The organism is Parathalassolituus penaei, assembly GCF_026626885.1.
Taxonomy (GTDB): domain Bacteria; phylum Pseudomonadota; class Gammaproteobacteria; order Pseudomonadales; family Oceanobacteraceae; genus Oceanobacter; species Oceanobacter penaei.
Window position 1 is genome coordinate 56,958 of record NZ_JAPNOA010000003.1, and the last position, 57,671, is coordinate 114,628.

General features: G+C 54.9%; 49 protein-coding genes and 1 tRNA gene (2 of these 50 cut by a window edge). 25 read left to right on the plus strand and 25 right to left on the minus strand.

Annotated elements, in window-relative coordinates:
- On the minus strand, positions 1–1,067 hold the 5' end (the start) of the coding sequence (gene clpB / locus OUO13_RS00340; RefSeq protein WP_283171856.1) for an ATP-dependent chaperone ClpB. Its footprint begins 1,522 nt before the window's first position; only the first 1,067 of its 2,589 coding nucleotides appear in the window; it begins with the start codon at positions 1,065–1,067; its stop codon lies beyond the left edge, outside the window.
- Between the two features lie 295 nt (positions 1,068–1,362).
- Between clpB and OUO13_RS00345 the strand changes: the two genes are divergently transcribed.
- Together OUO13_RS00345 and OUO13_RS00350 are read left to right on the plus strand one after the other, a co-directional pair.
- Positions 1,363–2,229 carry a DMT family transporter gene (locus OUO13_RS00345; protein ID WP_283171857.1) on the plus strand — a complete coding sequence of 289 codons (867 nt, stop codon included), beginning with the start codon at positions 1,363–1,365 and terminating at the stop codon, positions 2,227–2,229.
- 87 nt (positions 2,230–2,316) lie between these two features.
- Positions 2,317–3,240, plus strand: a complete 924-nt coding sequence (locus OUO13_RS00350) for a LysR family transcriptional regulator (protein ID WP_283171858.1) — start codon at positions 2,317–2,319, stop codon at positions 3,238–3,240.
- Positions 3,241–3,766: 526 nt separating this feature from the next.
- Here the strand turns inward: OUO13_RS00350 and OUO13_RS00355 are convergent.
- Positions 3,767–4,228 (minus strand): acyl-CoA thioesterase, encoded by a 462-nt coding sequence (locus OUO13_RS00355; RefSeq protein WP_283171859.1) that lies wholly within the window; start codon positions 4,226–4,228, stop codon positions 3,767–3,769.
- A gap of 241 nt (positions 4,229–4,469) precedes the next feature.
- Between OUO13_RS00355 and OUO13_RS00360 the strand changes: the two genes are divergently transcribed.
- The gene (locus tag OUO13_RS00360; protein WP_283171860.1) at positions 4,470–6,572 is read left to right on the plus strand and encodes a carboxy terminal-processing peptidase; all 2,103 of its coding nucleotides are present in this window, start codon (positions 4,470–4,472) and stop codon (positions 6,570–6,572) included.
- A gap of 140 nt (positions 6,573–6,712) precedes the next feature.
- Here OUO13_RS00360 and OUO13_RS00365 read toward each other — a convergent pair whose 3' ends face one another.
- The gene (locus OUO13_RS00365; RefSeq protein WP_283171861.1) at positions 6,713–7,300 is read right to left on the minus strand and encodes a YajG family lipoprotein; all 588 of its coding nucleotides are present in this window, start codon (positions 7,298–7,300) and stop codon (positions 6,713–6,715) included.
- Positions 7,293–8,081 carry a peroxide stress protein YaaA gene (gene yaaA, locus OUO13_RS00370; RefSeq protein WP_283171862.1) on the minus strand — a complete coding sequence of 263 codons (789 nt, stop codon included), beginning with the start codon at positions 8,079–8,081 and terminating at the stop codon, positions 7,293–7,295. Before yaaA ends, OUO13_RS00365 begins: the two co-directional genes overlap by 8 nt.
- Before the next feature lie 192 nt (positions 8,082–8,273).
- Between yaaA and purE the strand changes: the two genes are divergently transcribed.
- The 6 genes from purE to OUO13_RS00400 all read left to right on the plus strand — a co-directional run bounded on the left by purE (position 8,274) and on the right by OUO13_RS00400 (position 13,428).
- Positions 8,274–8,768 carry a 5-(carboxyamino)imidazole ribonucleotide mutase gene (purE, locus tag OUO13_RS00375; protein ID WP_283171863.1) on the plus strand — a complete coding sequence of 165 codons (495 nt, stop codon included), beginning with the start codon at positions 8,274–8,276 and terminating at the stop codon, positions 8,766–8,768.
- Positions 8,769–8,809: 41 nt separating this feature from the next.
- Positions 8,810–9,880, plus strand: a complete 1,071-nt coding sequence (locus OUO13_RS00380; protein ID WP_283171864.1) for a 5-(carboxyamino)imidazole ribonucleotide synthase — start codon at positions 8,810–8,812, stop codon at positions 9,878–9,880.
- 15 nt (positions 9,881–9,895) lie between these two features.
- Positions 9,896–10,450, plus strand: coding sequence for a DUF2058 domain-containing protein (locus OUO13_RS00385; protein WP_283171865.1), 555 nt, complete (start codon positions 9,896–9,898; stop codon positions 10,448–10,450).
- A gap of 80 nt (positions 10,451–10,530) precedes the next feature.
- Positions 10,531–11,235 (plus strand): class I SAM-dependent methyltransferase, encoded by a 705-nt coding sequence (locus OUO13_RS00390; protein ID WP_283171866.1) that lies wholly within the window; start codon positions 10,531–10,533, stop codon positions 11,233–11,235.
- A gap of 40 nt (positions 11,236–11,275) precedes the next feature.
- On the plus strand, positions 11,276–12,562 hold the full coding sequence (locus OUO13_RS00395; protein ID WP_283171867.1) for a TIGR03862 family flavoprotein: 1,287 nt from the start codon (positions 11,276–11,278) through the stop codon (positions 12,560–12,562).
- Between the two features lie 95 nt (positions 12,563–12,657).
- Positions 12,658–13,428, plus strand: coding sequence for a hypothetical protein (locus OUO13_RS00400; RefSeq protein ID WP_283171868.1), 771 nt, complete (start codon positions 12,658–12,660; stop codon positions 13,426–13,428).
- 382 nt (positions 13,429–13,810) lie between these two features.
- On the opposite strand, the gene OUO13_RS00405 is transcribed toward OUO13_RS00400, so the two are convergent.
- Genes OUO13_RS00405 through OUO13_RS00420 form a run of 4 tightly spaced genes read right to left on the minus strand, consistent with a single transcriptional unit; the run spans position 13,811 to position 20,125 of the window.
- Positions 13,811–15,463 carry an ABC transporter ATP-binding protein gene (locus OUO13_RS00405; protein ID WP_283171869.1) on the minus strand — a complete coding sequence of 551 codons (1,653 nt, stop codon included), beginning with the start codon at positions 15,461–15,463 and terminating at the stop codon, positions 13,811–13,813.
- 10 nt (positions 15,464–15,473) lie between these two features.
- Positions 15,474–16,877: an ABC transporter permease gene (locus OUO13_RS00410; RefSeq protein ID WP_283171870.1), complete on the minus strand. Its 1,404-nt coding sequence runs from the start codon at positions 16,875–16,877 to the stop codon at positions 15,474–15,476.
- 11 nt (positions 16,878–16,888) lie between these two features.
- Positions 16,889–17,866: an ABC transporter permease gene (locus OUO13_RS00415; protein WP_283171871.1), complete on the minus strand. Its 978-nt coding sequence runs from the start codon at positions 17,864–17,866 to the stop codon at positions 16,889–16,891.
- A 21-nt stretch (positions 17,867–17,887) separates the two neighbouring features.
- Positions 17,888–20,125, minus strand: coding sequence for an ABC transporter substrate-binding protein (locus OUO13_RS00420; RefSeq protein WP_283171872.1), 2,238 nt, complete (start codon positions 20,123–20,125; stop codon positions 17,888–17,890).
- A gap of 396 nt (positions 20,126–20,521) precedes the next feature.
- On the opposite strand from OUO13_RS00420, the gene OUO13_RS00425 reads away from it, so the two are divergent.
- From OUO13_RS00425 to OUO13_RS00435, 3 genes are read left to right on the plus strand one after another with little or no spacing between them, the layout of a single operon-like run.
- The gene (locus tag OUO13_RS00425) at positions 20,522–21,481 is read left to right on the plus strand and encodes an AAA family ATPase (protein WP_283171873.1); all 960 of its coding nucleotides are present in this window, start codon (positions 20,522–20,524) and stop codon (positions 21,479–21,481) included.
- A gap of 6 nt (positions 21,482–21,487) precedes the next feature.
- Positions 21,488–22,693 (plus strand): hypothetical protein, encoded by a 1,206-nt coding sequence (locus tag OUO13_RS00430; RefSeq protein WP_283171874.1) that lies wholly within the window; start codon positions 21,488–21,490, stop codon positions 22,691–22,693.
- Complete coding sequence (locus tag OUO13_RS00435; RefSeq protein WP_283171875.1) at positions 22,677–24,977, plus strand: transglutaminase TgpA family protein; 2,301 nt, start codon at positions 22,677–22,679, stop codon at positions 24,975–24,977. The genes OUO13_RS00430 and OUO13_RS00435 overlap by 17 nt, the downstream gene beginning before the upstream one ends.
- Before the next feature lie 57 nt (positions 24,978–25,034).
- On the opposite strand, the gene OUO13_RS00440 is transcribed toward OUO13_RS00435, so the two are convergent.
- Complete coding sequence (locus OUO13_RS00440; protein WP_283171876.1) at positions 25,035–25,490, minus strand: hypothetical protein; 456 nt, start codon at positions 25,488–25,490, stop codon at positions 25,035–25,037.
- A 412-nt stretch (positions 25,491–25,902) separates the two neighbouring features.
- On the opposite strand from OUO13_RS00440, the gene OUO13_RS00445 reads away from it, so the two are divergent.
- From OUO13_RS00445 to OUO13_RS00475, 7 genes are all read left to right on the plus strand, one after another.
- On the plus strand, positions 25,903–27,195 hold the full coding sequence (locus OUO13_RS00445; protein WP_283171877.1) for an ABC transporter substrate-binding protein: 1,293 nt from the start codon (positions 25,903–25,905) through the stop codon (positions 27,193–27,195).
- A 955-nt stretch (positions 27,196–28,150) separates the two neighbouring features.
- Positions 28,151–28,732 carry an electron transport complex subunit RsxA gene (rsxA, locus tag OUO13_RS00450; protein WP_283171878.1) on the plus strand — a complete coding sequence of 194 codons (582 nt, stop codon included), beginning with the start codon at positions 28,151–28,153 and terminating at the stop codon, positions 28,730–28,732.
- 22 nt (positions 28,733–28,754) lie between these two features.
- A complete protein-coding gene (rsxB, locus tag OUO13_RS00455) occupies positions 28,755–29,363 on the plus strand; it encodes an electron transport complex subunit RsxB (RefSeq protein ID WP_283171879.1) in 609 nt (202 codons plus the stop codon).
- The gene (gene rsxC, locus OUO13_RS00460) at positions 29,360–31,906 is read left to right on the plus strand and encodes an electron transport complex subunit RsxC (RefSeq protein ID WP_283171880.1); all 2,547 of its coding nucleotides are present in this window, start codon (positions 29,360–29,362) and stop codon (positions 31,904–31,906) included. The genes rsxB and rsxC overlap by 4 nt, the downstream gene beginning before the upstream one ends.
- Positions 31,907–31,908: 2 nt before the next feature.
- Positions 31,909–32,958: an electron transport complex subunit RsxD gene (gene rsxD, locus OUO13_RS00465; RefSeq protein ID WP_283171881.1), complete on the plus strand. Its 1,050-nt coding sequence runs from the start codon at positions 31,909–31,911 to the stop codon at positions 32,956–32,958.
- A complete protein-coding gene (gene rsxG, locus OUO13_RS00470; RefSeq protein ID WP_283171882.1) occupies positions 32,958–33,620 on the plus strand; it encodes an electron transport complex subunit RsxG in 663 nt (220 codons plus the stop codon). The genes rsxD and rsxG overlap by 1 nt, the downstream gene beginning before the upstream one ends.
- The gene (locus OUO13_RS00475; RefSeq protein WP_283171883.1) at positions 33,620–34,339 is read left to right on the plus strand and encodes an electron transport complex subunit E; all 720 of its coding nucleotides are present in this window, start codon (positions 33,620–33,622) and stop codon (positions 34,337–34,339) included. Before rsxG ends, OUO13_RS00475 begins: the two co-directional genes overlap by 1 nt.
- A 102-nt stretch (positions 34,340–34,441) precedes the next feature.
- Here OUO13_RS00475 and OUO13_RS00480 read toward each other — a convergent pair whose 3' ends face one another.
- Positions 34,442–35,185: a TerC family protein gene (locus OUO13_RS00480; RefSeq protein WP_283171884.1), complete on the minus strand. Its 744-nt coding sequence runs from the start codon at positions 35,183–35,185 to the stop codon at positions 34,442–34,444.
- Positions 35,186–35,393: 208 nt separating this feature from the next.
- On the opposite strand from OUO13_RS00480, the gene OUO13_RS00485 reads away from it, so the two are divergent.
- The 3 genes from OUO13_RS00485 to lon all read left to right on the plus strand — a co-directional run bounded on the left by OUO13_RS00485 (position 35,394) and on the right by lon (position 39,472).
- A complete protein-coding gene (locus OUO13_RS00485) occupies positions 35,394–35,816 on the plus strand; it encodes an acyl-CoA thioesterase (protein WP_283171885.1) in 423 nt (140 codons plus the stop codon).
- Between the two features lie 100 nt (positions 35,817–35,916).
- A complete protein-coding gene (gene trhO / locus OUO13_RS00490) occupies positions 35,917–36,957 on the plus strand; it encodes an oxygen-dependent tRNA uridine(34) hydroxylase TrhO (RefSeq protein WP_283171886.1) in 1,041 nt (346 codons plus the stop codon).
- Between the two features lie 106 nt (positions 36,958–37,063).
- Positions 37,064–39,472 carry an endopeptidase La gene (gene lon / locus OUO13_RS00495; protein WP_283171887.1) on the plus strand — a complete coding sequence of 803 codons (2,409 nt, stop codon included), beginning with the start codon at positions 37,064–37,066 and terminating at the stop codon, positions 39,470–39,472.
- Positions 39,473–39,536: 64 nt separating this feature from the next.
- Here lon and OUO13_RS00500 read toward each other — a convergent pair whose 3' ends face one another.
- Positions 39,537–40,166 (minus strand): hypothetical protein, encoded by a 630-nt coding sequence (locus OUO13_RS00500; RefSeq protein WP_283171888.1) that lies wholly within the window; start codon positions 40,164–40,166, stop codon positions 39,537–39,539.
- Between the two features lie 343 nt (positions 40,167–40,509).
- On the opposite strand from OUO13_RS00500, the gene OUO13_RS00505 reads away from it, so the two are divergent.
- A complete protein-coding gene (locus tag OUO13_RS00505; protein WP_283171889.1) occupies positions 40,510–41,070 on the plus strand; it encodes a hypothetical protein in 561 nt (186 codons plus the stop codon).
- Between the two features lie 142 nt (positions 41,071–41,212).
- On the opposite strand, the gene OUO13_RS00510 is transcribed toward OUO13_RS00505, so the two are convergent.
- From OUO13_RS00510 to OUO13_RS00575, 14 genes are all read right to left on the minus strand, one after another.
- Positions 41,213–42,280, minus strand: a complete 1,068-nt coding sequence (locus OUO13_RS00510; protein WP_283171890.1) for an OmpA family protein — start codon at positions 42,278–42,280, stop codon at positions 41,213–41,215.
- A gap of 297 nt (positions 42,281–42,577) precedes the next feature.
- Positions 42,578–42,654, minus strand: a tRNA-Pro gene (locus tag OUO13_RS00515).
- A gap of 73 nt (positions 42,655–42,727) precedes the next feature.
- Positions 42,728–43,093 carry a MerR family transcriptional regulator gene (locus OUO13_RS00520; RefSeq protein WP_283171891.1) on the minus strand — a complete coding sequence of 122 codons (366 nt, stop codon included), beginning with the start codon at positions 43,091–43,093 and terminating at the stop codon, positions 42,728–42,730.
- A complete protein-coding gene (gene ihfA, locus OUO13_RS00525) occupies positions 43,068–43,376 on the minus strand; it encodes an integration host factor subunit alpha (RefSeq protein ID WP_283171892.1) in 309 nt (102 codons plus the stop codon). The genes OUO13_RS00520 and ihfA overlap by 26 nt, the downstream gene beginning before the upstream one ends.
- 1 nt (position 43,377) lies before the next feature.
- Positions 43,378–45,753 carry a phenylalanine--tRNA ligase subunit beta gene (gene pheT / locus OUO13_RS00530; protein ID WP_283171893.1) on the minus strand — a complete coding sequence of 792 codons (2,376 nt, stop codon included), beginning with the start codon at positions 45,751–45,753 and terminating at the stop codon, positions 43,378–43,380.
- Between the two features lie 28 nt (positions 45,754–45,781).
- Positions 45,782–46,786 (minus strand): phenylalanine--tRNA ligase subunit alpha, encoded by a 1,005-nt coding sequence (gene pheS, locus OUO13_RS00535; protein WP_283171894.1) that lies wholly within the window; start codon positions 46,784–46,786, stop codon positions 45,782–45,784.
- 156 nt (positions 46,787–46,942) lie between these two features.
- Positions 46,943–47,296, minus strand: a complete 354-nt coding sequence (gene rplT / locus OUO13_RS00540; RefSeq protein ID WP_283171895.1) for a 50S ribosomal protein L20 — start codon at positions 47,294–47,296, stop codon at positions 46,943–46,945.
- Positions 47,297–47,317: 21 nt separating this feature from the next.
- The gene (gene rpmI, locus OUO13_RS00545) at positions 47,318–47,512 is read right to left on the minus strand and encodes a 50S ribosomal protein L35 (RefSeq protein ID WP_283171896.1); all 195 of its coding nucleotides are present in this window, start codon (positions 47,510–47,512) and stop codon (positions 47,318–47,320) included.
- A 156-nt stretch (positions 47,513–47,668) separates the two neighbouring features.
- A complete protein-coding gene (infC, locus tag OUO13_RS00550; RefSeq protein WP_428982301.1) occupies positions 47,669–48,229 on the minus strand; it encodes a translation initiation factor IF-3 in 561 nt (186 codons plus the stop codon).
- Positions 48,213–50,144, minus strand: coding sequence for a threonine--tRNA ligase (thrS, locus tag OUO13_RS00555; RefSeq protein WP_283171897.1), 1,932 nt, complete (start codon positions 50,142–50,144; stop codon positions 48,213–48,215). The genes infC and thrS overlap by 17 nt, the downstream gene beginning before the upstream one ends.
- A 134-nt stretch (positions 50,145–50,278) precedes the next feature.
- Positions 50,279–50,833 (minus strand): DJ-1 family glyoxalase III, encoded by a 555-nt coding sequence (locus OUO13_RS00560; RefSeq protein WP_283171898.1) that lies wholly within the window; start codon positions 50,831–50,833, stop codon positions 50,279–50,281.
- Positions 50,834–51,049: 216 nt separating this feature from the next.
- Complete coding sequence (locus OUO13_RS00565) at positions 51,050–51,712, minus strand: response regulator transcription factor (protein ID WP_283171899.1); 663 nt, start codon at positions 51,710–51,712, stop codon at positions 51,050–51,052.
- Positions 51,709–52,989 carry a HAMP domain-containing protein gene (locus OUO13_RS00570; RefSeq protein ID WP_283171900.1) on the minus strand — a complete coding sequence of 427 codons (1,281 nt, stop codon included), beginning with the start codon at positions 52,987–52,989 and terminating at the stop codon, positions 51,709–51,711. Before OUO13_RS00570 ends, OUO13_RS00565 begins: the two co-directional genes overlap by 4 nt.
- 36 nt (positions 52,990–53,025) lie before the next feature.
- Positions 53,026–55,413: a TonB-dependent receptor gene (locus tag OUO13_RS00575; RefSeq protein WP_283171901.1), complete on the minus strand. Its 2,388-nt coding sequence runs from the start codon at positions 55,411–55,413 to the stop codon at positions 53,026–53,028.
- A 375-nt stretch (positions 55,414–55,788) separates the two neighbouring features.
- Here OUO13_RS00575 and OUO13_RS00580 point away from each other — a divergent pair, with 375 nt between their 5' ends.
- Positions 55,789–56,511: a response regulator gene (locus OUO13_RS00580; protein WP_283171939.1), complete on the plus strand. Its 723-nt coding sequence runs from the start codon at positions 55,789–55,791 to the stop codon at positions 56,509–56,511.
- A gap of 233 nt (positions 56,512–56,744) precedes the next feature.
- Positions 56,745–57,671 carry the 5' portion of a mechanosensitive ion channel family protein gene (locus OUO13_RS00585; RefSeq protein ID WP_283171902.1) on the plus strand. Its footprint extends 384 nt past the window's final position, so 927 of the gene's 1,311 nt are visible here — the first part of the coding sequence; it begins with the start codon at positions 56,745–56,747; its stop codon lies beyond the right edge, outside the window.

Here is a 57,671-nt window from a genome sequence, read left to right on the forward strand (position 1 = left end):
CGCTCTTTGAGGCCGCGCAGGATGGCGATGGAATCCTCCACCGACGGCTCATCCACCAACACTTTCTGGAAACGACGTTCGAGCGCAGCGTCTTTTTCGATAAATTCCCGGTACTCATCCAGCGTGGTTGCACCAACACAATGCAGTTCTCCGCGCGCCAATGCCGGTTTCAGCATATTGCCCGCATCCATCGCGCCTTCGCCTTTACCGGCACCAACCATGGTGTGCAGCTCATCTACGAACAGCACAATACGGCCTTCTTCGCGAGACACATCTTTTAATACCGCTTTCAGACGCTCTTCAAACTCACCGCGATACTTGGCACCTGCAACCAGCGCGCCCATATCCAGCGACAGGATGCGTTTGTTCTTCAAGGTGTCTGGAACTTCACCATTCACAATACGCTGAGCAAGGCCTTCCACCACGGCAGTTTTACCCACCCCTGGCGGCCCGATCAGCACCGGGTTGTTTTTGGTGCGGCGCTGCAGAACCTGAATGGTGCGACGAATTTCGTCATCACGACCAATCACCGGGTCGAGCTTGCCAGCCTCGGCACGTTCGGTGAGATCGATGCAGAATTTTTCCAGAGCCTGACGGCTGTCTTCGGCGTTCGGATCACGCACCGATTCACCACCACGCATGTCATTAATCGCCTTATCAACCTTGTCTTTATCAAGACCTGCTTCTTTTAACACCTTTCCTACCGGGCCTTTATCGTCCAGCGCGACCAAGAGAAACACTTCACTGGATACATACTGATCACCGCGCTGCTGGGCCGCTTTTTCAGTCAGGTTCAGCAAACGCCCCAGTTCGGCGGCTACCTGAATCTGGCCATCCGGATTACTGACTCGCGGCTGGTCCAGCAGCACACGCTGCAGGGACTGCACCAGCGCTGGCACATTACCGCCAGCACGACGAATAACATCCTTTACCGAGCTGTTGGCTTGCTGCAGCAAGGCCAGCAGCAAGTGCACGGTATCAATCTGATTGTGATCCTGCCCCAATGCCAGACTCTGACTTTCGGCCAGGGCGTTCTGCAAACTGGTGGTCAAACGGTCCATACGCATAATTCGGGTGCCTCCTGTAACTGACACTCATGGCGTTCTAGGGGGAGCCGTGCCCGGGGAATCCGGTGCGAAGCGGTTACTCTTGATTTCCTAAGTGCGGCCGTATGAGTTTTTTTCAAGTAGATCTATTCAAAAACAAGAAAAACTAATTCAGATTTCGTTGACCCTGAGCAAAAATCGACAGCCCCTGCGTATAATCCGCGCCATCCAGAACCACGGGCCACGCTGAAATCTTCTGAACAGATATATGGCGTCTTCCTATGGAAATTAAAGCCCATTCATCCGAGTAAACCCTGTGACTCACGAACTCCGAACCGGCGCCCTTTTCCTGCTGCTGGGGGAAGCCCTGCTGGCCATTATGGGCGCCATGATCAAACACCTGTCGCTTGAACTATCGACGGAACAAATTGTGTTCTTTCGCAACCTGTTCGGCCTGATAGTACTGGTGCCGCTGATCATGAAAACCGGCACAGCACAGCTTCGCACCGGCACCTGGCAGTGGCACATGGTGCGCGCCATTGTTGGCCTATCGGCGATGTATTGTTACTTCTGGGCACTCGGCAACATGCCATTAACAGAAGCATTTCTGGTCAAACTTTCCAGCCCGTTTTTTATGCCACTGTTTGCCTGGTGGTGGCTGAAGGAACCGGCCGGGCGTTTCAGTCTGGTCGCGATTGTGATCGGATTTGCCGGTGTGGCGGTCATCCTGCAACCGGGAGGTGATGGTGCATTTACCTTGGCCGCCCTGATTGGCTTGCTGGGCGCCGCTCTGGCGGCGTTGGCCAAAGTGACCATACGTCGTATGTCTGGCTCGGAAACCGGCCAGAGCATCGTGTTTTATTTCGCCCTGATTTCCAGCCTGATTTCACTACCTGGCGCCCTTCTGAACTGGCAGCCGGTCCCGTCCACTGCCTGGTTGTGGCTACTGGCCATGGGCACCATCGCCAGCGCCGGACAACTGGCCATGACCAAAGCCTATATGCTGGCATCACCCGGCAAGATTGGTGTGTACGTGTATAGCGCAGTGGTTTATGGCGCCCTGATGGGCTGGGTGTTCTGGAATGAGATTCCGGCATGGACGACCTGGCTGGGTGCCATCATGATTTTTGGTGCCGGTCTGCTCAACCTGAAATCCGGCAAAGCGGGCAAGGCTTCGGCCTGAGGTACACAATTGGTCACCTGCGGGCTTATTATTTCCCGAAAATTAAATATAATCGGCGACTAACTGGATTTCAGGCAAGAATCACTCATGTCTCGTATCGACACGCTGCAAACCTTTGTTTCCGTCGTCCGCGCCCGTAACTTTACGTCGGCTGCTGATGCACTGGGGGTTACACCATCCGCTGTCAGTAAACAGATCAGTGGCCTTGAAGAACGCCTTGGTGTTCGCCTGCTGAACCGCACCACCCGTTCGGTCAGCCCCACCGAAGCTGGACAGATGTTCTACCAACACTGTGAGAACATTCTGGAATCCATTTCCGAAGCGGAAAAGCTGGTCACCGACTTTGACGTAACCCCTCGTGGACGTCTGCGCATCACCGCCATGTCCAACTTCGGCCGTCGTGAGCTGGCCCGCATGTTCCACGACTTTTCGGAACAGTACCCGGACATCAGCTTCGACCTGCATATCTCTGATCGCCCTCTGGATATCGTCAAGGAAGGTTATGACTTTGCCCTGCGCATTGGCAGCCTCGAAGACTCACGCCTGATTGCCAAACCGGTCGCCCGCCAGAACATTGTGATCTGTGCATCTCCCGAGTACCTCAAGGGCTGGGGCACCCCAGTAACCCTCGAAGACCTCAACCACCATCGTATCCTGATGGTGACTAACGCAGAATTTGCCCGCATCAACTGGCTGCGTCAGTTCGAGAAAGATCATGGCTTCACCCTCTCCAGCGTTGAACGCAAGTTGTCGGTGAATGACATCGATCTGGTATATGAAGCATGCCTGGCGGGTATGGGTATCACTGCCATTCCAACCTACATTGCCGACCGCCATCTGCAAAGCGGCGAACTGGTGCGCCTGTTCAGTGATGTCGAAATCCCGGTACGCACCATCAAGGTGGTATTCCCGCAGAACCGTTATCTGGCGACCAAAAGCCGGGCGTTTCTCGACTTTATCACCCGCTACTTTGACGATGCCGGTGTTGCCGCAAGCGCCGACGACTACTGAGCTGCTGCAACGTCGTCACCTGCATAAAAAATAGAGCCGCTGGCTCTATAGCTGATCAGTTAAGCACTCGTCGGCACTCTTTCGCTTTATTCCCGCATCGAATAGCGGCAGCTTGTTAATCGGCAAGGCTGCTTGCCCTCCTGGGGGACCTTGTCCCCCGGCCGGGCGGGCCTCCCCCAAAAATCCAATCTAATGAATCTTTTCTATGGCCTTGTCCCCCGGCCGGGCGGGCCTCCCCCCTGCTTTGCCCGACTGGGCTCGTGTCTCCGGTATTCCCCGACAACGGCGTTTCGACCCCGGCCCGATGGCACGTCCCTGTGCCAACGGGCCTTGCGGGGCATCCATGCCCCGGCTGGGTCGGCCGTTGCGGTGAATCCCGGCTCGCCCAGATGGGCATTAAGCAGCCAGCTGCGCTGGGCGACTTCAGCAATCGATGTTCAGTCTGTTGAAAACTCGTCAACTGATCGCGCCAGTGCCGCTAACTCCGTTTTTTATGTATCCGGCTGCGATTCAAGCCCAACAGAATCTATTCCGCAGCGCTGGCAGAGTCAGCCTCCAGCAACTCCGGAGCGCAGCGTTGCTTGAACAGCTCAGGGATCCGCGCCAGTCGCCGGGCACTGTAATCAAAAAACACCACACCGGTTTTGGCTTCAGCCACCTTGCGTCCCTCGGCGCGGTTTTCAACCCGATACACCACGTCACAGCCATACTTGTTAAAGTCGCTCAGTCCCACACTGAACGTCAGTACATCCCCCAGGAACGACTCGGCACTGAACGTCACCACAATATCGGTCACCATCAATCCCAACCCGTCAATATCCAGCTCGGTCAGGCCGTGATGTTTGAGGTAACGCAGACGCGCCTCATGAATCAGGGTAACCATGCGGTCATTTCCCAAATGATTGCCATAATTGATGTCCGAGATGCGGATATCGAGATCTGTCGAAAAGTCGAGATGGTCGGGCAAGTCCAGTTTTACACGCGCCATGAGGGTCTCCGGAGCAACAATGGATGGTATTGACGGAATTATCCGCCTGCTGAAAGGTCTGCAGAATACGACCGGCCATACAGACATGCTCATCGGAACCGTAAACCTGGTGAGGAAAGATGACATGCCCCGGCCAATGCCTTAGCATCAACGTCGATATGCCCTTCAGGGCATAATAACGATGCCGGCAATACCGCACAAATACGAGCAACCATCTGAACGAGACGTCTGGCCACCTATTATGTATTCAAACTGCCTGAGCCTGCTGCGCCCCCTGATTATGGGTGGAGCACTGATGTTTTCCATCGCCAGTCACGCCACCGTGGCCGACATCAAACCGGGCACGCCCTTTACGCCACTGCAGCCGGATCGTGAGCAGGCCGTCACCACCCAACAAATCATGAACAATCTGTTGCGTGGCCATTACGAATCCCGCCGTCTTGATGACCAGTTGTCATCCCGTATTTTTGATTTGTATATCGAAGACCTCGACAGTACACGCAGCTACCTGCTGGCATCCGATATCAAGGATTTCGAACAATATCGTCTGCAATTTGACGACAGCCTGATGCGTGGTGATACCAACTTCGCATTCAGGATGTATAACCAGCTGCAACAGCGAATGGCAGAACGTTTGTCGTTTGTATTAAACGAGCTGAAAAATAATGCCGCCAGTTATCAGTTCACCAACAATGAACGTCTGGAGCTGGATCGTGAAAAAGCACCGTGGGCGACCAGCACCGCTGAACTGGACGACCTGTGGCGCAAGCGTCTGAAAAACGCCCTGCTGTCACTGCTGATGAGTGGCAAGGAACGTCCAGCTGCGCTGGAGCTGCTGGAAAAACGTTACCAGAACCAGCTCAACCGCCTGTACCAGAGCAAGTCTGAAGACGCTTACCAGACCATCATGAACTCGGTCACCCGCGCCTTCGATCCTCACACCCAATACTTTTCACCGCGCAGCAGTGAAAACTTCAACATCAATATGAGCCTGTCCCTGCAGGGTATTGGTGCGGTACTGCAAAGCGAAGACGAATACACCAAAGTGGTGCGTCTGGTTCCGGCAGGTCCAGCCGAAAAAGCCCGCAACCTGAAGCCGGGTGACAAGATTGTGGGTGTTGGCCAGAACCCGGATGGTGAAATCACCGACGTGATTGGCTGGCGTCTGGACGAAGTGGTTGATCTGATTCGTGGCCCTAAAGGCACCACGGTACGATTGGAGATCCAGCCGTCCGATGGCAATACTGGCGAAACCCGCATCGTTTCCATTATTCGTGATGAAGTGAAACTGGAAGAGCAATCCGCCCAGAAGAGCATCATCACCGTCAAAGACAACGGTACTGAAAAACGCATCGGCGTGATCGATATTCCGACCTTTTACATCGACTTCCAGGGTCGTATGGAAAATCGTCCGGACTACAAGAGCACGACCCGTGACGTGGAACGCCTGATCAAGGAACTGCGCACCGAAGGTATCGACGGTCTGGTGATCGACCTGCGTAACAACGGTGGCGGCTCACTGGAAGAAGCCATTTCCCTGACTGGCCTGTTTATTCCGGAAGGCCCGGTGGTTCAGGTCCGCAGCGCTCGTGGCAGTATCGAGGTTCTGCAGGATGAAGACCCAACCGTGTGGTACGACGGCCCAATGGCAGTGCTGGTTAACCGCCTGAGCGCCTCGGCTTCCGAGATTTTTGCCGGCGCCATCCAGGATTACGGTCGTGGCATCATTATTGGTGGCCAAACTTTTGGTAAAGGCACCGTACAGTCACTGCGTCCGCTGCGTAATGGTCAGCTGAAAATTACCCAGGCCAAGTTCTACCGGGTTTCTGGTGAAAGTACCCAGCACCAGGGCGTGATTCCGGACATCCTGTTCCCTTCCCTGTTCGACAAGGACAAGATTGGTGAAAGCGCACTGGAAGAAGCTATGCCGTGGGATACCATTCGTCCAGCACAATTCAGTGCCAGCCGCCAGATTCGCGATGTGGTCGGCAAGCTGCGCGAAGAACACCAGAACCGCGTGAAAAACGATCCGGATTTCGTCTACCTGCGTGAACAGAAAGTGCTGATTGAGGAAATGCGCAAACAGACCAGCGTTTCACTGAACGAAGCTGAGCGCGAGCAGGAACGTAAAACCAACGAAGCCCGTCGTCTGACTCTCGAAAACGATCGTCGTAAAGCCAAAGGTATGCCGCTGCTCGACAAGATGGAAGACGAGGACAACAGCGAAGAAGCAGATCCGGAAAGCCGCAAACAGAACAAGGAAGACGATGCCCTGCTGGTAGAAAGCGGCCACATCCTGCTGGATATGACCCGTGCCACCGCTACCCGTCAGGCCAGCCGTTAACAGCGGCAGACCAGAGTCGGCACTCCCCCGGGTGTTGGCTCTGCAACCTGGATATAAGCCTAAAAAGGCCCCAAAAGGCTACCAACAAAAACAGCGCCCGCAGGCGCTGTTTTTGTTTCCGTCATTCACACGTCAGGTGCTTACATCACCCCCAGAGACTGACGTACTGCTGAATCGGTGAAAATACGCTTCCACAGATCGTCCAGCATGGTGTTGATCCATTCTTCGTTGTAGCTGGCTGCCGGAGCAGTGGCTACCGAACGGGTTTCTTTCACCAGGAACGGCTTGTAGAAACTCTTGCCGCCATCCAAAACCGTAATACGCAGACCCATTTCCATGGAGCATTCGTTTACCAGCACACCATCGTTGCAGCTGTAGTTGAACGCGGTAATGTCCATCTGCACTTTGATTGGCTCATAAGCGCTGGTGCCGCCCAGACCCATCAGCGCCATGGTGTTTTGCAGGCGAGTGGTCAGAGTGCTGGTCAGCGGCTCACTGGCAACAATCGGGGAGCTCTGTGGATCAGTGCCACCACGAGTACCCACCATGGTAGCCTTCACCTTGCGCTGATCCTCAACCCGAATCATGGCAGCGCGCTGAGTCTGCGGCTGAGTACGGGTGATGTTGCTCTGTGGACTCAGCTCAATCACCTGTGATGACAGCACACAGCCACCCAGAGAGCTGGCCAGCATACCGGCGACCAGCAAGGAGGTAATCCGCTTATGCATCTTGTATATCCTTCTCCGCTCGTTTGAAAACCCATTTGTCTGACTTTGAATCCTCGGCGCTATAACGGTAACCGGCAAGATCAAAGTCCTTCAATTCATCCGCATGATCAATGCGGTTCTGCACCATAAAGCGGGTCATAAGACCACGAGCCTTCTTGGCGTAAAAGCTGATTATCTTGTACTGACCATTCTTTTCATCCCGGAATTCCGGGGTAATCAGTCTGGCCGTCAGCCGTTTCGGCTGCACCGCCTTGAAATATTCGTTGGACGCCAGATTCACCACCACCGGGTTAACCTGCTGCGCCAGCACTTCATTTATAGCGTCGGTAATACGACTCCCCCAGAAGGCATAAAGATCCTTGCCACGGACATTGGCCAGACGAGTGCCCATTTCCAGTCGGTACGGCAGCATCTCATCCAGCGGCCGCAACAATCCATACAGACCACTCAGAATCCGCACGTGCTGCTGCGCAAAATCAAAATCGCTATCGCTGAAGTCTTCCACCTGCAGGCCAGTGTATACATCACCTTTAAAGGCCAGCACCGCTTGGCGCGCCCCACCTTCCGGAAACGGCAACTGCCAGCGGGAATAACGCTCAACGTTCAACTCTGCCAGCTTGTTGCTCAAGCCCATCAGACCGGCAATATCATCCACCGACCACTGACGCAATTCATCAATCAGGGCTGCGGAATCTTGCAGAAAATCCGGGGACGTAGTCCGTTGGGTCAGCAACGGTGACTCGTAATCGAGGGTCTTGGCTGGTGATAACAGGGTAAGCATGGCTCCACCATACAGCTTCAGAAGCCCTGATGATACCCGTCCGAAGCCCCCTTGCCCACGTGCGACAACCGCATAAGGCAGCTTCTGGTGGCCGCATGGCCCCCTTGTGATACAATCCGCGGCTTTCCTGAACAAAGGCCCGGTTTACCCAACACACCGGGCACCGACGATACTCCAGAAGAGGACCAGCGGATGACAGTCAAGGTTGGCATTATCATGGGCTCCAAGAGCGATTGGCCCACCATGCAACACGCAGCGGATATGCTCGACAAGCTGGGCGTTAGCTACGAAGTGAAAGTGGTATCGGCTCACCGTACCCCGGATCTGCTGTTCGACTACGCCAAGACTGCCCAGTCCCGTGGTTTGAAAGTAATCATCGCGGGTGCCGGTGGTGCAGCGCACCTGCCAGGCATGGCGGCCTCCCAGACTTCCCTGCCAGTACTGGGTGTACCGGTACAGTCCCGCGCCCTCAAAGGCCTCGATTCACTGCTGTCCATCGTCCAGATGCCAGGTGGTGTTGCGGTGGGTACTCTGGCCATTGGTGATGCCGGTGCCAAAAACGCCGGTCTGCTGGCTGCCCAGATTCTGGCCACTTCCGACGACGCCCTGCTGGCTCGTATCGACACTTTCCGCGCCGAACAGACTGACAGCGTACTGGCTCAGCCAGACCCGCGCGACGACATCTGATCCCGCTTAGCACGAACCGTTTTGAACCAGGTAGATACACAATGAAAATCGGCATTCTCGGTAACGGCCAGCTTGGTCAGATGTTGTCTGACAGCGTGGCCGACCTCAGCGACATTGAGGTCAGCCTCTACGACCTGCGCGCTCACTCCGATGCAGCACTGGACGCGTTTATCAGCAGCGTTGATCTGCTGGGTTACGAAACCGAGAACATTCCGGCTGCCATTGTGGCGCGCCTGGAAGCTCACGCAGACAAGCTGTACCCAAGCCTGCGCGCTCTGAAAACCTTCCAGAATCGTCTGCTGGAAAAGAATGCCCTGCGCGCGGCCGGTATCGCTACTGCAGACTTCTGTGCCGTGAACAGTCTGGATGACGTCAAATCCGCCATCCAGCAACTGGGTCTGCCAATTGTTCTGAAAACCACCACCGAAGGTTACGACGGCAAGGGCCAGTACGTTCTGCGTACGCCTGAAGATGCTGAACCGGCCTGGGCTGCTATTGGTGGGCGTGAACTGATCGCCGAAGCCTTTGTGACGTTCAGTCGCGAAACCTCCGTGATTGCCTCCCGCGACCGCGAAGGCAACATGGTGGTATGGCCAATGACTGAAAACGTTCACCACGAAGGCATCCTGCGTTACTCCCTGTTCCCGGCTGCCGGTCTCGACAGCGCCAAGGCAGAACAGGCCGAACGTTACATTCGCCAGCTGGCGGATAGCCTCGATTACGTCGGCACCATCACCCTTGAGCTGTTTGACACCGCCAACGGTCTGGTTGCCAACGAAGTGGCGCCACGTGTTCACAACTCTGGCCACTGGTCAATTGAAGGCGCAGAAACCAGCCAGTTCCGTAACCACATTCTGGCGATGGCTGGTAAACCACTGGGTTCAACCGCTGCACGTTTCCCGGCAGTTGCCATGATCAACGTGATTGGTGATGAAACCCCGGCTGCCGCCGCTGATGGCCTCGACAATGCGTTTAACCATTCTTATGGCAAGGAAGCACGTCCGGCTCGCAAACTGGGCCACGTCACCGTGGTTGCCAATGACGTCGCAGAACGGGACGCCACTATTGATGCGCTGGCCGGTCTGATTCCCGCTGGCGTCTGGACGCGCTGATCAGGAGGATCATCCATGGCCAAAACACTGCAAGAACAACTGTTATCAATGGGTCTGGTCAACCAGAAAAAAGCCAAAAAAAATGCCAAGGAGCTCAAACGTAACGAGCACCTGAAGCGCACCGGCAAAGGTGAAGAACTGGAAGACACCAAAGCCGCAGCAGAAGCCGCCCTCAAGGCCAAAACCGAACGCGACCGTGAGCTGAATCGTCAGAAAGAAGCTGAAGCCCAGCAAAAAGCCATTGCGGCCCAGATTCGACAGCTGATTGAAACCAACGCCAGCAACAGCAAAGGCGAGATCAAGTACAACTTCGTTGACGGCAAGAAGGTGAAAAGCCTCTACGTTAACCAGGCGGTATGGGATCGTCTCAGCCGTGGCCAACTGGCCATTATTGCCTATGATGGCCCAGCGACCGACTCTGGTTATCGTGTAATCCCACTGCCGGTAGCCGATAAAATCCGCCAGCGTGCCCCTGAGCACTTTATCCTGATCGCCGAATCCCAGGGCGAACAGCTGGACGAAGACGATCCGTATGCCGCTTACCAGATTCCAGACGATCTGATGTGGTAATACCACACTCCGCAAGAAGCCGAAGCATCTATATTCCAAACCGGTTATGATGCTGTCAGTCACTTCTTGCGGAGCGCTTTATGTCCTCAGCCCCTGCCACGCCCGACCTCCACACTCTCCAGCAATACCTGCAGCAGCATCACGGTGGTGACGGCAATCTGGCCGCCCAACGCACGCTCGATAACTACAGCCGCCATCACAACCAGGACTTCTGGGCCTTCTGGCAGCATCAAACCGCTGCTTTTGAACAGCCGTTGCAAATGCTTGATCTGGGCTGTGGCGCCGGTCAGTTCCTGCGCGACGTCGCCCTGCAACATCCGGATTGGCACTGTACAGGGGTCGAATGTGCGCCTTATATGCTCGAACACATGGTCGAATTACCCGCCAATGCACGAGTAGTTATTGACGACCTTAACCAGCCACACCAGGCGTTTGATCATAACGTCAGCCTGATCATGGCCAATATGCTGGTGCATGAACTGCATCAACCGGTAGCCCTGTTCCGTACCATCAAGTCGTGGCTAGCGGACGATGGCCTGCTGATCCTGATCGATATGGTGCGCCAGCCATTACAGAGTTACATGCAGCATAGCCATCCAGACCTCACTATGCTGCCACGACCGGAGCTGGAGTACGCCTTCAGCCAGTACGCCGAACACAACCGTTATTCTGCCGACGATCTGCAATGGCTACTCAGTCAATGCGGTTTTGAGGTCCTCCAGCGGGAGGATATTCGCAGTGGTCGTGCCGTCAGGCTGGTAGCCCGTGCGGGCAAGGCCGGGTAGACTGCCGCCCTTTCCCGATCTGTTTTCTGATGGAATCCGCATGACCGCCATTGCCGCCAACACTTCCCAAACCACCGTTGCCGTTATTGGCGGCGGTCCTGCTGGCCTGATGGCCGCTGAACAACTGGCGCAAGCCGGTTATACGGTGGAAGTGTTTGATGCCATGCCCAGTGTCGCCCGCAAATTTTTGCTGGCCGGTATCGGTGGCATGAACATCACCCACTCGGAAGATTACGCCCAGTTTGTACAGCGTTATGGCAAAGCCAGCGCCACCCTGCGCCCATGGCTGGATGATTTCACACCGGATACCCTGCGCAGCTGGATTCACGACCTCGGTATCAACACCTTTGTTGGCACCTCCGGCCGGGTTTTCCCCACAGATATGAAAGCGGCTCCACTGCTGCGCGCCTGGTTACACCGCTTGCGCACTCAGGGTGTCAGCTTCCATCCACGCCATCGCTGGATTGGCTGGGAGCAAAACAATACCGGGAATGCCGCAGACCAGAGCTGGGTATTCAATACACCGGAAGGTGATATCGAACGCCGCTTCAAAGCCGTGGTATTGGCTTTGGGAGGTGCCAGTTGGCAACGCCTCGGTTCCGATGGTCGTTGGTGCCCATGGCTGAGTGCCGCGGGCGTCGCGGTAGCACCGCTGGTCCCGAGTAATTGCGGGTTTGAAGTGGCCTGGAGTGCGTTTATCAAGGAGCGTTTTGGCGGCACGCCGATCAAACACATCGCACTGGCCCTTACCGATGCCGACGGCAACCGCTGGGGCAAAACCGGCGAGTTTGTGGTGACCGAATACGGCATCGAAGGCAGTCTGGTGTATGCCCTGTCGGCACCGCTGCGTGATCTGATTCTGCTGGGCGATAACAAACGCCCGCCGCGCCTGTTGCTCGACTGGTTACCAAACAGCAGCCACGAACAGATTCTGGCCAAACTGCAGCAGCCACGCAAAGGCCTGTCGTTTGCCAGTGTGCTGCGCAAGAAACTCAATCTGCCTGCCATCACCGGCACCCTGTTACGGGAATGCTGTCCGCAGCTGGATAACAACGATGCTGTGGCCGTCGCCAAAGCCATCAAGGCCATGCCGATTCAACCGTATGCCACGCGCCCGATTGACGAAGCCATCAGCAGCGCCGGTGGCGTAGTGCTGGATGCTGTCACACCACAACTGATGCTGAAACAACTGCCCGGAGTGTTTGTGGCCGGTGAAATGCTCGATTGGGAGGCCCCAACCGGGGGTTACCTGCTGACAGCCTGTTTTGCCACCGGCAAACGTGCAGGCATCGGTGCAGTTGAATGGTTACAAAATACGCCAGCCTGACCAGCGATAATCCTGCGCCACTTGTAGTGCATAATTTGTAACAATCCCCGTTCAGACTGCGGCCTTCTCAAGACCAGTCATAGGGACGTGGAATCATGGTTGCATCTATTGTGCGGGCTGAACGAGCCACTTTTCTGGCTCCGGACACCGATCTGGCGCGTTATATTCACCAGTTGCGCAAAGACCAGAGTGTGGTTCTGTTTCTGACTCCGGACGATCAGGGACTTGTTCTGTCCGGCATCGATAACTGCTTCTACGACCCCGATGGCGAAGCCAACCTGCTGGTGGACCATATGCGGGCGGGCCAGTTACGGATTTACCGTTCCCATTCGCGTGAACTGTCCAACAGCATTCTGCCACGCCTGAACAACGTCCGCGGCCGCCCGATGGAAGAGCTGCTATGGATCGCAGGCTTTACCGGTTATACCGAAGAACGTTGCTGCCTCGATGCCGGTTGCCGCCGTGACGACGTTATTCGCCTCAATTACTGGCCAAACTTCACCCGCCTGCCGACCACTCCCAACTCGTTCAAGCTGGCCAGCCTGTTCAGCAGTCGCCCGACTTCTATCGTACTGGCTTCACGCATTCTGGATGTGCCAGAACATGAGGTGATGCAGTTTTACAACGCCGCCTGTTATTCAGGAATGGCAACTCGCCTCAACCGACCAGCCGAACCGGTTGAACCACGCGCTCACCGTCAACAAGGTCTGATTCGTAACCTGTTTAATCATCTGGTCGGCAATCGTTTTGGCAAACGCACACCGGCACTTGCCGTCGTCAGCTCCAACACATCGACCAAGACAGCCAACAGCACAAACAAAACCGCAGCAAGCGGATGTTGCGCCCCAGGCAAATCCTGCTCCTGACGTCGTTCGGATCGGGCGTCGGGTCTGATTTTGTGGACATAAATGCCCACACTACAACAGAGCATCTATTTGTACAGAACTGCCCAGCGCAGCTGGCTACCGAATGCCCATCTGGGCGAGCCGGGATTCACCGCAACGGCCGACCCGGCCGGGATATGGATGCCCCGCACGACCCTATTTTTACCGATAGACAGGGCACAGGGATGTGCCATCGGGTCGGGGTCGATAGCCGTTGTTGGTGAAAACCGGAGATACGAGCCCAGTCGGGCAAAAGCAGGGGGAGGCCCGCCCGGCCGGGGGACAAGGTCCCCCAAGAGAGCAAGCAGCCTGGCCAATTAACAAGCCGAACAGCAGCGAAGCGTCGGGCGTCAGACGTCTAACATCAGGCCGGATCGAGATCCTCCTCGATCACCTGTTCCAGCATGGGGGCCGCTGCCAGCAGCTCGCGGGTGTAATCCTGCTGCGGATTATTCATCACATCCGCCGTTGGTCCCTGTTCAACGATCACGCCGTTTTTCATCACCGCTACCCGATGTGCCAGCAGCGGAATAATCGACAGGTCGTGGGTGATAAACAGATAACTCAGCCCCATCTCGCGCTGCAGCTCCTGCAACAGCTCCAACACCTGGCCACGAATACTGACGTCCAGAGCACTGGTCGGCTCATCACAGATGATCAGCTCGGGTTCAACCGCAATTGCCCGGGCGATGGCAATACGCTGACGCTGGCCACCGGAAAACTCATGGGGATAACGGTCCAGATGGTCTGCTTGCAGCCCCACCCGTTCAAGCAAAGCCCGCAGTCGCTCTTCACGCTGTTTGCTGTTGCCACCCACACCCAGTGCCCGCATACCTTCTTCAAGAACCTCACGAATGGTCATACGCGGATTCATCGACGAAAACGGGTCCTGGAAAATCACCTGAATCCGCTTGCGCCAAGGGCGATAAGCCGTGGCACTGAGGTTATCAATCCGTTGGCCATCAAAATGGATGGTGCCGGAAGCGAGCGGCTCCAGCGCCAGAATCGCGCGGCCAGCAGTAGATTTGCCGGAACCACTTTCGCCAACCAGAGCGACGGTTTCACCACGGCGGATTTCCAGATCAATGCCGTCCACCGCGCGGGTGTAACCATGGATTCGTTGCAACAGGCCCTTACGCTGGGCAAACCAGACCCGCACGTTATTCAGCTTCAGGATTGGCTCACTGTCGGCCAGCGGCTCACGATACTGACGACGTGGCAGCGACTGGATCAACTGGCGACTGTAATGATGTTGCGGCGACTGGAAAAACGCCTTGCACGGGCGGTATTCGAGAATCTCGCCATGACGCATGACCGCCACCTGATCGGCCATTTCGGCCACTACCCCCATATCGTGGGTGATCAGCAACACGGCAAGACCACGCTTGCGGCATAACACCTTGAGCAGATCGAGAATCTGCTTCTGGATCGTTACATCCAGCGCGGTGGTCGGCTCGTCGGCGATCAACAAACGTGGCTCGCAAGCCAGCGCCATGGCAATCATGACACGCTGCTTCTGACCACCAGACAACTGATGGGGATACCAGCTCAGGCGCTGCTCAGGCTCAGGAATCCCGACTTCCTCCAGCAAACGCAGTACCTGGGCGCGTAATTCCGCACCACGCAAACCACGATGCAGACGTAACACCTCCCCCACCTGCTCCATCAGGTTTTTAACCGGGTTCAGTGCCGTTTGTGGCTCCTGGAAAATCATCGCCGCCTGGCTGCCACGAATGCTGTTCATACGCGCTTCGGTATGGCGGAACAGGTCATCACCATCGAGGCGAACTTCACCGTCGACAATACGCAGGGCATCCGGCAATAAACGCAGCAGGGCCAGCGAGGTCAGGGACTTGCCCGAACCACTTTCTCCGACCAACGCCAGAATCTGGCCAGCTTCGATCTCGAACGATATGCCCTTGACCAGACGCCGGGCCTGGGTGTCGCCGTTGGCAACAATGGCGCGGCGTGGTGCGGGTAATTCGATGGCCAGATTGGTGACCGACAATAATGGCATGGTGGTCTCCTCAAGCCTTGTTTGCGGCACGCGGGTCAAACGCATCACGCACCCGGTCCGAGAAGAGGTTGGCGGCCAGAACCAGGCCAAACATCAGCAAAAATGCAGCACTCACCGACCACCAGATCACCGGATCACGGGACAACTCGGCACGGGCATCGTTGATCATATTGCCCCAGCTCGCCATGGTTGGATCCACGCCCACCCCGATGTACGACAGAATCGCCTCAGCCAGCACAAAACCACTGAAATCCAGTACCAGCGAAATCAGGATCAGGTGAGTGATATTGGGCAGAATATGGCTGGCCAGAATGCGCCAGTGCGGCACACCAAACGCACGGGCAGCCTGCACATAATCGAGCTGGCTGACCTTCAGGGTTTCGGCACGCAACAAACGGCAGAGGCCAGTCCAGCTGGTCATCCCGAGAATGAAACACAATGCCAGGAAGCGGAAATCCGCCCTCTCAACGGTCAGAGCAAACTGTTCCGGATGGGTTTCGATATACACGTCAATCAGCAGGATCGACGCGGCAATCAGCAGGATGCCCGGAATCGAACTCAGCGTGGTGTAGACATACTGCACCAGATCATCAACCCGGCCGCGGAAATACCCGGCACAGATGCCCAGCACAATCGCCAGTGGCATGGTCAGAATGGTCGCCAGCGTACCAATCAGGACACCGGTGCGAATGCCCTTGATGGCCTGATAGAGCGTGTCCTGTCCCACCATGTTGGTGCCCAGAATATGGTACAGACCGCCCAGTTTGAGCACCCACACAGTTGCAAACACCAGAAACGCCAACGTGCCGTAAATGGTTTTCCACGGCAGGTATTCCTTGCGCGGCCCGCAAGCAACCGCATCACAGCGGTTGCGCCACTGCCAGTGCAACAGCACCAGCGCAGCACTGATGGCCAGACCAATCAGCAGGGCTTCGAGAGTGCGATTACGAATGTCGTGCCAGTGTTCAGCGGGATCCGACAGATGCACACCGGCGTGTTCCAGGCGTGGAAAATCACGCACGATCGAGCCGTCATCCAGGGTGCGGGTTTCCTTGGCGAACGAATAGATCGCAAACGGCGCGGAGTAGGTTTTTTCGTCCTTGCCACGCAGATCGCCGATAATCAGGTCCAATACGCTATCAACCTGCTGGCTGTAATGCACATCGCTGCTGGCATCCGACTGTTCCAGCGGCTGCCGAAAATGAATGGAGTCCAGCAAGGCCACCAAAATGTAAAACAGGATCACCAGAAACGCGCCCATCCCGGTTGGCGAGGCAAACACGGTGCGCCAGCGCATACGAGCCACCGGGTTGCGGGCCATATGCACAAAAAACAGAATCAGCAGCAGCGCCAGCAGAAAAATCAGGCTGTCGCTCCACAACACAACGGGTTTGATCATCATCCAGTCAGTCATTACCCCGACTCCTACGACAGGCGTACACGCGGATCAACCAGCGTGTAGGAAATATCGGTCAGCAACAGGCCGAGGATGTACAGCACCGAACCGAGAAACACCATACAGCGAACAATGGCGAAGTCCTGGGCCTGAATGGCATCCAGGGTATAACTGCCGAGGCCGGGAATACCAAAAAACGACTCCACCAGCAGACTGCCCATAAACAGTGACGGAATCACCACCACCACACTGGTCAGAATCGGGATCATGCCGTTCGGCAAGACATGGCGGAATAATACCCCCAGCTCGGACACCCCCTTGGCACGGGCGGTGCGCACGTAATCCTTGCTGGCTTCTTCCAGAAACAGGGTGCGATAAAGACGAACACCACTGCCAATACCGGAAATCACACCAATCACCACTGGCAGGATCAGGAAACGCCAGGCATCTGCACCCGGTACATAACCGGACACCGGCACCAGATGCCACATCTTGGCGAAGAAGAACTGGCCCGCAAATACGTAGAACACACCGGAAATCGACATCATGGCCACACAGGCCACCATCGCACCGGTATCAAACAGGCTGCCGCGGAACATCACCACAAACAGCGCCAGCGAGATATTCACCAGAATACCGAGAATAAAACTCGGCAAGGCCACCGCCAGACTGGGCCACATACGCTGCTGAATATCTTCGATAATGGCGCGGCCTTCGTCCGACTTGCCAAAGTCCAGCGCAAACAGACGTACGGATTTGTCGAAGAAAATGGTGTCAGTCAACAAGCCTTCACTGTCTTCACGCTCGTTCATAAACAGCGGTTTGTCGTACCCACGCTCAGCTTTCCAGGCTTCAATGGCCTTGGCGTCCATGTGTTTGTCACCCAGCTGTACCCGCGCCATCTGGTCGGGTGTATTCACCATAAAAAACAGTGCAAAGGTCAGCAGGTTAACCCCGATCAGAATCGGCACCGCGTACAGCAGTCGGCGAATGATGTAGGAAATCATGCAGCTGTTACTCCGCTCACCTCAGTCATGGAACACCTTTACCTGCAGACGCTTGCGCCAGGCCAGATAACCCCCCAGCCCCAGCAGGAACAGCAAGCCCAGCACCGTCAGCAACGGGGTAATCACCGGAGGATTACGCTCAGCCCAGACGCGGTCACGCATTTCAGGGTCAATATCGATGTATTTCAGGACCGACTGGCTGATGCCATGGGCCTTGGTATTTTTCACCCACGGGTTATTCAGCACATAGGCGTGTGGATGCCAGACCGAGCCCCATGGTGCATCGTGCTGGAAGATATCCAGCATCTTGCGAATCACCGCCATGCGCTCCGGAGAATCCGGCATCAGTTTCATGCGGTCGAATAAACGGTCGTATTCAGGGTTGCTGTAGTTGGACGAGTTCACCCCGGCACCATCGGTTGCCACCTGGCCGTTAGGCCCGTACAGCAGGAACAGGAAGTTCTCGGCATCCGGATAGTCCGCCATCCAGCCCCACGAGAAGATCTGGGCATTACCGGTGCGGATTTTCTCCTGGAAGCGGTTGTAATCGGTGCTGCGAATATTCAGCTCAATCCCCAGCTTGCGGAACTGCTTGATCAGCCAGATCTGGTTGGAGTTGCCACCACCCGAGGTGGTTTCGTAATTCAGCACCAGCGGTTTGCCCGTGTCGGCATCCCGACCATCCGGATAACCGGCTTCCGCCATCAGTTTGCGAGCGTATTCAATCGGCTTGAGCACTGCACGACCGCCACCATTACCATCATCGACCCAGTCATAGACCAGATTATTCAGACCATTACGGCCGGTCTGATAACCAAAAATTCCCGGAGGAATAGGCCCCATCCCCACTTCGCCACGACCATTGGCAAAAATGGAAATGGACTCTTCCTGATCGAAGGCAATCGAAATCGCCTGACGCAACTTGCGGGCACGTTCTGCGGTTTTCTGATGCTCTTTGGCATCACGGGCATTCAGACGTGGCGCATTGTGTGGACGCTGGCCACCCACAATCGGGTCGAGCATGTTAAACGCCAGATAATAGGTGCCCGGCACCACCTCGATTTCCATGGTGATGCCTTTTTCGATCATTTCATCACTCAGGCGAATCCCCTGACTGCCCACCGAAACCGCCTGGTCAAAGCTGTCAGCACCAATACCGGAACGGTCGTAATACCCCTGCAGAAATTTGCTCCACAGCGGAATGGCTTCTTTTTCGAGGCGATATACCACCTTGTCGAGGAATGGCATGGGTTGTCCGGCGGCGGCCAGCAAACCATTGGCCTCGTCTTCCTTTTCACCTTCTGACGGATAAAGGTCTTCACGGAAATTGGGGTTACGCTCCAGCACAATCACTTCGTTCGGATCGTTGCGAGTCATCATAAACGCGCCAGTACCGACCGGATGCCAGTCCAGCACGATATTGCGATCTGCCAAACCCGGCTGGTTATAAAACTCGTCCACCAGCTCCGGAACCGGGGCAAAAAAGTGATACGCCAGCCAATAACGGAACTGCGGGTATTTGCCTTTCAGACGAATACTGAACTGGTAGTCGTTCAGACGCTCCAGCCCCTCCATATCCAGATCATCGAGATTAACCCAACGCTGATTGCGCGGACGCTCCTTGCGAATAGCCGTTACCCGATCACCAAACTCGTCCATACCAACAATAAATTCGGCCAGCAGCCCACGCACAGGCGACAAGTTGGCCGGGTCAGCCAGACGTTTGATCTGATAAATGTAATCGTCGGAAACCAGCTCACGAGTACCGGTTTCAGTGAAATCTTCCAGGCTCTGATATTCCTGGCTATCACGGGCGCTAGCAAAACGATAACGCGGGTTACCATCCGACCCCAGCGCAAATGCCGGATGCGGCTGATAGTGAATGCCCGGTTTGATGGTCAGAACATAGGTACTGTAAGCAACCAGCGGCGATTGCTCCGGCACCGGATTACCGTGGGCGTCGGAGTATTCGATTTGTGGCATTTCCGTGAGCGTATTGGGAATCAGCTCATACGGGCGCTTCAGATAATGATATTCCAGCGGCGGCTCATATATCTGGTCGATAAACCGGCTTTCGTCCGAACTGTAGGAACGTGCCGGGTCCAGATGTTTGGGGCGGGAAGAAAAGCTTGAATACAGGATGCGCGCATCGCCGTCTTCATCCGGATGCGGGTTATTCCAGGCTTGCTCCTGGCAACCGGCTAACAACATCACCAGCAACAGGCTGAATGACAAACGAAAGGGACTGTTAAACAACATCTCTGAATGATCTGACAAGCGGTTCATCAGTGTGCCAGCAATTCTGACGCTGACAAGCCCCTGCCATGCGCCATCCATGCCAGAAAGCTGACACTCATGGCCACTCTGGCCAGCAAAAACCCGGCATAACGTGATATTGGTCACACCCGGTCGTCGCCGACGAGCGGTATTATTGCGGCATTCAAAATCCGATTGTCCGACAATTATTGAACATATCCTCAATAAAACCGCGTGCAGACGGATATTGCCGATTCCGGCTTTCTGTCATCAAAACGCGTAAAGATAGTCCGAAATCGCGCTCTGGTTGGCATATGGCAGTTACAAACGCTGGAATTGCCAATCAGGAGCAGTTAGAACAGACATCAGCCCTGTCCCTATATCCAGAAGGAAATCCGTGTGAGCAATCCGGCCGCCGCCCTGCAGCAACTGCATCAGAACCTGTCCAGTGTGATCCAGGCTTCCTCCACCGTACTGTTACACACCATGACCTGTGTACTGGCCGGCGGTCACCTGTTGATCGAAGACGTGCCGGGAACCGGAAAAACTACCCTCAGCCGCACACTGGCACGCTCACTGGCGTTACAGTCGCGCCGCGTACAATGCACCCCGGACCTGATGCCAGCCGATATTCTCGGTTACAGCCTGTTCGACAGCAGCAGCCAGCAAATGCGTCATATCAAGGGCCCGGTGTTCACCAATATTCTGCTCATGGACGAAATCAATCGCGCCTCACCACGCACTCAGGCCGCATTACTGGAAGCCATGGCAGAAAATGCCATCAGTTACGATGGTGAAGAAATACCGCTGCCAACACCGTTTATGGTCATTGCCAGCCGCAACCCGGAAGATTTCCTCGGCACCTATGCCTTGCCAGAAGCCCTGCTCGACCGTTTCCTGATGCGTATTACTCCGGGATACCCAAGTACGGAACAGGAGTTGGCAATGCTGAATGCGCGCCTCAGCGGCGATCCGCTGGATCGGGTCAAACCGGTGATGGATGGCTCCACCCTGCTGCAATTGCAAAAACTCTGCGAAAAAATTCCGCTGGCCGAAACCATCGTTGGTTATATCAACCAGCTGATTCGTGCCACCCGCGAACACCCGCAGGTGCAACTGGGTGCCAGCCCTCGTGCCTCGCTGGCCCTGATCCGTGCGGTACGCGCCATGGCAGTACTCACCAATCGCAAGGCGATTACCCCGCAGCTGGTGCAGTCACTGTTGGAACCGGTACTCGGCCATCGCATGATTTTCCGTGATGCTCGCCTCAACCAGGCCGCTCACCGTGCCGACTTCTGGCAGGATCTGATCGAGCGGGTTGATACCCCGGAAACCCGCGGCACCAAAGTCACCGGATAATCCGTTATGACCGGACATTTTTCAGTAAAAACGGCCATACGCCTGTGGTCACTGCCGCTGGCTGTGCTGCTGATGGGACTGGCGGCGCTGGCCATGGCAACCACCAGCGGATCAGCCTCTGCAGCTCTGCTCAGCAGCCTGCTGTTATCCACGCTCGCAGTCGCCTGGTGGTTACCGCTGCTGCAAACGCGGCAATTGCAGGTGGATATCCGCCAGATCAATCAGCCGGAAGAAGGTGACGAACTGCTGCTGGAATGCCATTTCCACTGCAACCGAACCCTGTATGGCATTGAGCTGGAACTGCAGATACCCGAACTTTCGCGCCAGCTGTTTGAAATAGACCGGATTGAACCGGATTCACGCCTGATCATACGAGTGCCGGCCAGTCGTTGTGGACTGTTCATTATCAACAGCATGGCTATTTCATCGGATTGGCCATTTGGGCTGTTCCGACGCCAGCAGGTATCAGACAACGCCGCTCCCGGTCTGCTGGTGCTGCCGAAAGTTGTACCCATTCGCCAGCTCCCGTTAAAGTCCGAACCTTTACCTGCTTATCAGCAACCTGCGCTGGCCAATGCCATCGGTGACGACTGGTTTGGTATCCAGCATGCCGCCCAAACCACACCAGCCCGACGCACCACCCACCATCCGCTGCCCCAACGCTACCCGCAGACCAGCCTGCAATATGACCGCGAAACTCTGCCGGAATACATTATTGTGCTCGACTACCAACAAACCGTGCAGGGCATCAGCCGTCACAGCCTCGATTTCCGCCGCAGTATCGCGGCGTCGATCATGGCCTGCGCCAACCGCGGTGAGGCTATTGTTCATCTGTTCAGCAACGACCGTTATAACAGTCGCCTGACGCTCGATCCGTACCAGCAAAACCCGTCTTTTCTGAGTGCCATGAGTGCCATGAGTGCCATGAGTGCCCAGTCGGGTGACAGTGGCGACAGCGCCGAGCAACTGGCCGAACGCGCCCTGATCGAATTCCCGCAGGCAACCCTGATCAGCCTGCGTGCAGTAGAGCAAACCAGCAAGCTGCGGAATAACGGTCGCTGGCTGGATATTCGTATCCACAACGCATCCTTTATCAATCCGATGGAGATCTACAGCGAAGGCTGGCAAACACCCGAGCCGAACCATCGCATCCTGACGCTTCATGCCAACAGCAACTTTGCGAGGTTCATCCAGAATGCCAACGCTGCCTGATTTCCTCGACAACCTCACCCGCTTGCGCCTGTTAGTAGCAGGACAGCTGTTCTGGGCCAGCCTGTTGTGGCTGAGCACCATCAGCAGTCTGCCCGTCGCAATTACGCTGGCATTACTGATCGGTGCCATCGGCTTTGGTGCCATCTGGTTCGGCAGCCAATCGCACGGCCCTCGTATTCATGTGTCGATCAGCCAGATTTTGGCCGCCACCCTGTTGGTACTGGCGGCCGCTGTTGGCTGGTTTATGGAGCCGATCCGCGCGGTGGTGCTCTTCTTGCTGACGCTGCAATGGGCGTTTTATCTGCAGGCCCGCCAGCGCATGGCCATTATGCTGGCACTGTTGATATCACCATTGGCCTTGCTGGTGGCATCTGCCATGTCGCAAAGTGGTTATTGGTTGTTGGGACTGCTGTGTTTCTGGCTGTCCTGGCTGGCGGCATTAACCCAGATTCGCAGCATCAATCGCCAGCACAGCCTGATTGCAGTGGGTCCTCACGCCGAAGGCTTTTCTGAAACGGCAACAAGCCCAACCCTGTCGCCGCGCGACCTTCTGCAATTACCGCTGATTCTGGCACTGACACCAGTGGCCGGTTTACTGGTGTGGCTGGTTCAGCCCACCACCGAACAACGCCCGCTGCTATTACCGCCATACGCCAGCGAACACCGTTATGACCACAGTGACTGGTTGGGACAAGCCATGAATGGCGGCCATCGCGAAAGCTCGATCCTCACTGCCGAATCACTGGCAGCCAGTGAAGGGCCACAGGAACTCTGGGATGCCGTCAGCCGCGACACGCCACAATTTGATTATCCGGGCTTTTCCGAACGTCTGGACTTGTTCAGCAGTGATGCCATCGGCGGTCAGCCAGATGATCTGGTGCTTCAGGTTCGTTCATCTCAACCGCTGTATCTGAAAGCTCATACATTCGATTTCTTTGATGGTCAGGTCTGGACCAGCAGCAGCTTGTCCTATCTGAAGATGCAGACCGAAGCCGATGAAGTCGGTCTTCTCAACTCCACTCCCGTGCACTGCCAGAACAGTCATCCAGAGACTGTGAACTACGAGGTTCACGTCCGTCAGGCCATTTCCGCCTGGCTGCCACTGGCGGGCACTACGGAATCGTTAAAAATCAGTGCCAACGCTATTGCACTGGATAACTGGCGGCAGCCTCTGGTCGCCAGTGCCCTCAAGGCAGGAAGCCGCTATCAGGCAACGGCCTTGCTTGGCAATGACCAGCAACACCCGATCGCCTGCTCCCCTGCCCCGGCACGCCCGGACTTGCGAGTGCCATCCGCCGATCTGGCCTGGTTACGCGAACTGGCATTGGCGGCCAGTGTTGGAGCCAACAACAACGCCGCCAAGGCATACAAAATGGAAAACTGGGTTCGCAATAATTTCGACCAGTCCGTAGCAGGCCAGCCACCCAGGCTGAATCGTGACCGTTCCTTGCTGGTACAGGTTCTGCAGGAACGCCAGGCTGCCAGTAACGAAATACGCGCAACTGCGCTGGTAATGCTGCTGCGCTCAATTGAAGTTCCGGCTCGCCTGGTAACCGGTTTTTCCGCTACCCGTTATAACGCCCTGACCGGCTTTTATGATGTGATCCAGAGTGATGGTCATGCTTGGGTAGAAGCCTGGGATGGTCGTCATTGGCTCACACTGGAAACCGACACCCGCTTTGAGTTGCCAAAACCGGTGGAGCCGCGCAGCCGAACACAAGCAATTGGTGCCAATCTGGCAGATAGCCCGGCCTATGCGTACCCGTGGCTGTTGTTCTCACTGCTGCTGTGGCCATTACAGGCACTGATCACCTCGACCACCGGATTGATACTGTTGGCTTTGGCATTGACGCTCTGGTCCTTGCCAACCTCTCGCCATCTGTTACTGGATGCCCTGCTGCCATTACGCAAACGCTGGTGGCATGAGCGAATCCTGCGCTACAAACCACAATCCCCCGCACGCGATATTGCTCGCGTTCTACCTTGGCTACAAAACCTGGGAACACTCTGTGATTGTGGCCCGAACAAGGGTGAGTCCCACGAAAGCTGGTGCCAGCGTCTGGCAAGCTCTGATAGTTCGATTGCTCCTGAAGACATCCAGCATTTGCAGGAACTGGTTGATCAGCACCTGTACGAAGGCGACCACGTTGCCTGGCAGAGTGTTCAACAGCAGTTATTCGGCGCAGATGCACATCTGCAGCCTCTCAAAACCGCTGCGGATTCCAATGAAATCAAGGAGTTGATGGCCGAGCTGGCCAACTGTTTTCTGCACTACAAAGGCTGAAACTGGATGGAAAGGCCGCGGCCACAGCTATCGCCGTGGCCGGGTTCAAAGGCGGAATCAGTATTCCTGACCCCGGTACACACGACGACTGGCAGTGCTGGATTTATTGCTGTTATCGACCTCTACCGTTTCTTCCCAGGTAACTCCCCGGTACGTATGGCGCACCACGGTGGTATTGGCAGAGTCAGCAACCAGCGCTGACGATGAAACCGGCTTTAACAAACGGTGCGCCACGCCACGATACAGCTGCACGCGCGCCTCGTAACCCTGTGGTACATCCAGTTGCTGGAGTTTGAGAAACTCCTTTCGCATCTGGATTGGCAGGGTTTCCATAAAATTCACCGCCACCTGAAACAGTTCGTCAGCCCCATGAGCCAGAGAGTCGAGAACCATTTCAATAGCGGCATCGGTGTCGCGACGCCATTTCAGGCGCTTGCCGGTGATACTTTCATACTTGAGAGCAAGGGCGAGCAGAGCGTCCCTTGACGTGTGGTTGAGTGCTAGTGCGTCCATTTCCATTACTCCGGTACACAGATTGAACCAGCTGGTTCCGATACTGCTTCCCTCCCGGTCACCATTCCGCTGGCGCACTGAACTATAAACCCTTGAATCGGTATCTGGCGTATTCCAGAAGCATCAATTGAGGGCGAAATACTGTCACCTGCCTACTGCGTCGACAATGTCGCCAAAGTTCAACGAATAACCGGACAGTTAGCGCCCGTTCTCCGAATTGGCGCACTAACGTTAACAGGTGTGTCAATTACTGCGCACTTCGTTGCCTAATAAACAACAATTCAGGCCATGACGACAAATACACGGTGATTGTCACTGCCAGTTAATCATAATGTTACGCACCGTTACGTAAAGTAACGAATTATGACTCAGTAAAACCCCCCCCAGTAAAAACGACACCAAGGACAAGGCTATGACGTTTTTTGCTCGCGCTACTTCTCTGTTTTCAGGTAAATTTCCTGCCCGCCATTTTCTTGCTTCAGTAACTCTGCTGATGGCCGCCAGCCTCAGTCATTCTGCCGACAGCATCAAATTGGGCCTCAACTATCCAACCACGGGGCGTTACAAATCCGAGGGCGTACAACAAGCCCAGGGCGCCCAACTCGCCATTGACGAAATCAACGCCAAAGGTGGTATTCTCGGCCGCCCTCTGGAGCTGCTGACCGCCAACAGTGCGGCTCTGCCCGACAAGGCGGTCGAAAACGTCGGTACACTCGCTTCTGCCGGTGCCACCATGATTTTTGGCGGAGCCACCAGTGCTGAAGCCATTGCGGCAGGCAAAGAATCTGCCAAAGCCGGTCTGCTCTACTTCGCGGTACAGTCTTATGCCAATGAAACCACTGAGCAGGAGGGCCATCGCCACATCTTCCGTGAGTCCTACAATGCCTGGATGACCGCCAAGGCGCTGTCCATGTATATGAACCAGCACCTGCAAAACAAACGGGTATTTTATGTAACCCCGGACTACAGCTGGGGCTACTCCACCGAAGGCTCACTGCGCAAGTTCACCAATACCGAAGATCCACAAACTCACCCACACACGCTGGTGAAATTCCCGAAACCACGTAAAGCCGACCTGGAAGCTGCACTGCAGGAAGCATCGCAGTCAGGTGCCGACGTACTGGTGATCATCCAGTTCGCTGACGACCTCGCCACCGCCCTGAGCATTGCTCATGAAATGGGCCTGCGCGACAAAATGGAAATCATCGTGCCGAACCTGTCCCTGGGGATCGCCATCCAGGCCGGTCCGGCTCTGATGGAAGGTATTGTTGGTGCGGTGCCATGGTGCTGGGAAGTACCATACAAGTACGGTTACGAACGTGGTCAGCGCTTTGTTGAAGATTACGTCAAGGCCTACGGCCAGTACCCGGACAGCCCGGCGGCTTCCGCTTACAGCACCGTGTATGAATACGCCGATGCCGTGAAACGTGCTGGTGGCACCAATACCGACAAGGTGATCAACGCACTGGAAGACCACACCTATCAGACCGTAAAAGATCCACAATCCTGGCGTGCTCTGGATCACCAGAACGTGCAGTCTGTGTATGTGGTGAAAATGAAACCACGTGATGAAGTGGTCTCCAACAAACTGCGTGCCGACTTCTTCGATATCATGCTGAGCATTCCTGGCTCATTTGCGGTAAAAACTCCGGAAGAATGGCAAGAAACCCGCGAAGCAGCAGGCAAACCATTGGCGCTGCAATAATCCCTTCTCAGTAAAGAAATCAGGCCCCCGATGGGGCCTGGTGCCGATCAGTTACTACGCTTCGCTACCGCATCAGATGACTGCACGGTTAGCTCATTGGCACAACCGTATGCCCTCATGGGGGACCTTGTCCCCCGGCCGGGCGGGCCTCCCCCTGCTTAGCCCGACTGGGCTCGTGCTTCCGGTTTTCACCGACAACGGCTTTTCGACCCCGGTCAGATGGCACATCCCTGTACCAACTGGCCTTGCGGGGCATCCATGCCCCGGCTGGGTCGGCCGTTGCGGTAAATCCCGGCTCGCCCAGATGGGCATTGGGCAGCCACCTTCGGTGGGTAAAACTGCATTTTCATGTAGGAGTCGGCCGTTGGCCGCGATGGCTTGGCGGAGATTATCGGTGTTTATGGATGCTGGCTCTGCTTGTTAATTTGCCCGTCTGTTTGCCCTCACGGTGAACCTTGCCCACGAGCCGGTCTCCTCCCTGCTTTACCCACCATTCTGACGAACAAAAAACACTCGACTGGTCTTGATACTGATCAGTATCCAAGAGCACCTGACTGATCGTAATTACTCCGATGAAGCCTGAATTTTTCTTCGCCCTGGCGATAACATCATCCCTGCATTCCTCCATAGATATATTGTTTGATCCTCGTCACCACCCCGAATTTTCACCCGGCCAGAATGCTGCCTGCGGCGCTTTTCAACAGAACTCTCAGTTAATTACGGCAGTAGCCGGTTTATTTAAAACCGCACGCAATCACGCCAGCTAAGCTTAGAACTTTTTTGAATTAAAAGCGTTGGTTGTATTGCTTGTGGGAAATAACTGAAGTTTGGGATAATGCGCAGCCTTTTTTCTGACACTGGTTATTTTTCAAACAATCCAGCGCAATCAGATGGCAGGGCCTATCCACTCAAACATGTCCTGCCCTGACGTCAGAACCACTTTCCGGAGCCCGTAATGACCGAATATCTGCTGATTCTGGTGAGCACCATACTGGTCAACAACTTTGTGCTGGTGCAGTTCCTCGGCCTTTGCCCATTTATGGGTGTTTCCAACAAACTGGAAACCGCGATTGGCATGGGGGCTGCCACCACATTTGTACTGACCCTGGCGTCCCTGTGCAGCTACCTGGTGTACGAATTCCTGCTGATTCCGCTGGATCTCGCGTACCTGAAGACCATCAGCTTTATTATGGTAATTGCCGTGGTGGTGGGCTTCACCGAAATGGCGATTCGCAAAACCAGCCCCATGCTGTATCGCGTGCTGGGTATTTTCCTGCCGCTGATCACCACCAACTGTGCCGTACTGGGTGTGGCGCTGCTCAACATCAAACGCAACAACAACCTGCTGGAGTCCATCCTGTATGGTTTTGGCGCTGCAGTTGGTTTCTCTCTGGTGATGGTGCTGTTTGCTGCCATGCGTGAGCGTATTGCCGTGGCAGACGTACCGAAGCCATTCCGTGGATCAGCCATCGCTCTGATGACTGCTGGCCTGATGTCACTGGCCTTTATGGGCTTCACCGGTCTGGTCAGTATCTGACCCACTGCACGAGATAGAACTCATGAGTACTGTTGTAATTGCCGTCTCTGTATTGGCTGTCCTCGCTCTGATTTTTGGCGCGGTTCTGGGCTTTGCCGCGGTGCGTTTCCGCGTTGAGGGCAACCCGATCGCCGATCAGGTTAACGCCCTGTTGCCACAAACCCAGTGTGGTCAGTGTGGCTATCCTGGCTGCAAACCCTATTCCGAAGCCATTGCCAATGGCGAAAAAATCAACAAGTGCCCTCCGGGCGGTGAAAGCACTATCCAGGCACTGGCTGACCTGCTGGGTGTAGAACCCGAGCCGCTGGATGCTGAGCACGGAGCTGAAAAAGCCGGTCCGATGGTTGCCTTTATTCGTGAAGCCGAATGTATCGGCTGCACCAAGTGTATTCAGGCTTGCCCGGTTGACGCGATTATTGGTGCCGCCAAACAGATGCACACCGTTGTCGCTGCCGAATGCACCGGTTGTGACCTGTGTGTTGAGCCGTGCCCGGTTGATTGCATTGAAATGCGCCCGGTTGAAACCAGCACCGCCAACTGGTTCTGGCAAGCGCCTCAGCAAGGCCCACAAATGATTGCGACCGACAGTCGTCCACATGCCGCCAATGACAACAAGGGCGAAGCCGCATGACCCACATGATTCAGCTGCACACTTTCCACGGCGGTATTCACCCGGCCGAGAACAAGTCACAGAGTAACGGTACCCCGATTCGCACAGCCCCGCTGGCCAGCGAGTTGGTGCTGCCATTCCAGCAGCACATTGGTGCTCCAGCGGCTCCTTGTGTTGAAGTCGGCGCACGCGTATTAAAAGGCCAGGTGATTGCCAATCCTCAGGGGTTTGTCAGCCTGCCGGTACATGCACCAACCTCCGGCATCGTGGTTGCCATCGAAAACCGCGCGATTCCGCACGTTTCCGGTCTGGAAGAACCTTGTATTGTGCTGCGCCCTGACGGCCAGGACGAATGGATCGCCCACCAGAGCCTGTGTGCTGAATTGGGTGTCGACGACATTACCGACATCGAGCCTGCACAACTGGTACACCAGATTCGTATGGCCGGTATTGCCGGTATGGGTGGTGCCGGTTTCCCATCTGCGGTCAAACTGTCGGTGAAACGGGATGAACAGGGACAAAGTCCGATCGACACCCTGATTCTGAACGGCGCCGAGTGTGAACCTTACATCACCTCCGATGACATGCTAATGCGTGAGCGTGCCGCTGAGGTGGTGCGAGGCGCCCAAATCCTGCTTTATATCCTCGGCGCCAAACGCTGTCTGATCGGTGTTGAAGACAACAAACCGGAAGCCATTGCGGCACTGAATGCAGCGCTGGTGCAACTGCACGAAGAACACCACATCGACGTGGTGAAAATTCCGACCAAATATCCATCCGGTGGCGAAAAGCAGCTGATCCGTATTCTGACTGGCCTTGAAGTGCCAAGTGGTGGCATTCCGGCACAGATTGGTATTGTTTGCCAAAACGTCGCATCTGCCGCTGCCGTGCACCGTGCAGTCGACATTGGCGAACCACTGATCAGCCGTATCACCACGGTTACCGGCGATGCCATCAAACACCCCGGCAACTGGGAAGTGGCCCTGGGTACCCCGGCCAGCCACCTGCTGCAACTGGCGGGTTATCAGCCACAGAAACAGCCGCGCGTGATTATGGGTGGTCCGATGATGGGCTTTACCCTGCCATCCGTAGACATGCCACTGGTGAAAACCAGCAACTGTCTGCTAGCGCCAACCGCCAAAGAGCTGCCACTCAACGATATGGCCATGGCCTGTATCCGTTGCGGCATGTGTACCGAAGCCTGTCCGGTGGAACTGCTGCCACAACAGCTGTACTGGTTCAGCCGCTCCGAAGAGTTCGACAAGGCCGAACAACACAACCTGTTCGACTGTATCGAATGTGGTGCCTGCTCTTACGTATGCCCAAGCCAGATTCCACTGGTGCAGTACTATCGCCACGCCAAGGGTTCGATTCGCGAAGAGCGTGCGGCCCAGAAAAAAGCCGAACAGGCACGTGAGCGCTTTGAACGTCGTCAGGCCCGTCAGGAGCGTGAAGCCGCTGAGAAAGAAGCCAAGCGTAAGGCGCGTGCCGAAGCGGCTGCCAACTCACAATCCGCCAAACCGGCACCTGCTGCAGCTCCGACAGTAGCAGCGTCTGCCAGTGCACCTGCGGCAGCAGCCACTTCGGAAACGCTGGAAAAACTGCAGAAACAACTGACAGCGACCCAGACTGCCATCGCCAAAACCAAAGAAAAGCTGGCGGAAGCGCAAGCTGCATTGGCCGCTGGTGATGAGTCACAGGCGACCAAAATTACGGCTCTGGAATCTGGCCTGGAAAAATCCCAGACCAAGATGAAAGATCTGGCCAAGGATATCGCCGCTGAGAAAAAAGCCCTGAAAGCAGCCCCTCCGGCAGCGGCTAGCACAGCAGAGGGCACCGATAAGGGCGATCCAAACAGCCCGGAGCGCCTGAAGCGCAAATGGGAAACGGCCCAGGGTCGTCTTGATGCCGCCCAGAGCCGTCTGGCGGAGGCCCGCGAACAGGGTCTGGATACCGTAGCAGCACTTGAAGAAGGCGTTCGCAAACAGCAAGAGCGTGTCGACGAAGCCAAAGCCGCATGGCAACAGGCTGAATCGGGTGCAGCCGCACCAGTTTCGACTGCCGTCGCGGTGACCGAAAGTGCCACCGATAAAGGTGATCCCAACAGCCCTGAACGCCTGAAGCGTAAATGGGAAACCGCTCAAGGTCGTCTGGATGCGGCTCAAAGCCGTCTGACCGAAGCACGGGAACAAGGTCTGGATACCGTTGCGGCACTGGAAGAAGGCGTTCGTAAACAGCAAGAACGTGTCAACGAAGCCAAAGCCGCCTGGGAACAGGCCTCAGGTGCACAACCAGCAGCCACTGATACCCCGGCAGCTACGGTTGCCGCGCTGGCACCAGCAGTGGCTCCGGCTGCCGCAGAAGCCGATATTGCCGCCTTGCGCAGCAAGGTTCTGGCCGCCCAGGACCGTGTCAACAAGGCCCAGGAACGCCTCGATATGGCACGCGAACAGAATCTGCCAACGGTAGATGCTCTGGCCAGTGGCGTTGCCAAACAACAGGAAAAACTCGACCAGCTGCAACAGCAGCTGGCAGCCGTTACGTCTACTGCAGGAACCCACTGATTATGGCGTTGTTAACCCTCACTTCTCCTCATGCCCATGGTCGCAACAGCACCAGCCGGGTAATGATGACCGTAACCCTGGCCACCGTGCCCGGGTTACTGGTAACCACCGCCCTGTTCGGCTTCGGTACTCTGGTCAACGTGGTACTGGCGGTTGTGGTCGCCATGCTGGCTGAAGCACTGGTACTGCGTATCCGTCAGCGTCCACTGGGCTTTTTCCTGAAAGATTACAGCGCCCTGCTGACTGGCGTGCTGCTGGGTCTGGCACTGCCTCCGCTGGCGCCATGGTGGGTAACCGTGGTGGCCACGGCGTTTGCCATCGTGTTTGGCAAACAACTGTACGGCGGCATGGGTAATAACCCGTTTAACCCGGCCATGCTGGGGTATGCGCTGGTACTGGTGTCATTCCCGGTGCAAATGACCACCAACTGGGCGGTATCATCACAAATGGCCGATCAGCCACTGGCTGGCCTGCTGGATGCCATCACCACTATCTTCTCCGGCTCCGGTGCTGACGCCTTTACCGGTGCCACGCCACTCGATACCTACAAACATCTGATCAGCAACTCTACCGCTGTGGAACTGCAGAAACTGCCAACCTTTAACGGCTGGATGGCCGGTGGCTGGGAATGGGTCAACATCGCCTATCTGGTAGGTGGTCTGTTCCTGGTATATCGCCGCATCATCACCTGGCACATTCCGGTAGCCATGCTGGCAGCCCTGTCCCTGTGTTCAATCGTTCTGGGCTGGGACCCGGACATGTACACCCCGGTCAGCCTGCATCTGTTCACCGGTGCCACCATGCTGGGTGCATTCTTTATTGCCACCGACCCGGTATCTGCGGCCACGACACCACGCGGCAAGCTGATTTATGGTGCCGGTGTTGGCATTCTGGTGTACGTCATCCGCACCTGGGGTGCGTATCCGGATGCGGTGGCGTTTGGTGTTCTGTTGATGAACCTCGCTGCGCCTTTTATTGATGCCTACACCCAGCCACGTACCTATGGTCATGAGAAAGCGCGTCGTGGCCTGACCAGCAAAGAGGCCCGTTAATGAACGAACTTCTGGTTTCCATTCGCCGCAACGCGGTTGGTCTGGGTCTGTTTGCCATTGTAACCGCAGGCGCCATTGCGGCCGCCCAGGTCGGCACCCATGACATGATCGATCACAACATGCGTATGGCTGAAGCCCGTGCGCTGAACGAAATTGTACCGGCCGACCAGTACAACAACGATCTGCTGAGCGATGTCATCACCATCGACAGCCAGTACAACCAGCAACTGCTGGGACCACTGCCGGAAGGCTCACAAATTCACATTGCCCGCAATGACGGTGTACCACGTACCCTGATCCTGCCGGTGGTTGCACCCGACGGTTACACCATGGAAATTGGTATGCTGGTAGGGGTTAACGTTGATGGCACCATCGCTGGCGTACGTGTAGTCAGCCACCGTGAAACACCGGGGCTGGGCGACCGTATCGAGTTGAAAAAATCCAAATGGATTCTGGCCTTTGATGGCAAGAGCCTTGGGAATCCCGGCGAAGATCAGTGGGGTGTTCGTAAGGATGGTGGTGTTTTTGACCAGTTCACCGGTGCCACCATTACCCCTCGCGCTGTAACCGGTGCGGTAAAACACGCTCTGATGTTCTTTGAAACGCACAAGCAGAAGCTGCTCGATGCCGCTGCTGCCCAACCTGCCGGAGGTCAATCCTGATGGCTAGCAAATCCCTGTCCGAGATTTCACTGGACGGTCTCTGGAAAAATAACCCGGCACTGGTTCAGCTGCTGGGTCTGTGCCCGCTGTTGGCAACCTCGGCTTCCGTAGTGAACGCATTGGGTCTGGGTCTGGCGACCCTGTCGGTACTGGTGGGCTCCAACTTTGCGGTATCCCTGATTCGTAACCACGTACCGGATGCCGTACGTCTGCCAGCGTTTGTGATGATCATCGCCTCGGTCGTGACCGTGGTTGAGCTGCTGATGCAGGCCTTCACCTATGAGCTGTACGAGATTCTGGGGATTTTTATCCCGCTGATCGTAACCAACTGCATTATTCTTGGCCGTGCGGACGCCTTTGCCTGCAAGAACGGCATCATACCATCCATGGTTGACGGTGCCACTATGGGCCTGGGCTTCACCTGCGTGCTGCTACTGCTGGGCGCGATCCGTGAAATCCTTGGCCAGGGCGTTATTTTCTCCGATATGCAGCTGCTGTTTGGTCCGGCTGCCGCCAGCTGGAAAATTGTGCTGTTCCATGACTACCCGAACTTCCTGTTCGCCATTCTGCCGCCGGGTGGTTTTATGGCGCTGGGTACCCTGATTGCCATCAAGAACATCATTGATGAGCGTCGCAAGGAAGCTGCCAAAGCAAAAGCGGTTCCGGTCGAAGTGACAACTGAATCCCGCCGTGCGCGTGTGACCGGCAAGATCAGCTGATCTTTGCCTGTTCCCAGGCCGCCTTACCGCACAAACAAAACAGCCAGCAATATGCTGGCTGTTTTGTTCTGGATTTTCAGACGTTACCAATACGGGACAATATCAAGGCTCGTTACGATTCAGACGAATCATCTCGCGAGCATGACGCTTGCGGATATGAATGTTAATCAGCTCAACCAGCACCGAGAACGCCATGGCGAAGTAGATGTACCCCTTCGGTACATGTACGTCCAGACCTTCCGCCATCAGGGTAAAGCCGACCAGAATCAGGAATGACAAGGCCAGCATCTTGATGCTCGGGTTGTCATCAACAAAGTCGCCAATTGGCTTGGCCGCAAACATCATCACGCCTACCGACGCCACCACAGCGATCACCATAATGGCCAGGTGATCCACCAGACCTACGGCGGTAATCACCGAGTCCAGCGAAAACACGATATCCAGAATCGCAATCTGCACCAGAATACCCAAGTAACTGGAAGCACCACCCTTCTGTTCTTCTTCACCCGGCAGTTCCAGACTGGCGTGAATTTCATGTGTGGATTTGGCCAACAGGAATAGACCACCACCAATCAGAATCACATCGCGTCCGGAAATTTCAGTTCCGAATACGGTAAACCAGGGTTCAACCAGTCCCATCACCCAGCTCAGGCTGGCCAGCAGCATCAAACGAGTCATCATCGCCAAACCGAGGCCCAGCTTACGCGCACTTTGACGTTGCTCTTCGGGTAAACGAGCAACAAGAATCGACAGAAAAATAATGTTATCGATACCCAGAACAATTTCCAGGACGATCAGGGTAGCCAGGGCCATCAAGGCTTCCGGGCTGGTAATCCACTCGAACATAGTGTCTCCACACGAGAGGGTTGTTACACCGTCAATTCCGGTGCCGCGCCACAGTATTCAGTCCCGAGGACAAGGTCAACTGGCACATATAGCCACGTTTTATACGGAAAACAGTGCTGACAGGTTATACAAATTCCGCTGCTTATATGCATCAGCAGCGGTATCATAGATACCTCAAACCCCCCCTTGATGCGGATTAGCAGCAGTCATGACAGAAAAAACCCGCGGTCGCCTGACCACCCGTACACTTGCCATGCCCAGCGATACCAACCCTGCCGGTGATATTTTCGGTGGCTGGGTACTGGCCCAGATGGACATTGCGGCCGGTATTTGTGCAGGCCAACGCGCTCAAGGCCGCGTGGTAACAGTAGCCGTCGACAGTATGAGTTTTATTCGCCCGGTAAAAGTCGGTGACATTCTGGGGATTTACACCGAAGTCGCCGAAACCGGTCGCACCTCCATGAAGATCCACGTCGAAGCCTGGGTGCGCCGTGGTCGTATCGGCCAGCGCGAAAAGGTGACCGAAGCCTTGTTCAAGTTCGTATCCATTGATGCCGATGGCAAACCGACACCGCTGCCAGAAGAGGAAGATCTGCCACTGTACGTTCGTAACGGCACCAACGAATTCTGATTCCCCCTCATGCCTCACGGGGGCATAATATGCCCCCTGTTTTTCACCCTGCAGCCAGAAACGGCTGCAGCGGTATTTTGTCCGACACCCGAGGTAAGTCATGTCCGAACAGCCGTCATCCAGCCAGCCACAGGCCTCTGGCCCGTATGTCGTGTGCGCTCTGTACCGTTTTGTCACTCTGGAAGACTACGAAGCACTGCGTCAGCCTCTGCTGGATACCCTGCTCGCCCTGAATATCAAAGGCACTCTGCTACTGGCTCGCGAAGGTATCAACGGTACCGTTGCCGGTACTCGTGAAGCCATCGACGCCATGCTGGCCTGGCTGCAAAAAGACAGCCGTCTGAGCGGTATCGACTTCAAGGAATCCTTTGACGAAGAAATGCCGTTTTACCGCACCAAGGTCAAACTCAAGAAAGAGATTGTGACCATGGGCGTAGAAGGCATAGACCCTCTGCAGGTAGTGGGCACTTACGTCAAACCAAAAGACTGGAACCAGCTGATCTCCGACCCGGAGGTTATTCTGGTCGATACCCGTAACGATTACGAAGTCGCCATTGGTACCTTCAAGGGTGCGGTTGACCCTAAAACCCGCACCTTCCGTGAATTCCCGGACTACGTCAAAACCCATCTGGACCCACAGAAACACCGCAAGGTGGCAATGTTCTGTACCGGTGGCATCCGCTGTGAAAAATCCACCGCATACCTGAAAGAACAGGGTTTCGATGAGGTGTATCATCTCGAAGGTGGCATCCTCAAATATCTGGAGGAAGTGCCGCAGGAAGAATCCATGTGGGAAGGTGAATGCTTCGTTTTTGATAACCGCGTCACCGTTGACCATCAGCTGCAGAAAGGCCACTACGAGCTGTGCCATGCCTGCCGTCGTCCACTGACCGAAGCCAGCAAGGCGTCACCCCACTACGAGCCGGGCATCAGCTGTGGTCAGTGTCATGACGAATTCACCGATGAGCAGCGCCGCCGCTTCCGTCAGCGTGAACAGCAGATGGCACTCGCCAAGGAACGTGGTGAAGCCCATATCGGCGACGAGCGTGCCGAATGGATTGCCCGTCGTCGTCAGGAAAAAGTCGATGCTCGTGAGCAGAACCGCCAGCGCAGCCTCGAAAAGCAGAAAAAGCAGGACTAACAGCTGTACAGCAACAGGCTGTCCCAAACGTTCAGCCTGTTCGCCCCGCCCTTGAAATCGGCTCTGGCTCCCCAACATATCCGCCAAGGTTATACAGGAGCCAGACATGTCCGATAGCAACGAACTCCCGGATCAGGAACACGAATTTATCAGCCGCGACGAGCCGGAAAGCCCGCTGGCGCTGGCCGATGAGGTTCTGCCCGACCGTCTGCATGTTCTGCCCGTTAGTGGTCGCCCGTTTTTTCCGGCCCAGGTGCAGCCCGTGATTGTTTCCCGCGAACAGTGGGAAGACACCATCAAACGCGTCAAAAACACCGAGCACAAACTACTGGGCCTGGCATGGGTTGCCGACCACAGTGACACCGCCAGCCCCGACCAGTTACCGCTGATTGGTTGTGTGGTGCGGATTCATAAGGTCACCATCGAAGGTGATCGGGTGCAGTTTATTGCACAGGGCATTCGCCGCTTCCGGGTGCTGGAATGGATCAGCCGTAAAACACCGTATCTGGCTCGCGTTCATTACCCGCGTCAGAGCAGCGATTTCACCGACGAAACCAAGGCCTACGCCATGGCGGTGATCAATGCCATCAAGGAGCTGGTCACCACCAATCCCCTGTATTCCGAAGAGCTCAAGCAGTATCTGAACCGCTTTAATCCGAACGATCCTTCGCCACTGGCGGACTTCGGTGCCGCGATCACCACTGCGGAAGCAGCCGTTCTTCAGGATGTTCTGGAAACCCTGCCAATCCAGAAGCGGATGGAAAAGGTGCTGGTACTGCTGAAGAAAGAAGTGGAAGTAGCGCGCCTGCAGGTTGAGATCAACAAGACCGTTAACGACAGCATCAGCAAACACCAGCGCGAGTTTTTCCTGAAGGAACAACTCAAAACCATCCAGAAAGAACTGGGGCTGGCCAAGGACGATAAAACCGCCGACATCGACGAGTTTGAACAACGTCTTGCCAGCAAACAGGTGCCAGCGGCGGTTCGCAAGCGCATCGACGAAGAGTTACGCAAATTCTCCATGCTGGAAACCGGCTCGGCGGAATTCAACGTCACCCGCAATTATCTGGACTGGGCGACCAGCGTGCCCTGGGGGAGTTTCTCGGTTGATTCGTTCGACCTGCGGAAAGCGCGCGACACCCTGGATGCACACCATGCCGGTCTTGATGACGTCAAAGAACGTATCCTCGAATTTCTGGCCGTAGGCACCTTCAAGAAGGAAATCTCCGGCTCCATCATGCTGCTGGTTGGCCCACCCGGGGTTGGTAAAACCTCGATCGGTCGTTCAGTTGCCGATGCACTCGGGCGTAAATTCTACCGTTTCAGCGTCGGCGGTATGCGCGATGAAGCCGAGATCAAAGGCCATCGCCGTACTTACATCGGCGCCATGCCCGGCAAACTGGTCCAGGCCCTGAAAGAAGTCGAGGTCGCCAACCCGGTGATCATGCTCGATGAAATCGACAAGATGGGTTCTTCGTACCAGGGCGATCCGGCATCAGCACTGCTGGAGGTGCTGGACCCGGAGCAAAATCGCGAATTCCTCGACCACTATCTGGATCTGCGTATTGATCTGTCGAAGGTGCTGTTTATCTGCACCGCTAACCAGCTCGACTCAATTCCCGGCCCACTACTCGACCGGATGGATACCATTCGCCTGTCTGGTTACATCGCTGAAGAAAAGCTGGCCATCGCCAAAACGCATCTGTGGCCACGGGTACTGGAACGCCACGGCCTGAAGAAATCCCAGGTCCGCATCAGTGACGCCACCCTGCGTACCATTATTGAAGGTTATGCGCGCGAATCCGGCGTCCGCCGTCTGGAAAAACTGCTGCAGAAAATCGCCCGCAAGGCGGTCGTCAAACTGCTGGAAAACCCGGAACAAGCGATCTCCGTCACCATCAAGGATCTTGATAACTATCTGGGCGCACCGGTTTTCCGGCCGGAGAAAATCATTCGCGGCACCGGTGTAGTGACCGGTCTGGCCTGGACGTCAATGGGCGGCACCACCCTGCCGGTCGAAGCCGCCGTGATTCATCATCAGAGCCGCGGTTTTAAACTCACCGGCAAACTGGGTGAGGTCATGCGGGAATCCGCCGAGATTGCCTACAGCTTCACGACAGCCAATGCCAGTCATTTTGGTGGCGACGAGGCCTTCTTCAACAACAGCTTTTTGCACTTGCACGTGCCCGAAGGTGCCACCCCCAAAGATGGCCCAAGTGCGGGGATCACCATCACCACTGCGTTGATGTCGCTGATGCTGGATCGCAAGATCAACCGCCCTCTCGCCATGACCGGCGAATTAACCCTCACCGGCCAGGTTCTGCCCGTGGGCGGTATTCGGGAGAAGGTTATTGCCGCCCGTCGCTCCCGCATCATGGAAGTGATTTTGCCGGAAGCCAACCGTCGCGACTTTGAAGATCTGCCAGAGCACATTCGCCAGGATATGACCGTGCATTTTGCCAGCCATTATCGGGATGTATTCAAAGTGGTATTTGAACCAGAGGAAGGGAAATAACAGACTGCTCAAGCACTCATCAGTCGCCGAGCAGGCTGCTGATGAGTGATTTCTGCAACATCGTTCAGGCGTGTGCCATCTGGCTAAGATGGCTGAACAAACGACGAATCAGGGTGATGTTTTTGTGTTCGCGACGGTGAGCCACAACAGGAGCCTCCGCACGATTAACGGTGTGAATCATACCGGCGTACTTACAAGCACTGTAAAACCGGAACACTTCCCGCTCTTCCATATCCAGAATGCGCGATGCCAATACCAGCGAGGTTGGACGACTACTTAACAGAGCCGCCAGGCGAACACCCTGCTTGCCTGCATTCAAGCGCGTGAGATTAGGCCATTGGCGCAACTGCACCACATCATCCCGACGACAGCCAGGCAACAGACCATCAACTGCCATGCCATACGCACAATTCCAGACCAGCTCCTCCAGAGGACGGCCACAATCCAAAACCCAACGGCGTAATTCCGGGTTATCTCCCATGGTTTTATGGCGGTAACCTGCAGGTAAAATCTTGCGAACCGACGCCGGCAAACTGCTGTCACGACGCGCATATAATCGCTCTTGCCCGAGAATAACCAGTTCATAATCGTTGGCGACCTGGAGCACCGCATCCAGCGCGTGTTCCTGACAAAATTGCAGCTGCTCAAGCAGCCAGCCATCAACATCCTGCGGGGTTTTGAAGGTTACTGACATAGTTACTCCTGTTGTTGTTTTTGTCGGACTGTACAACCAGATCAGTGAGGCCAGCATGAAACCCCCCATCGGTAGCGTCAATGCATGTCAGTATCGCTGGCGTGCAATGGCGCTTTGATACAACAAGAACTGCCGTACATCAGAACTACTATTGAACCCATTCCCACATTCTGATTGTGGTAATTATTCCAATGCCTGGCAGTTGTCGGAAACACAACGCGAGCTTTTTTACAGACACATGAAAATTATTATTACTTTCAGGGGGTTATAAAATCATCGCATCGGCACGATGTTTGAAACGATTCAGTCATGAGCCAGCGAATCCAAACAAGGAGACAACATCATGTTGCTGAACCACTACAACGCTTCAGACCTTCTGTTCTATACCAACTTTCTGGAAGAAACCAGCACACCCGGTTTGTGGGGTTATCGTGGTGACCTCGTATTAAAAGGTGGGGAAGCGGCCGATGAAAAAGGTCACACCCTGCCGCCACAAGCGGTGATGCGAGCCGCCGTTATTCTCGCCGATGACAAAATGAAAATGCTGATTGGTGGACTCGACGATATTCATAATCTGCCGGTACTGGTTGAAAAATATCAAAACGATTTCGCAGAAGGCATGAAATCCATGATATTCGTTGTGAATATCAATAATCCGGCACAGGTATTAATTGGCAGCACACTGTTTTATCTGATTCCATTGGTACAAGGTGTTCCATGGAATGAATGTATGGAAGAACTGGCACTGGAAAAAGGTGATTTCAAAGGCCAGTCGCCCGCCGACAAGCTGGTGACCATGTGGGAAAACCTGCAGCAATATAAACCCCGCTACACACTGAAAGAACTGGACGCCGTTCTTACCGATCTTTCGAGTGCCAAACGTGAAGTCTGGGGCGCCGTCTGAAACAGACGTCAGAGATAATCGGAACTGCCCGATCAGACTGGCAGCCAAATGGCCGAACAGCTGTTTGAAGCAGACCTTCAGGTTTCTGAGAGGTGTAAAAAAGCCACCGCAAGGGTGGCTTTTTTACGTCCGTCGAAACGGATTATTTGATCACGGTGAACTCAACGCGACGGTTTTCAGCACGACCAGCAGCGGTCATGTTGTCAGCGATTGGACGCTTCTCGCCGTAACCAACAGAGGACATACGGTTGGCAGCAACGCCTTTACCGAGCAGGTAAGTGCGCACAGAAGCAGCACGACGCTCGCTCAGAGCCTGGTTGGCGGCATCAGAACCCTGGCTGTCAGTGTGGGCGCTGATTTCTACTTTCAGTTCTGGGAACTTCAGCATTTCAGAACCAACGTTGTCCAGAATGGTGCGAGCGCCAGCCGTCAGGTTAGCACTGCCACTGTCGAAGTTAACACCTTTCAGGTTGCCTTCGAATACAGCACAGCCTTCTGCGTTAACCTTGGCACCCTTGATGGTGTCAGGACACTTGTCGTTGTCGTCGATCACGCCGTCACCATCGGTGTCAGCTGGAACCACCACTACTACTGGAGCAGGCTCAGGAACAACAACCGGAGCAGGTTCTTCAACCACTACAGGTGCAGCAACGGCAGTCTCAACCACTGGCGCTGGTTTGGCACCGAAACGGTAACCCAGTTCCAGCATAAACACGCCGTGTTCGTAGCTTTCGTCGGTCATTTCGTCAATACGAACTTCAGCGCGGCCAAACAGGCTTTCGCTTGAATCGAATTGCAGACCAGCACCGTACGCAAACAGGTGAGTGTCAGCATCAGCAGCGGTAGAGTTTGGAACGTTCAATTTTTCACGGCCCCAACCAGTGGTCAGGTATGGCTTAACCATATCGCCACCCAGGAAGTACAGGGCGTTCAGACGGTACTGTTCGATGTCAGGGCTGTTGTTGCCCTGCAGGCCAGTAGAGAAGTTACCAGCGGCTTCCAGTGCCAGGTCATCACTTACGAAATAACCCAGAGCAAATTCGCTCAGGGAAGAATCGCCAACGTGAGCGCCAGTTTCAGTTTTGAAACTTTCCTTGATTTCGTTATCAGACAGACCCAGACCAGTCGTAAAATAGGTAGTGCCTTGTTCAGCATTGGCTGCGGCAGCAGATACCATGGCAATAGCCAGAGCGATGTGTTTTACCTTCATGGTCACCCCCGTGTGAAGGACATTTGTAAATTGGCGTGCAGCTTAAGCATTTCCTGTTACGAATCAATCCCACCAGAAACTTTTTTTAAGCTTTCAGCTATTGACCGTAGACCAGATAAAATTCATGAGAAAATTGTCAATTTTAGTCAATAAAAACTGTTTGAAATTGTCTGAATATCAGACATTCGATATGCCAGATATAACATCAAAATATTAAAAAAACAGATACAGACCTAATCTCAAACAGATCGAAAAATATTTTCTCAGGATTGGAATAATTCAGAAGAGAGAGAGATTTGGTCGGGACGGCGGGATTCGAACTCGCGACCCCTTGCACCCCATGCAAGTGCGCTACCAGGCTGCGCTACGCCCCGACACACCAAACCGCATGAAACGATTCAGATTTCACGCATTATACTAAACGACCTAACCAATGGAAGTGGTTTTTTATTCAAGGCGCAATAACTGTTCCAGCTCGCGCAGATCATCCAGCATACTGCGAATCAGAGCCTTGTCGATTACAGCAGCATTGGTATTGGCTGACGCCCCCTCCTCCAGACGCTGACGAGCGCCAAGGATGGTGTAGCCTTCGCCGTACAGGAGGTTACGGATTTCTCGCACCAGCAACACGTCCTGACGCTGGTAATAACGACGATTACCACGACGCTTGACAGGGTTCAGCTGCGGAAACTCCTGCTCCCAATAACGCAGAACATGAGGTTTGACATCACACAGCTCGCTGACCTCGCCAATGGTGAAATACCGCTTGGCGGGGATCGGCGGGAGCTCATGATTGTGGCTGGGTTCCAGCATATGCTTCTACTCGAACCTTCAGCTTTTGACCGGGTTTGAAAGTAACTACCCGGCGAGCCGAGATCGGAATCTCCTCGCCGGTTTTCGGGTTGCGTCCTGGACGCTGGCGCTTGTCACGCAGATCAAAATTTCCGAAACCGGACAGTTTGACCTGCTCGTTGCGGCCAAGGCTATCGCGGATCTCATCAAAGAAGATATCCACCATATCCTTGGCTTCACGTTTGTTAAGACCAAGTTCTTCGAACAGTTTTTCAGCCAGTTCGGCTTTGGTCAAGGCGGCCATCTTACCCCCTCAGCGTAGCTCCCAGACTTGCATTCAGGTGAGACAGGACGGCTTCGACCGAACTGTTCACTTCGTCGTCAGTAAGAGTGCGTGAAGGATGTTGCCAGGTCAAGCCCAGGGCAAGACTTTTTCTTTCAGGATCAATGCCTTTGCCCATGTAGAGGTCAAACAATGTGAGGTCGGTCAGGTATTCCCCGGCCACCGCACGAATGCCACTCAGCACCTGTTCAACAGCCACATCCTGATGAACCACAATCGCCAGATCGCGACTCATTTCAGGGAAACGGGACAGCTCGGCAAAGGCAGGTACTGCCGCGTCCAGCAGGGTATCCAGATCCAGCTCAACCAGGTAAACCACCTGACGCAAACCCAGTTCTTTCTGCAGGGAAGGATGCAGAGCACCAATCCAGCCGAGAGTCTGGCCATTACGCTCCACACGAGCCGATTGACCCGGGTGCAGCGCTGGCAGACTGTCGACCACAAAGCGGAAACTTTCAGCAGCACCAGTGCGAGCCAACAGACTTTCCAGATCACCTTTGACGTCGAAGAAATCGACAGCCTGGGAAGTTTCAGCCCAGGAGGTCGCCATACGGTTGCCGGTAACCAGCATCGCCAGAGTCGGAATCTGTTTCAGGCCGTCAGCGGTCGGGATAAAACGCAGACCGGTTTCAAACAGACGCACACGGCTCTGCTGACGCTTGAGGTTGTAGTCAGCCGCTTCAACCAGACCCGCCCACAGACTGGTACGCATCACGGACATGTCTGAAGAAATCGGGTTCAGCAGGGCCAGACCGTCACGCTCAGGATCGATCAGCTTCTGGATTTGCGGGCTGACAAAGCTGTAGGTGATGGCTTCGTGGTAACCACGAGCAACCAGCTGACGACGTACATCGGATACGGTCAGACGGTTTTCAGCTACACGCGCCAGCGGCGTTGGAGCTGCCGGAGTACGTACTGGCAGACGGTTGTAACCGTAAATACGCGCCAGTTCTTCAATCAGGTCAGACTCAATGGCCATGTCGAAGCGGTAGCTTGGCGCTACGGCTTGCCAGCCTTCAGCCGTTACAGAAACCTGCATACCCAGACGGGTCAGGATTTCCACAACATCATCATCCGCCAGGCTCAGACCCAGCATCATGTCCAGACGACTACGACGCAGATCGATCACAGCCGCTTTTGGCAGATGCTCGGCACTCGCCACTTCCACCACAGGACCCGCTTCACCACCACAGATTTCAATAATCAGGGCAGTTGCGCGCTCCATTGCGGTACGCGCCAGTTCAGGATCGACACCACGCTCAAAACGATGAGAGGAATCGGTGTGCAGGCCGTAGGAACGAGCCTTGCCAGCAACACTGATCGGATTGAAGAATGCAGCTTCCAGCAGCAGGTCGGTGGTTTCAGCATTCACACCGGAATGCTCACCCCCCATAACACCCGCCATCGCCAGTGCCTTGCCATGGTCAGCAATCACCAGAGTTTCCGGAGTCAGGCTGATTTCTTCGCCATTCAGCAGAGTCAGTTTTTCGTCGGCAGCAGCCATACGAACACGGATACCGCCTTCGATACGAGCCAGGTCAAATGCGTGCATTGGCTGACCCAGTTCCAGCAGGATGTAGTTGGTAACATCCACAACCGGATCAATGGAGCGAATACCGCTACGACGCAGCTTTTCAACCATCCACATTGGGGTAACGGCATTTACCTTAACACCACGAACGATACGGCCTACGTAACGTGGGCAGGCGTCAGAGGCCAATACTTCAATGGCTGGTACATCACCGATAACAGGCGCTACCGGCTCAATCACCGGGCCCTGTACAGCAACACGGTTCAGCACACCCACTTCGCGTGCCAGACCGGCAATGCTCAGGCAGTCGCCACGGTTTGGCGTCAGATCCACATCAACGATGGTGTCATCCAGGCCCATCCAGGCACGGAAATCTTCACCAACCGGAGCAGATTCTGGCAGTTCCATCAGGCCATCAGAGCTTTCAGCCAGACCCAGTTCAGCTTCCGCACACAGCATGCCGAACGACTCGACACCGCGCAGCTTGGCTTTCTTGATCTTGAAATCGCCCGGCAGCACCGCGCCGATTTTGGCCATTGGAATTTTCAGACCTTCACGCACGTTGGCAGCGCCACACACGATCTGGAACGTTTCGGTGCCGTCAGTCACTTGGCACAGGCTCAGCTTGTCGGCATCCGGGTGTTGTTCACGTTTGACGACCTGACCCACCACTACGCCGCTGAACTCGCCAGCAACGGCTTCGGTGCTGTCTACTTCCAGACCCGCCATGGTGATCTGGTCAACCAGTTCCTGGGTGCTGATGACAGGCTTGACCCACTCACGCAACCACTGTTCACTGAATTTCATCTTCTTACCCTTGTTCTGTGGTTGTCGATTAGCGGAATTGCTGCAGGAAACGCAGGTCGTTCTCGAAGAACAGACGCAGGTCGTTTACGCCGTAACGCAGCATGGCCAGACGCTCAACGCCCATACCAAATGCAAAACCGCTGTACTGGTCAGGATCAATACCTACGTGTTTGAACACGTTCGGGTGAACCATGCCGCAACCACCCACTTCCAGCCAACGACGCTTGGTACCTTCCGGGGTTTCGATCACCCATTCGATATCAATTTCAGCAGACGGCTCGGTGAACGGGAAATAAGAAGGACGCAGACGCACGACCAGCTCTTTCTCGAAGAAAGTGCTCAGGAACTGCTGGATGCAGCCTTTCAGATCGGCAAAGCCGATATTCTTGTCGACCAGCAGACCTTCCACCTGGTGAAACATCGGGGAGTGGGTCTGGTCGGAGTCACAACGGTATACACGACCCGGGCAAATAATGCGGATCGGCGGTTCCTGTGACTTCATGGTACGCACCTGCACTGGTGACGTGTGAGTACGCAGCAGTGTAGAAGCATCAAAATAGAAGGTGTCGTGCATGGCACGAGCAGGATGGTGCGATGGAATGTTGAGCGCTTCGAAGTTGTGGAAGTCATCTTCCACTTCAGGGCCTTCCGCTACGGAGTAACCTGCGTTACGGAAAATGGTTTCGATACGTTCAAGAGTACGGGTTACCGGATGCAGACTACCTTCCTGAACCGCACGGCCAGGCAAGGTCACGTCAACGCGCTCTGCCGCCAGACGGGCGTTCAGTGCTGCTGCTTCCAGTTCTTCCTTGCGGGCGTTCAGCGCATCCTGGACCTGATCCCGGGCTTCGTTGATCACTGCACCGATTTTCGGGCGGTCTTCAGGGGCAACATTGCCAAGGTTTTTCATCAGGGAAGAAATTTCCCCTTTTTTACCCAGAAACTGCACGCGCACCTGGTCCAGCGCAGCTACATCCTGCGCTTCAGTAATGGCGGCCAGGGCTTGCCGGGTCAGGGCCTCAAGGTTTTCCATCGCTGGTTTCCATCGTTGACTAGAATTTCGACAAAAAAATAGGGGAATCGCCAAGGCTCATCCCCTATTTCGTAGGTATTACCGGTAAACCGGTTACACCGGATTCGGATCAGTTGCAGTAACTGGCAAGCCGGTTACTGCAGGATTCCGTTGAAATTACAGGCAGGACTTGGCTTTTTCAACCAGAGCCGCAAACGCTGCTTTTTCGTTTACTGCCAGATCAGCCAGCACCTTACGGTCGATTTCAACAGCGGCTTTTTTCAGGCCGTTGATGAACTTGCTGTAAGACAGACCGTTCAGACGAGCACCGGCGTTGATACGCGCGATCCACAGTTGACGGAACTGACGCTTGCGCTGACGACGGTCACGGTAAGCGTACTGACCGGCTTTGATAACAGCCTGCTTGGCAACACGGAATACACGGGAACGAGCACCGTAGTAACCTTTAGCCAGCTTCAGAATTTTCTTGTGACGACGACGAGCGATGACACCACGTTTTACACGAGCCATTATTTATCTCCTGATCTGAACTTAAAGGTTAGGCAGCATGCGTGCTACAGATGCAACATCGCGCGCGTTAACCAGAACACTGCCGCGCAGATGACGCTTACGCTTGGTGCTCTTTTTGGTCAGGATGTGGCTGCGGAAAGCTTTACGGTGTTTGAAGCCGTTGGCAGTCTTTTTGAAGCGCTTGGCAGCGCCACTCTTGGTTTTGATTTTTGGCATTTGGGTACTCCAATCTATATTGGCGCGTACAGAAACCAGAGACCTGTACAACGCCTGCCATAAACCCCGGACCTCAAGTGTCCAGGCGTTGGTAGCCGGTAGAATACAGAAACCCCGGCACAGGCCGGGGTCTCAGCGGTTCTTTTGGGAACCGGCTTACTTCTTCTTCGCAGGAGCGATCACCATCACCATCTGGCGACCTTCCAGCTTTGGATGCTGTTCAACGGCACCGAGTTCTTCAAGATCGACCTCGATACGTTTCATCATTTCCATACCGATCTGTTGGTGAGCCATCTCACGACCGCGGAAACGCAGGGAGATCTTGGCTTTGTCACCTTCTTCAAGGAAGCGCTTCAGGCTACGCAGTTTAACCTGGTAGTCAGCTTCTTCCGTACCAGGACGGAATTTCATTTCCTTGATTTGAACCTGATGTTGGCGCTTGCGAGCTTCGGCTTTCTGCTTTTTCTCTTCGTAAAGCTTCTTGCCGAAGTCCATAACCTTGCAGACAACCGGGTCACCGTCGGAGATCTGAACCAGATCCAGCTCGGATTCTTCGGCGATTTGCAAAGCTTCTTCGATGCTTACAACACCAATCTGTTTTCCGTCGGCGCCGATCAGGCGTACTTCTGAAGCACGAATCTGATCGTTGATGGCGGCACGATCATCATTACGGCCGCTTTTTCTGTTGTCGCGTTTGATATTAATTCTCCATTCCAAACCGACCGCGCTGGGAGATAGCACTATCGAGGAGCTCTTCAAACGCGTCAATGGTCATTACGCCCAGGTCTTCCCCCTTACGAGTGCGCACAGCAACGGTGTTGGCTTCAACCTCTTTATCCCCTACCACAAGCAGGTAAGGAACCTTGTGCAAAGTGTGCTCGCGGATTTTAAAGCCGATCTTCTCGTTTCTCAAGTCCGCCTTTGCACGATTACCGCGAGAACGCAGTCTTTTTGCAAGATTTTCACAATATTCAGCTTGTGAGTCGGTAATATTCAGAACCGATACCTGCTGAGGAGCCAGCCAAGGAGGCATTGCACCAGCATAGTGCTCGATCAGGATACCCACAAAGCGCTCGAAGGAACCAAGAATTGCACGGTGCAGCATGACCGGAGTCTTGCGCTCGTTGTCTTCGTCGACGTACTGGGCACCCAGACGCTCTGGCAGCATAAAGTCGAGCTGGATAGTACCGCACTGCCATACACGACCAATGCAGTCGCGCAGGGAGAACTCGATCTTCGGACCGTAGAACGCACCTTCACCCGGTTGCAGATCCCACGCCAGACCAGCCGCATTCAACGCATCTTTAAGAGCGTCTTCCGCTTTGTCCCACAGTTCTTCAGAACCGATACGACCTTCCGGACGAGTGGACAGCTTCATTTCAACGGCGTCAAAACCGAAGTCCTTGTAAACATCCAGAGTCAGCTTGATGAAATCAGCCGCTTCCTGACGAATCTGGTTTTCGGTTACGAAAATGTGCGCATCGTCCTGAGTAAAGCCACGCACACGCATAATGCCGTGCAGGGCACCAGACGGTTCGTTACGGTGGCAAGAACCAAACTCAGCCAGACGCATTGGCAGATCACGGTAACTCTTCAGACCCTGGTTAAATACCTGGATGTGACATGGGCAGTTCATTGGTTTCACCGCATAAGTCCGCTTTTCAGACTCAGTGGTGAACATGGCTGCCGAGTAGTGCTCCCAGTGACCGGATTTTTCCCACAGGGTACGGTCTACCACTTGTGGAGTCTTGATCTCCAGGTAGCCAGCGTCCTGCTGGACTTTACGCATGTACTGTTCCAGAACCTGGTACATGGTCCAGCCGTTCGGGTGCCAGAACACCATACCTGGCGCTTCTTCCTGCAGGTGGAACAGGTCCAGCTGCTTGGCCAGTTTACGGTGGTCGCGTTTTTCAGCTTCTTCCAGACGCTGCAGGTAGTCCTTCAGGTCTTTCTTGTCGTTCCAGGCGGTGCCGTAAATACGCTGCAGCATCTTGTTGTTGGAGTCGCCACGCCAGTAGGCGCCGGACACACGCTGCAATTTGAACACGCGCATAACACGGGTATTTGGCACGTGAGGGCCAATACACATGTCGGTATATTCTTCGTGATGGTACAGACCAACGGCGGTTTCGCCTTTTTCGATCAGGCCATCTACCAGCTCAACCTTATAGTCTTCACCACGGTCAACAAACACCTGACGAGCTTCCTGGATCGGAGTCATCTGTTTGATTACCGGGTAATCTTTCTTGATCAGCTCGCCAATACGCTTTTCGATGGCATCAACGTCTTCCGGAGTAAACGGACGCTCGTAATCGATATCGTAATAGAAACCGTTTTCAATCACTGGACCGATGGCCATTTTGGCAGTCGGGTACAGCTGCTTGACCGCGTGGCCAACCAGGTGCGCAAACGAGTGACGAATAACATCAAGACCGTCCGCATCGCGGCCGGTGATCAGACTGATCTCTGCGTCTTCGGTGATCAGTTCACAAGCATCTACCAGCTTGCCGTTGATACGACCACAGACTGTGGCCTTCGCCAGACCAGGGCCGATGTTTTCGGCAACCTGCATCAGGGTGACGGGTTGGTCGAATGTGCGTTGTGAGCCATCCGGCAGAGTAATAACAGGCATATAAGCTTCCTTGGTGTCAGTGGTGGCCCCTACGACAGGCCACATGCACGTGGGTCGAAAAGAGCCGGTACTGTACCGTTGGATACCGGCTCTGTAAACCGCCAGAACAGGCGGTAGAGAGGGATGAGAAGTGCTTACAGTTCAGCAGCGACCTTGTCGCGAACCTTGCCGCCAGCCAGAACTTCAATCAGTTTGAGAACAAAAGCATTGAGGGTATCCGGCCCCTGACTGGTGATCAGGTTGCCATCAACAACAACGGGCTCATTCAGGAAATTGCCGCCGTATTCCTCTTCCAGTTCGCTGCGCAGTGGCGGAAAACAGGTCACGCGAGCACCATCTACCAGCCCCTGCGGACCAAGTACCATCACAGGCGCGGCACAGGTCGCGGCAACCCAGCGGTCTTCATCAGACTGGTGCTGCAACAGGGCCAGCAGAGGGTCGGACGCCCCCAGCGCCTGAGCACCAACCAGGCCACCAGGCACCACAATCATGTCCCATTCCTGATCCTTGCATTCCTGCAACAGACGATCGGCTTCGAAGGAAGTGTTATTGGCAGCGTTGATACGCTTGCGACCAGACATTACGGAAGCGAGAGTCACCTTCAGACCACCACGACGCAGCAGGCTGGACAGGTTGTTAACCTCCTGCTCTTCGCTTCCATCCGCTACCGGAATCAAAACATTGGCCATAACTCACTCCAGAAATCTCAGCTCAAACTCAAAGGGCCCGGAAAGTCCGGGCAGAATGGTCATTAGTTTACAACCGAGTGGAGTGTGTTGGCAGGCGCTGGTGAAGATTTTCCTGCCCGTCGCGGACATTTTCCGCCAGCCCACACAAGAGCCTGACAAACCATGAGGGTATTGCTACGCCGAACGGCTGCTTCACCCCCAAACAGACGCTGACGTTCAGCGCGAAGGCGTTGGCTGCTTGTTGTCAGAAGGCGCCAGCAGCTTACGCACCATTTCGGCCGTACTGCCAACCCCCAGCTTCTGACGAATGACCGTAGCCCGATTGGCAACGGTTTTGGCCGAAATTCCGAGACGATCAGCAATTGCCTGATTGCCCATGCCTTGCACCAGCAGTTCGGCAATTTCACGCTCGCGGGGAGCCAGCCATTCCAGTGGACGGGAACCGTATCCACGAGATCCACCTTGCCGAAAACGGCTGTGCTGTAATTTTTCAGCAAGCACCGGTTCCAGAAAAGTCTCCCCCGCCGCTACGGTACGAACCGCTTCAACCATCAAGGGTGGAGGGCTGCTTTTGGACAGATATCCCAACGCGCCAGCATCCAGCGCCTCCCGAATGATCCCGACCTCTTCGTACATGCTGAAGACCAGAATGCGAGTATCCGGATGAGTCCCCATAACACGACGAGTCACTTCAATACCGCTCAGGTCAGGCATATTGATATCGAGTACCAGGACATCCGGCTGCTCACGATAGAACAGCAACGCCGCATCGGTTCCACCACCCGCTTCTATTATCTCGACGGGAGCCAGCATGGCTTCCAGCAGGGTCCGATACCCCTGACGCACCACCGCATGATCATCGGCCAGCAGAATTTTCATGAGGTTTCTTCCTGTATCACAAACCCGAGCGGAATTTCCGCCACGATGGCAATACCCGACTGACCATCAACCACCAACGGCGACGGCATCAGGCGCAATTGCCCGTTCAATAACAGACAACGCTCACGCATGGAGCGTAATCCGATTCCCGTTGCATTGGCATTCTGCAACTGTTCAACACGGCCGCTGCCGTCATCGGCGATTTCCAGCAGCAGACGATCATCCCGAACAGCCAGAATCACCCGAGCACGCTGGGCCCTGGCATGACGAATAACGTTGGTAAGCGCTTCCTGCACCAGCCGGTACAGATGCGCAGCCGCGTTTTCATTCAGCTCATCGGGCAGCTCAATCTGCAGATCAACATCCAGCGCCCAGGTATCCGCGAACTGATTGGCCAGCTCTTCCAGTGCCGCCTGCAACCCCAGCTGCTCAAGCAACACCGGGTACAGGTTGTTCACGATACGCCGAAACCCCGTTTGTACAGCATCACAGCCAGCGATAACTTGTTCACTCAACTGCTGCAGGCGCTCGGGATGCTGCTGTTGCAACGGCATCATCCAGGCCTGGGTGCGAATTGCAGTAACGTATTGGCCAAGATCATCGTGCAGCTCACGCGCCAGCGCCCCACGCTCCTGCTCCTGCACCGCCATCAGGGTGCGGGTCAGATTACGATTTTCCTGTTCAGCCTGCTGCAGGGCGGCCGCCATATCATTGAGATAACCTGCCAACTGATCCACCTCATACACACCACTGATGCCAACCCGGATCTGATAATCCCCCCCTTGAATCGCCCGCAAGGCAGCGTTCACGCGATTTAACGGTTGGATCCCCTGGTTAACCCCCAGATAGATTGCGAGATTGCTGATCAGCATGGCTGCCAGAAATACCCAGACAATTTCCAGCGTTGAATCCCAGACTTCGGTGACTTCATCGAGATCATCAACCGTCAGCACCAAGCGTGGCCCACCACTGGCGGTCAATGCCAGTTTTCGAGGTTCACTGTCGTGGCGAAACAGGTCCTGAAACCATTGAGGAACGTCTTCTGCTCGCGGGTGAGGCTGGTTACCAACCTGCACATGGCGCAAGCTGCCGCCCAGTTGCTCAATACTTTCGCGCGGCAAGCCAGACACCAGCAGAGCTTCAATGACCGGCACCATGGCTCGCTGCTCACGCACCACGTCATCCCGCCCCTGCTCCAGCAACACCAGCAGGCTGAGGCCAAGAGCCAGCAAAAAGGCCAGATTCACCATCAACAGGACACGAACAACCGCTTTCAATTTCCATCTCCTGTAACAGGTTCTCTGGCCCCTTGGTCAGAACTTCAGACTGGCTCCCATACGCACGGTACGCGGAGCACCCGGACTGACAAAACGCTCATCATCAAAGCCCGGATAAATATCCCCCAGCACTTCGTCAGACTCGCCGTACATACCGAACGTGGCGTATTCACGATCGAACAGGTTATTCACACGGGCGTACAGCTCCAGCGCTGCAGTGGCCTGATAACGGGCACGCAGGTTAACCAGACCATAACCGGCCAGCTGCGGATTTTCGTTGGCTTCGTCACCACGGAAATACTGGCTGCTACGATACTGCACATCACCACCGAGGTTAAAACGTTCGGTCATCTGCCAGTCGGCCATCAGCTTGAGGTTGTGCTCGGGCAGGCCCGGAATGCGATCCCCTGCTTCCACCTGGCGATCACCACCCAACGGATTATTCGGGCTGAAGGATACAAATGGAGTCTCGAATGTCGCACGCATCCAGGTCCAGGCAGCGCCCACGTTCACTTTACCGAGATCACCATTCAGACTCAGTTCAGTACCAATGCGACGGGTTTTGCCCACGTTGGAAAAATAACCTTCCGAGGTCAGACCACCGGCCTGCTGGAACAGAATGTCGTTATGGTTGGTGGCATGGAACGCACCGGCATTCCAGCGCCAGTCGTGACCACCCCAGACTTCGGAACCACGCAAGCCGGTTTCCACACTACGAGTCACCACCTGCTTCAATGGCGGATCCGCTACAAAACCGTTCGGCAGTTTGCAAGGATCGTCCGGATCAGCACAGCTCAGCTCCGCCGGGCTTGGTGCACGGGATGCTTCGCTGTAACTCAGGTAACCGGACAGATCGTCGCTCCAGCGATAGGTAGTACCGGCTTGAGGATTAAAGCGGCTGAAGCGGTGATCACCATTCAGGGAACCTTCGCCGTCTTCGATCTGATCGTCCATCAGGATATGGGTCGTATTAAAACGACCGCCAGCAGTCACACTCAGCGCATCGGTTACTGACAAGGTATCGGTAACAAACAGGCCTATATGGGTTACACGAGCATTCAAGGCCACTTCGGATTCTGCATCATACAGACCGGAGGCAGAGACACCGCGATCATCACTGGCAGAGTCATTACGCAGCACACCAAACTCGGTACCGGAACGGAAACGGATATTGGCACGATCAACGCTCACACCGGCGACCAGCAAATTGTCACGATCTCCCACTGGCTGACTGAAAGCAGACTGCAGGGCAAATCCCATACTTTTCTGGTTTGTACGGGAGCGATTCAACGTACCATCCAGTTCATCCGAATCAAGATCCGTGCCGTTCAGATCGTTGATTTCATCGAGGGTCAACTCTTCGTCATAACCCCGAAATGCCACCGGCTCCAGAGCACCGGTGTCGTCATCTGATTCGCAGAGCGTTTCGAAACCATTGGCATCACACTCTTCGTAATCCGAGTCATCACCGTTAATGGTACGAATCCGGTTGGAACGGAAGTAGACATTGCCCGACAGCTGCACATCGTCACTGACCCAGTGCTGACCATCGAGGGCGATATACCCCAGCTGGTTACGGGTTTCGTCAGGATGGGTATACACCGCTGAACGGCCTTCAATCTCCATCAATTCCTGCGGAGCCGCACCGTTACCGATCAGGCGGTTATTATCCAGCATGGTGGTGAGGTTCAGGTCAGTATCGTCACCGCGCCAGCTCAGTACCGACAACAGCTGCTGAACTTCTGAATCCGAGTATTTACGCCAGCCATCGTCTTGCTCGCGGTTGGCCAGCAGGTAATAACCCCACTCACCATTGTTACCACCGGTCTGTGCCTGAATCTGGCGATAGCCAAACGAGCCACCACCCACTTCGACTTCACTGCCTTCATAGTCAAAGCCGTTTTTGAGTCGCATGGCCAACGCACCACCCAGGGTGTTCTGACCAAATACCGGGTTGGAGCCAGAGTGCAGATCCATACTCTGCACAGCATCCAGTAGCAGCAAATCCCAGTTAACGGTATCACCGAATGGTTCGTTAACGCGGGTGCCGTTCATGTATACCGACATACCCTGCGGCAACCCCAGCAAAGGCGAAGCGGTAAAACCGCGGTATTGAACATCTGGCTGCCAGGGATTACTCACCGCCTCGTTGACGGAAACGCTGGCCATATTGTCGCGCAAGTAATCTGCAAGGCCAGTGGCGCCAGAGTTTTTCATATCCATAGCCGTTTTGGTTTGCACAGGTGCAATCAGTTGCTCTTCACTGACACCTGCACCACCAACCGGAGTAGCCGCAACAACGACCATTTCTTCCTCGACCATCTGGTCGTCGGCCAATGCTGGCGCAGAGGCCAACAGCAGCAATGGCACCGCTGAGATGCCCACACAGGTATGGCGGACTACAGGTCCGAGAGGTTTATTCATGGGAACAGTTCCGTTTCTTTTTGTTGTATTTCGTCACTATTGATTGTGGATTATGTCTGGGGCGAGCGCTGTTCACCTCGGGAGTGGATTTGCGACTGCTTTGGCACTAGGCTTCAGGAATAGGGAAATCTTCCCGATCCTGTATTTTTATGGCTGAATTGTGGACAGATAGTAGGCGAAAGTGCTGTTTTTACTACTTTCGACCCCCACTCAGAACGCCAAGGTAGGATACCTGGGAGTAACACCACGGGGTGTAATGCGTTTAATTACAACAATAATGAAACAGGAGTCGCTATTATGATGACGCTCCGTGCCGGTCAGGATAACTCCCATCCCGACCGTGTCGCTGTTTCCGGACAGAGTTACGATGCCGCTATGACTGAAAAAACCCCTGCTTCCAGCCAGTTGACCGAAGGCGATGCAGTCAGTTACCGCCTCCTGATTGCGGATGACCACCCACTGTTTCGTGAAGCCATTGCAGACGTAATTCGCAATCGTTATCCGGATGCCGACATTCTCGAAGCCGAGAATCTCGAAGCAGCGGCTGCCCTCGCAGAAGATAACGAAGAGCTTGATCTGATTCTGCTCGACCTCAACATGCCCGGCATGAATGGTCTGAACGGCCTGATCCAGCTGCGTAACGAATCACCGACTATTCCGGTGGTGATCATTTCTGCTGAAGAAGAGAAAAGTGTTGTCCTGCAAGCCATGACCTATGGTGCAGTGGGCTTCATCATCAAGTCTCTGCCACGCGAAAAAATGACCCAGGCGCTGGAACAGGTTCTGGCCGGTCAGGTGTATCTGCCATCCGACGTTATCCGTGCCAGTGATGATGGTCGTTCCCGAACCAAACGCATACAGGAAGAAAATCAGATTCCACCAGAAATGCTCAACAGCCTGACCCGACGTCAGCTGTTGGTACTGGAACGTATGGCCAACGGTGAGTCCAACAAGCAAATTGCCTACAACCTGTCGATTGCTGAAACCACCGTAAAAGCCCACGTGTCCGCCATCCTGCGCAAACTGGGTGTACACAACCGTATCCAGGCAGTATTGGCAGCCAGCAATGTCGACTTTAACCAGTACCTGCGTCGCTGATCCGTACCCGCTCGATATAAAAACGGCGCCGTATACAGCGCCGTTTTTTATTGGCTATCAAGAACCGATAAACCATCACCAAACCGATCAATATCCTTGCTTATAACACGGATATATTCAGCACTATTCAGCCCTGACCCCATCTGAATTACCGTTATTGAGCGCCTGATCAGACATCGCATCGGCGTCCGGGTATACTTCAGACTCCCGATTGTTCAGAGAAGGAGTCTGATTTGGATTTCCAGCATTACCAACAGATACTTGCCAACATCACCAACCGGGCTAGCGATTTACTGCTGCAGCCAGAAAGTTATATCCAGCTGATGGTGGTTCTGACGATTTATGGCCTCTCCTATTTTGCGACCAGCAAGGTCCGCCGCCTGGTGCCGGTACTGACTCCTGTCAGCGCCGACAGCAGCCCTCACCCGTTACGCAAACTCACCGCCACTCTGGGCAACCTGCTCTTTCCGCTACTCACCATTCTGATCCTGAGTTTTGCCGTAGAAGCCAGCGCCAAATTGCTCAAACAATCCTGGATGGTGAACATTGCCCTCGTGGTTGCGATGTTATTGGCCTACCACGAACTGATTCGTGATCACGTTAAAAACGAGTTTATCGCCTTTATTTTCCGCTGGGTCGGCATGCCGTTGTTATTCCTGCATCTGGTGGATTTGCTCGAACCCATTATTGCCATACTGGAGTCGATGAAGGTTACCATCGGCAATATTGAGGTATCGGCCTATGGCGTTATCCGGGTATTGCTGTTTGGCTCCCTGCTGTTCTGGCTCGGCCGGGTATCGAATAATACTGGCCAGGAAATTATCCGTCGTCAGGACAAGCTCGACTTCAGAACCCGCGAGGTAGCCGCCAAACTGTTCGAGGTGTCGATCTTTGTTGTGATCGGCCTGTTACTGCTGCAAATCATGGGCATCAACCTCACGGCACTGGCAGTATTTGGCGGTGCGCTTGGTGTAGGCCTCGGTTTTGGCCTGCAGGCAATCGCCTCCAATTTTATTTCCGGCATGATTATTCTGCTGGACCGTTCTATCTCCGTGGATGACTTCATCGAACTGGAAGACGGCCGCAAAGGTTTTGTACGCGAATTAACCCTGCGCTCAACCGCACTGGAAACCTTTGACGGAAAAATCATCATGGTCCCG

Bases quoted from the DNA above. Each gene is read 5' to 3' on its own strand.
- pheT (WP_283171893.1), bottom strand. From the start codon at position 45,753: ATGAAATTCAGTGAACAGTGGTTGCGTGAGTGGGTCAAGCCTGTCATC.
- OUO13_RS00445 (WP_283171877.1), top strand. From the start codon at position 25,903: ATGACGTTTTTTGCTCGCGCTACTTCTCTGTTTTCAGGTAAATTTCCT.
- OUO13_RS00480 (WP_283171884.1), bottom strand. From the start codon at position 35,185: ATGTTCGAGTGGATTACCAGCCCGGAAGCCTTGATGGCCCTGGCTACC.
- rsxA (WP_283171878.1), top strand. From the start codon at position 28,151: ATGACCGAATATCTGCTGATTCTGGTGAGCACCATACTGGTCAACAAC.
- rpmI (WP_283171896.1), bottom strand. From the start codon at position 47,512: ATGCCAAAAATCAAAACCAAGAGTGGCGCTGCCAAGCGCTTCAAAAAG.
- OUO13_RS00395 (WP_283171867.1), top strand. From the start codon at position 11,276: ATGACCGCCATTGCCGCCAACACTTCCCAAACCACCGTTGCCGTTATT.
- trhO (WP_283171886.1), top strand. From the start codon at position 35,917: ATGTCCGAACAGCCGTCATCCAGCCAGCCACAGGCCTCTGGCCCGTAT.
- OUO13_RS00440 (WP_283171876.1), bottom strand. From the start codon at position 25,490: ATGGACGCACTAGCACTCAACCACACGTCAAGGGACGCTCTGCTCGCC.
- OUO13_RS00510 (WP_283171890.1), bottom strand. From the start codon at position 42,280: ATGAAGGTAAAACACATCGCTCTGGCTATTGCCATGGTATCTGCTGCC.
- OUO13_RS00355 (WP_283171859.1), bottom strand. From the start codon at position 4,228: ATGGCGCGTGTAAAACTGGACTTGCCCGACCATCTCGACTTTTCGACA.
- pheS (WP_283171894.1), bottom strand. From the start codon at position 46,786: ATGGAAAACCTTGAGGCCCTGACCCGGCAAGCCCTGGCCGCCATTACT.
- OUO13_RS00420 (WP_283171872.1), bottom strand. From the start codon at position 20,125: ATGTTGTTTAACAGTCCCTTTCGTTTGTCATTCAGCCTGTTGCTGGTG.
- OUO13_RS00475 (WP_283171883.1), top strand. From the start codon at position 33,620: ATGGCTAGCAAATCCCTGTCCGAGATTTCACTGGACGGTCTCTGGAAA.
- OUO13_RS00350 (WP_283171858.1), top strand. From the start codon at position 2,317: ATGTCTCGTATCGACACGCTGCAAACCTTTGTTTCCGTCGTCCGCGCC.
- OUO13_RS00580 (WP_283171939.1), top strand. From the start codon at position 55,789: ATGACTGAAAAAACCCCTGCTTCCAGCCAGTTGACCGAAGGCGATGCA.
- ihfA (WP_283171892.1), bottom strand. From the start codon at position 43,376: ATGGCCGCCTTGACCAAAGCCGAACTGGCTGAAAAACTGTTCGAAGAA.
- OUO13_RS00505 (WP_283171889.1), top strand. From the start codon at position 40,510: ATGTTGCTGAACCACTACAACGCTTCAGACCTTCTGTTCTATACCAAC.
- OUO13_RS00385 (WP_283171865.1), top strand. From the start codon at position 9,896: ATGGCCAAAACACTGCAAGAACAACTGTTATCAATGGGTCTGGTCAAC.
- OUO13_RS00400 (WP_283171868.1), top strand. From the start codon at position 12,658: ATGGTTGCATCTATTGTGCGGGCTGAACGAGCCACTTTTCTGGCTCCG.
- OUO13_RS00405 (WP_283171869.1), bottom strand. From the start codon at position 15,463: ATGCCATTATTGTCGGTCACCAATCTGGCCATCGAATTACCCGCACCA.
- OUO13_RS00380 (WP_283171864.1), top strand. From the start codon at position 8,810: ATGAAAATCGGCATTCTCGGTAACGGCCAGCTTGGTCAGATGTTGTCT.
- OUO13_RS00365 (WP_283171861.1), bottom strand. From the start codon at position 7,300: ATGCATAAGCGGATTACCTCCTTGCTGGTCGCCGGTATGCTGGCCAGC.
- rsxG (WP_283171882.1), top strand. From the start codon at position 32,958: ATGAACGAACTTCTGGTTTCCATTCGCCGCAACGCGGTTGGTCTGGGT.
- rsxC (WP_283171880.1), top strand. From the start codon at position 29,360: ATGACCCACATGATTCAGCTGCACACTTTCCACGGCGGTATTCACCCG.
- lon (WP_283171887.1), top strand. From the start codon at position 37,064: ATGTCCGATAGCAACGAACTCCCGGATCAGGAACACGAATTTATCAGC.
- OUO13_RS00360 (WP_283171860.1), top strand. From the start codon at position 4,470: ATGTATTCAAACTGCCTGAGCCTGCTGCGCCCCCTGATTATGGGTGGA.
- OUO13_RS00575 (WP_283171901.1), bottom strand. From the start codon at position 55,413: ATGAATAAACCTCTCGGACCTGTAGTCCGCCATACCTGTGTGGGCATC.
- OUO13_RS00410 (WP_283171870.1), bottom strand. From the start codon at position 16,877: ATGACTGACTGGATGATGATCAAACCCGTTGTGTTGTGGAGCGACAGC.
- OUO13_RS00485 (WP_283171885.1), top strand. From the start codon at position 35,394: ATGACAGAAAAAACCCGCGGTCGCCTGACCACCCGTACACTTGCCATG.
- OUO13_RS00430 (WP_283171874.1), top strand. From the start codon at position 21,488: ATGACCGGACATTTTTCAGTAAAAACGGCCATACGCCTGTGGTCACTG.
- OUO13_RS00390 (WP_283171866.1), top strand. From the start codon at position 10,531: ATGTCCTCAGCCCCTGCCACGCCCGACCTCCACACTCTCCAGCAATAC.
- rplT (WP_283171895.1), bottom strand. From the start codon at position 47,296: ATGGCTCGTGTAAAACGTGGTGTCATCGCTCGTCGTCGTCACAAGAAA.
- rsxD (WP_283171881.1), top strand. From the start codon at position 31,909: ATGGCGTTGTTAACCCTCACTTCTCCTCATGCCCATGGTCGCAACAGC.
- OUO13_RS00415 (WP_283171871.1), bottom strand. From the start codon at position 17,866: ATGATTTCCTACATCATTCGCCGACTGCTGTACGCGGTGCCGATTCTG.
- OUO13_RS00565 (WP_283171899.1), bottom strand. From the start codon at position 51,712: ATGAAAATTCTGCTGGCCGATGATCATGCGGTGGTGCGTCAGGGGTAT.
- thrS (WP_283171897.1), bottom strand. From the start codon at position 50,144: ATGCCTGTTATTACTCTGCCGGATGGCTCACAACGCACATTCGACCAA.
- OUO13_RS00500 (WP_283171888.1), bottom strand. From the start codon at position 40,166: ATGTCAGTAACCTTCAAAACCCCGCAGGATGTTGATGGCTGGCTGCTT.
- OUO13_RS00520 (WP_283171891.1), bottom strand. From the start codon at position 43,093: ATGCTGGAACCCAGCCACAATCATGAGCTCCCGCCGATCCCCGCCAAG.
- OUO13_RS00560 (WP_283171898.1), bottom strand. From the start codon at position 50,833: ATGGCCAATGTTTTGATTCCGGTAGCGGATGGAAGCGAAGAGCAGGAG.
- OUO13_RS00435 (WP_283171875.1), top strand. From the start codon at position 22,677: ATGCCAACGCTGCCTGATTTCCTCGACAACCTCACCCGCTTGCGCCTG.
- rsxB (WP_283171879.1), top strand. From the start codon at position 28,755: ATGAGTACTGTTGTAATTGCCGTCTCTGTATTGGCTGTCCTCGCTCTG.
- yaaA (WP_283171862.1), bottom strand. From the start codon at position 8,081: ATGCTTACCCTGTTATCACCAGCCAAGACCCTCGATTACGAGTCACCG.
- purE (WP_283171863.1), top strand. From the start codon at position 8,274: ATGACAGTCAAGGTTGGCATTATCATGGGCTCCAAGAGCGATTGGCCC.